This is a genomic window from Nocardia gipuzkoensis (assembly GCF_021183645.1).
GTDB lineage: Bacteria > Actinomycetota > Actinomycetes > Mycobacteriales > Mycobacteriaceae > Nocardia > Nocardia abscessus.
Window position 1 is genome coordinate 4460710 of sequence record NZ_CP089225.1, and the last position, 55735, is coordinate 4516444.

At 68.0% G+C, this 55735-nt stretch carries 58 protein-coding genes (2 of these 58 running past the window's edge); 24 read left to right on the forward strand and 34 right to left on the reverse strand.

Annotated elements, in window-relative coordinates; translation table 11 throughout:
* Positions 1-754, reverse strand: the 5' portion of a protein-coding gene (locus tag LTT66_RS20125; RefSeq protein WP_233060126.1) for a helix-turn-helix domain-containing protein. It extends 83 nt beyond the left edge of the window; only the first 754 of its 837 coding nucleotides appear in the window; it begins with the start codon at positions 752-754; the stop codon falls past the left edge of the window.
* Between the two features lie 102 nt (positions 755-856).
* On the opposite strand from LTT66_RS20125, the gene LTT66_RS20130 reads away from it, so the two are divergent.
* Positions 857-1396 (forward strand): YceI family protein, encoded by a 540-nt coding sequence (locus LTT66_RS20130; protein ID WP_233060127.1) that lies wholly within the window; start codon positions 857-859, stop codon positions 1394-1396.
* Between the two features lie 66 nt (positions 1397-1462).
* On the forward strand, positions 1463-1690 hold the full coding sequence (locus LTT66_RS20135; RefSeq protein ID WP_043696705.1) for a DUF3107 domain-containing protein: 228 nt from the start codon (positions 1463-1465) through the stop codon (positions 1688-1690).
* Positions 1691-1769: 79 nt separating this feature from the next.
* Here the strand turns inward: LTT66_RS20135 and LTT66_RS20140 are convergent, their stop codons facing one another.
* On the reverse strand, positions 1770-2435 hold the full coding sequence (locus LTT66_RS20140) for a TetR/AcrR family transcriptional regulator (protein WP_043696701.1): 666 nt from the start codon (positions 2433-2435) through the stop codon (positions 1770-1772).
* Between the two features lie 282 nt (positions 2436-2717).
* Between LTT66_RS20140 and LTT66_RS20145 the strand changes: the two genes are divergently transcribed.
* From LTT66_RS20145 to LTT66_RS20160, 4 genes are all read left to right on the forward strand, one after another.
* Positions 2718-3890: a DUF3152 domain-containing protein gene (locus tag LTT66_RS20145; RefSeq protein WP_408638653.1), complete on the forward strand. Its 1173-nt coding sequence runs from the start codon at positions 2718-2720 to the stop codon at positions 3888-3890.
* A gap of 142 nt (positions 3891-4032) precedes the next feature.
* Positions 4033-5217 carry an adenylyltransferase/sulfurtransferase MoeZ gene (moeZ, locus tag LTT66_RS20150; RefSeq protein WP_195064882.1) on the forward strand — a complete coding sequence of 395 codons (1185 nt, stop codon included), beginning with the start codon at positions 4033-4035 and terminating at the stop codon, positions 5215-5217.
* 85 nt (positions 5218-5302) lie between these two features.
* Complete coding sequence (locus tag LTT66_RS20155) at positions 5303-6154, forward strand: TIGR02569 family protein (RefSeq protein ID WP_181719187.1); 852 nt, start codon at positions 5303-5305, stop codon at positions 6152-6154.
* 240 nt (positions 6155-6394) lie between these two features.
* Positions 6395-7591, forward strand: a complete 1197-nt coding sequence (locus LTT66_RS20160) for a C40 family peptidase (RefSeq protein WP_233060129.1) — start codon at positions 6395-6397, stop codon at positions 7589-7591.
* 40 nt (positions 7592-7631) lie between these two features.
* Here LTT66_RS20160 and LTT66_RS20165 read toward each other — a convergent pair whose 3' ends face one another.
* The 3 genes from LTT66_RS20165 to LTT66_RS20175 form a co-directional block, all read right to left on the reverse strand.
* Positions 7632-8174 carry a hypothetical protein gene (locus LTT66_RS20165; RefSeq protein WP_233060130.1) on the reverse strand — a complete coding sequence of 181 codons (543 nt, stop codon included), beginning with the start codon at positions 8172-8174 and terminating at the stop codon, positions 7632-7634.
* Positions 8175-8327: 153 nt separating this feature from the next.
* Complete coding sequence (locus LTT66_RS20170; RefSeq protein ID WP_233060131.1) at positions 8328-8657, reverse strand: hypothetical protein; 330 nt, start codon at positions 8655-8657, stop codon at positions 8328-8330.
* A 5-nt stretch (positions 8658-8662) separates the two neighbouring features.
* Complete coding sequence (locus tag LTT66_RS20175) at positions 8663-8914, reverse strand: hypothetical protein (RefSeq protein WP_195064877.1); 252 nt, start codon at positions 8912-8914, stop codon at positions 8663-8665.
* Positions 8915-9262: 348 nt separating this feature from the next.
* Here LTT66_RS20175 and LTT66_RS20180 point away from each other — a divergent pair, with 348 nt between their 5' ends.
* Together LTT66_RS20180 and LTT66_RS20185 are read left to right on the forward strand one after the other, a co-directional pair.
* On the forward strand, positions 9263-10138 hold the full coding sequence (locus LTT66_RS20180; RefSeq protein ID WP_233060132.1) for a helix-turn-helix domain-containing protein: 876 nt from the start codon (positions 9263-9265) through the stop codon (positions 10136-10138).
* Positions 10135-10344, forward strand: coding sequence for a DUF397 domain-containing protein (locus tag LTT66_RS20185; RefSeq protein WP_233060133.1), 210 nt, complete (start codon positions 10135-10137; stop codon positions 10342-10344). Before LTT66_RS20180 ends, LTT66_RS20185 begins: the two co-directional genes overlap by 4 nt.
* Before the next feature lie 125 nt (positions 10345-10469).
* Here the strand turns inward: LTT66_RS20185 and LTT66_RS20190 are convergent, their stop codons facing one another.
* Positions 10470-10889 (reverse strand): hypothetical protein, encoded by a 420-nt coding sequence (locus LTT66_RS20190; RefSeq protein ID WP_195064874.1) that lies wholly within the window; start codon positions 10887-10889, stop codon positions 10470-10472.
* Between the two features lie 239 nt (positions 10890-11128).
* On the opposite strand from LTT66_RS20190, the gene LTT66_RS20195 reads away from it, so the two are divergent.
* From LTT66_RS20195 to LTT66_RS20220, 6 genes are all read left to right on the forward strand, one after another.
* Positions 11129-11644 carry a DUF3558 domain-containing protein gene (locus LTT66_RS20195; protein ID WP_233060134.1) on the forward strand — a complete coding sequence of 172 codons (516 nt, stop codon included), beginning with the start codon at positions 11129-11131 and terminating at the stop codon, positions 11642-11644.
* Positions 11645-11659: 15 nt separating this feature from the next.
* Positions 11660-12043 carry a hypothetical protein gene (locus LTT66_RS20200; RefSeq protein ID WP_233060135.1) on the forward strand — a complete coding sequence of 128 codons (384 nt, stop codon included), beginning with the start codon at positions 11660-11662 and terminating at the stop codon, positions 12041-12043.
* A gap of 464 nt (positions 12044-12507) precedes the next feature.
* Positions 12508-13023, forward strand: coding sequence for a DUF3558 domain-containing protein (locus LTT66_RS20205; protein WP_233069341.1), 516 nt, complete (start codon positions 12508-12510; stop codon positions 13021-13023).
* A gap of 13 nt (positions 13024-13036) precedes the next feature.
* Complete coding sequence (locus LTT66_RS20210; protein WP_233060136.1) at positions 13037-13420, forward strand: hypothetical protein; 384 nt, start codon at positions 13037-13039, stop codon at positions 13418-13420.
* A 203-nt stretch (positions 13421-13623) separates the two neighbouring features.
* Positions 13624-14757, forward strand: a complete 1134-nt coding sequence (locus LTT66_RS20215) for a hypothetical protein (RefSeq protein ID WP_233060137.1) — start codon at positions 13624-13626, stop codon at positions 14755-14757.
* 11 nt (positions 14758-14768) lie between these two features.
* A complete protein-coding gene (locus tag LTT66_RS20220) occupies positions 14769-15542 on the forward strand; it encodes an ESX secretion-associated protein EspG (protein WP_233060138.1) in 774 nt (257 codons plus the stop codon).
* Between the two features lie 334 nt (positions 15543-15876).
* On the opposite strand, the gene LTT66_RS20225 is transcribed toward LTT66_RS20220, so the two are convergent.
* Both LTT66_RS20225 and LTT66_RS20230 read right to left on the reverse strand, forming a co-directional pair.
* Positions 15877-17358 carry an MFS transporter gene (locus tag LTT66_RS20225; protein ID WP_233060139.1) on the reverse strand — a complete coding sequence of 494 codons (1482 nt, stop codon included), beginning with the start codon at positions 17356-17358 and terminating at the stop codon, positions 15877-15879.
* Positions 17359-17552: 194 nt separating this feature from the next.
* Positions 17553-18224: a FadR/GntR family transcriptional regulator gene (locus tag LTT66_RS20230; protein ID WP_181719172.1), complete on the reverse strand. Its 672-nt coding sequence runs from the start codon at positions 18222-18224 to the stop codon at positions 17553-17555.
* Between the two features lie 65 nt (positions 18225-18289).
* Here LTT66_RS20230 and LTT66_RS20235 point away from each other — a divergent pair, with 65 nt between their 5' ends.
* The 6 genes from LTT66_RS20235 to LTT66_RS20260 all read left to right on the forward strand — a co-directional run bounded on the left by LTT66_RS20235 (position 18290) and on the right by LTT66_RS20260 (position 26388).
* Positions 18290-19546, forward strand: a complete 1257-nt coding sequence (locus tag LTT66_RS20235) for an MFS transporter (RefSeq protein WP_233060140.1) — start codon at positions 18290-18292, stop codon at positions 19544-19546.
* Positions 19547-19860: 314 nt separating this feature from the next.
* A complete protein-coding gene (locus tag LTT66_RS20240; protein ID WP_233069342.1) occupies positions 19861-21366 on the forward strand; it encodes a nitrate/nitrite transporter in 1506 nt (501 codons plus the stop codon).
* Positions 21367-21393: 27 nt separating this feature from the next.
* Positions 21394-23919, forward strand: coding sequence for a nitrite reductase large subunit NirB (nirB, locus tag LTT66_RS20245; RefSeq protein ID WP_233060141.1), 2526 nt, complete (start codon positions 21394-21396; stop codon positions 23917-23919).
* A gap of 64 nt (positions 23920-23983) precedes the next feature.
* Entirely contained in the window at positions 23984-24385 is a 402-nt protein-coding gene (gene nirD, locus LTT66_RS20250) for a nitrite reductase small subunit NirD (protein ID WP_233060142.1), read from the forward strand.
* A gap of 6 nt (positions 24386-24391) precedes the next feature.
* Positions 24392-25633: a uroporphyrinogen-III synthase gene (locus LTT66_RS20255; RefSeq protein WP_233060143.1), complete on the forward strand. Its 1242-nt coding sequence runs from the start codon at positions 24392-24394 to the stop codon at positions 25631-25633.
* Positions 25630-26388: a sirohydrochlorin chelatase gene (locus LTT66_RS20260; RefSeq protein WP_233060144.1), complete on the forward strand. Its 759-nt coding sequence runs from the start codon at positions 25630-25632 to the stop codon at positions 26386-26388. Before LTT66_RS20255 ends, LTT66_RS20260 begins: the two co-directional genes overlap by 4 nt.
* Before the next feature lie 151 nt (positions 26389-26539).
* On the opposite strand, the gene LTT66_RS20265 is transcribed toward LTT66_RS20260, so the two are convergent.
* Positions 26540-27316 carry an SDR family oxidoreductase gene (locus LTT66_RS20265; protein ID WP_233060145.1) on the reverse strand — a complete coding sequence of 259 codons (777 nt, stop codon included), beginning with the start codon at positions 27314-27316 and terminating at the stop codon, positions 26540-26542.
* Between the two features lie 173 nt (positions 27317-27489).
* Positions 27490-28470 (reverse strand): GlxA family transcriptional regulator, encoded by a 981-nt coding sequence (locus LTT66_RS20270; protein ID WP_233060146.1) that lies wholly within the window; start codon positions 28468-28470, stop codon positions 27490-27492.
* 141 nt (positions 28471-28611) lie between these two features.
* Here LTT66_RS20270 and LTT66_RS20275 point away from each other — a divergent pair, with 141 nt between their 5' ends.
* The gene (locus tag LTT66_RS20275; protein ID WP_233060147.1) at positions 28612-29523 is read left to right on the forward strand and encodes an NAD-dependent epimerase/dehydratase family protein; all 912 of its coding nucleotides are present in this window, start codon (positions 28612-28614) and stop codon (positions 29521-29523) included.
* Positions 29524-29556: 33 nt separating this feature from the next.
* Here the strand turns inward: LTT66_RS20275 and LTT66_RS20280 are convergent, their stop codons facing one another.
* Positions 29557-31764: a hypothetical protein gene (locus LTT66_RS20280; protein ID WP_233060148.1), complete on the reverse strand. Its 2208-nt coding sequence runs from the start codon at positions 31762-31764 to the stop codon at positions 29557-29559.
* A 446-nt stretch (positions 31765-32210) separates the two neighbouring features.
* Here LTT66_RS20280 and LTT66_RS20285 point away from each other — a divergent pair, with 446 nt between their 5' ends.
* On the forward strand, positions 32211-32543 hold the full coding sequence (locus LTT66_RS20285) for a TfoX/Sxy family protein (protein ID WP_233060149.1): 333 nt from the start codon (positions 32211-32213) through the stop codon (positions 32541-32543).
* Positions 32544-32549: 6 nt separating this feature from the next.
* Here LTT66_RS20285 and LTT66_RS20290 read toward each other — a convergent pair whose 3' ends face one another.
* Together LTT66_RS20290 and LTT66_RS20295 are read right to left on the reverse strand one after the other, a co-directional pair.
* Positions 32550-34253, reverse strand: a complete 1704-nt coding sequence (locus LTT66_RS20290) for a metallophosphoesterase (RefSeq protein WP_233060150.1) — start codon at positions 34251-34253, stop codon at positions 32550-32552.
* A gap of 208 nt (positions 34254-34461) precedes the next feature.
* A complete protein-coding gene (locus LTT66_RS20295; RefSeq protein WP_233060151.1) occupies positions 34462-35157 on the reverse strand; it encodes a TetR family transcriptional regulator in 696 nt (231 codons plus the stop codon).
* Between the two features lie 164 nt (positions 35158-35321).
* Between LTT66_RS20295 and LTT66_RS20300 the strand changes: the two genes are divergently transcribed.
* Positions 35322-35768 (forward strand): cupin domain-containing protein, encoded by a 447-nt coding sequence (locus tag LTT66_RS20300; protein ID WP_233060152.1) that lies wholly within the window; start codon positions 35322-35324, stop codon positions 35766-35768.
* A gap of 78 nt (positions 35769-35846) precedes the next feature.
* Here LTT66_RS20300 and LTT66_RS20305 read toward each other — a convergent pair whose 3' ends face one another.
* The 12 genes from LTT66_RS20305 to LTT66_RS20360 form a co-directional block, all read right to left on the reverse strand.
* On the reverse strand, positions 35847-37127 hold the full coding sequence (locus LTT66_RS20305) for an ATP-binding protein (protein ID WP_233060153.1): 1281 nt from the start codon (positions 37125-37127) through the stop codon (positions 35847-35849).
* Positions 37128-37322: 195 nt separating this feature from the next.
* Positions 37323-38057, reverse strand: a complete 735-nt coding sequence (locus LTT66_RS20310) for a TVP38/TMEM64 family protein (RefSeq protein WP_233060154.1) — start codon at positions 38055-38057, stop codon at positions 37323-37325.
* 249 nt (positions 38058-38306) lie between these two features.
* Positions 38307-38606 (reverse strand): gas vesicle protein K, encoded by a 300-nt coding sequence (locus tag LTT66_RS20315; protein ID WP_043696616.1) that lies wholly within the window; start codon positions 38604-38606, stop codon positions 38307-38309.
* Entirely contained in the window at positions 38599-38829 is a 231-nt protein-coding gene (locus tag LTT66_RS20320) for a gas vesicle protein (RefSeq protein ID WP_233060155.1), read from the reverse strand. The genes LTT66_RS20315 and LTT66_RS20320 overlap by 8 nt, the downstream gene beginning before the upstream one ends.
* Positions 38826-39614, reverse strand: coding sequence for a GvpL/GvpF family gas vesicle protein (locus LTT66_RS20325; RefSeq protein WP_233060156.1), 789 nt, complete (start codon positions 39612-39614; stop codon positions 38826-38828). The genes LTT66_RS20320 and LTT66_RS20325 overlap by 4 nt, the downstream gene beginning before the upstream one ends.
* A complete protein-coding gene (locus tag LTT66_RS20330; protein ID WP_233060157.1) occupies positions 39611-39997 on the reverse strand; it encodes a gas vesicle protein in 387 nt (128 codons plus the stop codon). The genes LTT66_RS20325 and LTT66_RS20330 overlap by 4 nt, the downstream gene beginning before the upstream one ends.
* Positions 39994-40326, reverse strand: a complete 333-nt coding sequence (gene gvpO, locus LTT66_RS20335) for a gas vesicle protein GvpO (RefSeq protein ID WP_043696605.1) — start codon at positions 40324-40326, stop codon at positions 39994-39996. The genes LTT66_RS20330 and gvpO overlap by 4 nt, the downstream gene beginning before the upstream one ends.
* Before the next feature lie 28 nt (positions 40327-40354).
* On the reverse strand, positions 40355-40585 hold the full coding sequence (locus tag LTT66_RS20340) for a gas vesicle protein GvpG (RefSeq protein ID WP_043696602.1): 231 nt from the start codon (positions 40583-40585) through the stop codon (positions 40355-40357).
* Positions 40586-40588: 3 nt separating this feature from the next.
* The gene (locus tag LTT66_RS20345; protein WP_233060158.1) at positions 40589-41350 is read right to left on the reverse strand and encodes a GvpL/GvpF family gas vesicle protein; all 762 of its coding nucleotides are present in this window, start codon (positions 41348-41350) and stop codon (positions 40589-40591) included.
* Positions 41347-41760, reverse strand: a complete 414-nt coding sequence (gene gvpJ, locus LTT66_RS20350) for a gas vesicle protein GvpJ (protein WP_174377721.1) — start codon at positions 41758-41760, stop codon at positions 41347-41349. The genes LTT66_RS20345 and gvpJ overlap by 4 nt, the downstream gene beginning before the upstream one ends.
* Complete coding sequence (locus LTT66_RS20355) at positions 41757-42923, reverse strand: SRPBCC family protein (protein ID WP_233060159.1); 1167 nt, start codon at positions 42921-42923, stop codon at positions 41757-41759. Before LTT66_RS20355 ends, gvpJ begins: the two co-directional genes overlap by 4 nt.
* 6 nt (positions 42924-42929) lie before the next feature.
* Complete coding sequence (locus tag LTT66_RS20360; RefSeq protein ID WP_233060160.1) at positions 42930-43571, reverse strand: hypothetical protein; 642 nt, start codon at positions 43569-43571, stop codon at positions 42930-42932.
* A 316-nt stretch (positions 43572-43887) separates the two neighbouring features.
* Between LTT66_RS20360 and LTT66_RS20365 the strand changes: the two genes are divergently transcribed.
* A complete protein-coding gene (locus LTT66_RS20365; RefSeq protein WP_233060161.1) occupies positions 43888-44343 on the forward strand; it encodes a VOC family protein in 456 nt (151 codons plus the stop codon).
* Between the two features lie 67 nt (positions 44344-44410).
* On the opposite strand, the gene narI is transcribed toward LTT66_RS20365, so the two are convergent.
* From narI to LTT66_RS20410, 9 genes are all read right to left on the reverse strand, one after another.
* On the reverse strand, positions 44411-45169 hold the full coding sequence (gene narI / locus LTT66_RS20370) for a respiratory nitrate reductase subunit gamma (RefSeq protein WP_233060162.1): 759 nt from the start codon (positions 45167-45169) through the stop codon (positions 44411-44413).
* Positions 45166-45846, reverse strand: a complete 681-nt coding sequence (gene narJ, locus LTT66_RS20375; RefSeq protein WP_233060163.1) for a nitrate reductase molybdenum cofactor assembly chaperone — start codon at positions 45844-45846, stop codon at positions 45166-45168. Before narJ ends, narI begins: the two co-directional genes overlap by 4 nt.
* Positions 45843-47594 carry a nitrate reductase subunit beta gene (gene narH, locus LTT66_RS20380; RefSeq protein ID WP_233069343.1) on the reverse strand — a complete coding sequence of 584 codons (1752 nt, stop codon included), beginning with the start codon at positions 47592-47594 and terminating at the stop codon, positions 45843-45845. The genes narJ and narH overlap by 4 nt, the downstream gene beginning before the upstream one ends.
* 71 nt (positions 47595-47665) lie before the next feature.
* Positions 47666-51376, reverse strand: a complete 3711-nt coding sequence (locus tag LTT66_RS20385; RefSeq protein WP_233060164.1) for a nitrate reductase subunit alpha — start codon at positions 51374-51376, stop codon at positions 47666-47668.
* A gap of 812 nt (positions 51377-52188) precedes the next feature.
* A complete protein-coding gene (gene mtnC, locus LTT66_RS20390; RefSeq protein ID WP_233060165.1) occupies positions 52189-52878 on the reverse strand; it encodes an acireductone synthase in 690 nt (229 codons plus the stop codon).
* Entirely contained in the window at positions 52875-53450 is a 576-nt protein-coding gene (locus LTT66_RS20395) for a 1,2-dihydroxy-3-keto-5-methylthiopentene dioxygenase (protein WP_233060166.1), read from the reverse strand. Before LTT66_RS20395 ends, mtnC begins: the two co-directional genes overlap by 4 nt.
* Entirely contained in the window at positions 53447-55093 is a 1647-nt protein-coding gene (gene mtnA, locus LTT66_RS20400; protein ID WP_233060167.1) for an S-methyl-5-thioribose-1-phosphate isomerase, read from the reverse strand. The genes LTT66_RS20395 and mtnA overlap by 4 nt, the downstream gene beginning before the upstream one ends.
* A gap of 78 nt (positions 55094-55171) precedes the next feature.
* Entirely contained in the window at positions 55172-55513 is a 342-nt protein-coding gene (locus tag LTT66_RS20405) for a DUF1330 domain-containing protein (protein ID WP_181719828.1), read from the reverse strand.
* A gap of 171 nt (positions 55514-55684) precedes the next feature.
* Positions 55685-55735 carry the 3' end of a hypothetical protein gene (locus tag LTT66_RS20410; protein WP_181719827.1) on the reverse strand. 120 nt of this gene lie beyond the right edge of the window, so 51 of the gene's 171 nt are visible here — the last part of the coding sequence; its start codon lies beyond the right edge, outside the window — the gene reads right to left on this strand; its stop codon occupies positions 55685-55687.

Below are 55735 nucleotides of genomic sequence, written 5' to 3' on the forward strand. Positions count from 1 at the left end.
TCTGATCGCGGTCGGCCTCCAGGGTCTCGAACGGTACTTCGACCATGCCGTGCACGGGATGGTCCAGGCGCAGCATCCCGGAGCCCGCGGCGTCCATCCGATGCGGTTTCCAGCGCTGCGCGAAATCCGGGAGTTCGCGCAGCGCCTCGATCGTCTCCAGCAGCGTGTCGTCGCCCGGCCAGTGCAGTTTGGCGCAGCCGAGCGCGGCGGTGAAGGCGTCGGCGGCCTGCTCCCAGTTGAGCAGGACGCGCCGCGCGGCGGGATGCCTGAACGTGTACCAGGCGAGATTCGGCTGATCGGGCCCGTCCAGCAGCCCCAGCGGAGCGACGAAATCGGCCCACGCAGGGTTCCAGCCCAGCACGTTGAGCCTGCGACCGACCACGAACGCCGGCGTCGGGTGCAGGGCGTGCAGGATCGTCTCGATTGTCGGGGCGAGGCGCTCCTCGGCGGATTCCTTACCCGGGCAGCGGGATTCGTTGCCGGAGGCGAGTGCGAGCATGCTGAAGTAGTGGCGGTCGCCGCCACGCAGCAGCAGCGCGTCGGCCAAGGCGTCGATCACCGCGACCGACGGGTTGGTGTCGCGCCCCTGCTCCAGCCGGGCCAGGTAGTCGGCGCTCACTCCCGCGCGGACGGCGACTTCTTCCCGGCGCAGACCGGGCGTCCTGCGGCGTCCGCCCTCGGGCATGCCGACATCCGACGGCCGCAGCTCGGCGCGCCGCGCGATGAGGAATTCCGCGAATCCGTTACGAGCCATACATCCCATCGTGCCCGGTCCGGGGACGGTTATCCGCGCCCTGTCAGGTCCAGGATAACGGCGGTCTGGCTAACGGACCGTGGTCCGGTCATTGTCGGAGGCATGACTACTGCTTCGGAATCCACCACGCTGAAATCCGGATCGTGGGCGCTGGACGCCGCGCACTCCTCGGTCGCCTTCACCGTTCGCCATCTCGGCATCTCCAAGGTGCGCGGCGGGTTCACCCGGTTCGAGACCGAATTCGTGGTCGACGAGTCGGGCGCGGCCACCATCGGCGCGACGATCCACCTCGACTCCTTCGACACCGGCAACCCCGACCGCGACGCGCACATCCGCACCGCCGACTTCCTCGACGTCGCCAACCGCCCCACGCTCACCTTCCGCGCCACCCGCCCGGTGGCCGTCGCGGAGACCTTCGAGGTGGAGGGCGAAGCCACGCTCGGCACGATCACCAAGCCGGTCACCTTGGAGGTCGAGTGGGGCGGCGTGCAGGACTTCGGCCCGACCGGCGACCGGCACGCGGGCTTCTCCGCCACCGGCGCCATCAAGCGCACCGACTTCGGCGTGGGAGGCGCCCTCCCCGGCATGCTCAGCGACACCGTGAAGATCGAACTGGAGATCCAGCTCATCGAGCCCAAGTGAGCCCCACCGGCGGCTCCCACTAGCCTGGACTCGACAGCACAGGACTCTCAGGTTCGGAGGTTGGCCGTGGAGGTCAAGATCGGTATTTCGGATAGCCCGCGCGAGCTGGTGATCAACAGCGCGCAGACCCAGGAAGAGGTCGAGGCGCTGGTGTCCGGTGCGTTCGGCGGCGACGGTGGGGTCTTGTCGCTGTCCGACGAGAAGGGCCGCAAGTTCCTGATCCAGGCGGCGAAGGTCGCCTACGTCGAGATCGGCTCGACCACCGGCGGTCGCGTCGGTTTCGCCGCCGTCTGATCCCGGCCCCCGCCACATACACGACGAGCCCCTGCCCCCGATCGCTCGGGGACAGGGGCTCGTTCGTCGTCGTACCCGTTCAGTCGATCGGGTGCAGCGGCACGTGCTTCAGGCCGCCCCATGCGAGCGAGACGGTGGTGTCGACCGCCTCCTCCTTCGGGATCGGCCGATCGGCCTCCAGCCAGTACCGCGCGGTGAACTGGCTCGCGCCGACCAGGCCGACGGCCAGGATGCGGGCTCGGTAGGGGTCCAGGCCCGAGTCGTGCGCCACCAGGTCGAAGACCGCGTCCACGCACGCCTCGGTGGCCTGCTCGACCCGGCGCTGCACCTGCGGCTCGCTGGTCAGGTCGGACTCGAAGACCAAGCGGAAACCCTGCATCTCGTGGTCGACGAAATCGAAGTACGCCTGCACCGCCGCGCGCACACGCTGCTTGTTGCTGGTGGTGGAGCGCAGCGCCTGGCGGACGCTGGACACGAGAATGTCGACGTAGTTCTGCAGCACCGCGAGGTAGAGCTCCAGCTTGCTACTGAAGTGCTGATACAGCACCGGCTTGCTCACACCGGCGCATTGCGAGATCTCGTCCATGCCCGCGGCGTGGTAGCCCCGCTGCACGAAGACTTCGCTTGCCGCCGCGAGTAGCTGTTGACGTCGCTCGTCGCGCGGAAGCCGGGTACCGCGTTTGGCGGGTGCCATGGCCTCGGACGACGATCTACGGGACGTCATCCGGTCCACGAGGTCAGTCATTTCGGCTCTCCCAGTCGATTCCCCGGCAAAAGGGGTGTGCACCGGGTTATCCCATGAACGATACCCGGTTGTTGCCCGCCCGCGGATCGGGGCCGGGCAACTGGTGCCACCCGCAGAGCATTGTCGCACCGACGGCGCCGTCCGGTGTGCCCGTGAGTGGGGATCCGCCGCTGTGAGACTCTGATGCACGTGACCGACCGCCCGGACAGACCACCCGACGGGCGGCGTGGTGCGCGCCGCCCGGCTGGCTCCGGCGCGCCCGGTTCCGTAGGGTCGGACCACATGGCGAGAACCTGGCCAGAGGCGCGATCCGATGGTGCGGCTCGGACCGGCGCAGCCAAGCGGTCCGGGGCAGGCGGCGGGTCACCCGGTCGCGGGACGAGTAAGCGCAAGCGGGTCGAAGCGTCCGAAGATACTGCGCCACCGCCCGTTTCGGATCAGAAGCCGGAGCGGGACGGTGTGGAGGTCTACGACCCGCTCGGTCTCTATTCGCACAAGGCCGACCGGTCGCACCAACCGCTACGCGCTCGCTGGGATCCCACCGCGCCAGATGAGGGCAGAGCCAGGGGGCGCCCCGAGCGGGACGCCAAGAAGCAGAGCGCGCTCGGCAGATTCGTCTCGACCTACGGTTGGCGGGCATACGCCCTGCCCGTACTGGTCGTCATCACCGTCTTGGTCGTCGTCGACGCGATCCGCGCGACCGGCCCCAGCAGCGTCGTCGGCCCGGACCCGGGGCTCGGGCGCCTCAGTTCCGCCACCGCCACCGCGGGCGTCATCGGCGCTCCGCCCGGTGACGGGCGTTTTCCCACCGATCTCCCCGCCGGTGCACTGCCCGAAGGCGGCGCTTTCGCCGAGACCGGCGGTGGCGCCTGGCACGTGGTGCCCGGCAACACGGCCCAGGTCGGCACCGGGACCGGCACCGTCTTCCGCTACACCGTGGAGATCGAGAACGGCGTGGACACCTCCGGCCTCGGCGGTGACGAGGCCGTCGCCAAGATGATCGACTCCACCCTCGCCAATCCGAAGAGCTGGGTGCACGACCCCAGGTTCGCGTTCCGCAGGGTCGACCAGGGCGAGGCGGACTTCCGCGTCTCGCTCACCTCACGCGGCTCCAGCCGCAAGGAATGCGGCTTCGACATCCCGATCGATACGTCCTGCTACAACGCCGCCAGCCGCCGCGTGGTGCTCTCCGAGGTCCGCTGGGTGCGCGGCGCGCTCGCCTTCGAAGGCGACATCGGGTCCTACCGGCAGTATCTGATCAACCACGAGGTCGGCCACGCCATCGGCTACCACCAGCATCAGGCGTGCGAGACCGAGGGCGGGTTGGCGCCGGTGATGATGCAGCAGACCTTCGGCACCGAGAACAACGACATCGCCGCCCTCGATCCGCACGGCGTGGTCCCGATGGACGGCAAGCACTGCCGGTTCAACCCCTGGCCCTACCCGCGCGGGTAGGGCGGTTGCCCCGGTGCGTCCGTGATACGGAACGATGGCGGGGAAGAACGGCCCGGTCGTCGGTGTTGCAGAAGTGAGCAGCCCGAGAAGGGCGCGCCACACCGCCGCAGCGATCGGCCAAGCGATTCGAGGAGTCCTGGACGTGTCATCACCCAAGTCCCTGCCGCCACTTGTCGAGCCGGCCGCGGAGCTGACCAGGGATGAGGTAGCCCGCTACAGCCGACACCTGATCATCCCCGATCTCGGCGTGGACGGACAGAAACGTCTGAAGAACGCCAAGGTGCTGGTGATCGGGGCCGGTGGCCTCGGCTCGCCCGCCCTGCTGTACCTGGCCGCCGCGGGCGTCGGCACGCTCGGCATCGTCGAGTTCGACGAGGTGGACGCCTCCAACCTGCAGCGTCAGATCATCCACGGGGAATCCGACATCGGCCGCCCGAAGGCCGACAGCGCGCGCGACTCGATCCTGGAGATCAACTCCGGCATCGACGTCCGGCTGCACAAGATCCGGTTGGAACCGGAGAACGCGGTCGAGCTGTTTCGCGAGTACGACCTGATCGTCGACGGCACCGACAACTTCGCCACCCGCTACCTGGTCAACGACGCCGCGGTGCTCGCGGGCAAGCCCTACGTCTGGGGCTCGATCTACCGCTTCGAGGGCCAGGTCTCGGTGTTCTGGGAGGATGCCCCGGACGGGCGCGGCATCAACTACCGCGACCTGTACCCCGAGGCCCCGCCGCCCGGCATGGTCCCGTCCTGCGCCGAGGGCGGCGTGCTCGGGGTGCTGTGCGCGTCCATCGGTTCGGTGATGGTGACCGAGGCGATCAAGCTGATCACCGGCATCGGCGAGCCGCTGCTGGGCCGGCTGATGGTCTACGACGCACTGGACATGAACTACCGCACCATCAAGCTGCGCCGCGATCCGGAGCGTCAGCCGATCACCGAGCTGATCGACTACGAGGCGTTCTGCGGCGTGGTGTCCGACGAGGGCCAGGCGGCCGCAGCCGGGTCCACCATCACCGCGCGCGAACTCGAGGAGCTGCTGGCCTCGGGCAAGCAGATCGAGCTGATCGACGTGCGTGAGCCGGTCGAGTGGGACATCGTGCACATCGAGGGCGCCAGGCTGATCCCGAAGGATCGCATCCTGTCCGGCGAGGCGCTGGCCGAGCTGCCGCAGAACCGCCCGATCGTGCTGCACTGCAAGACCGGCGTGCGTTCGGCCGAGGCCCTGGCCGCGCTCAAACGCGCGGGCTTCTCCGACGCCACCCACCTGCAAGGCGGCGTGATCGCCTGGGCCAACCAGGTGGACAAGTCGCTGCCGGTGTACTGAGAGACGCGGGCGCGGACAAACCAACACCGCCGCGAACACGGCGCGCCGGAGGCGCGCCAAATCAGACACCACGTACCGTACGGCCGTGACTTCTGTGGAACCTCCCGAGCACGTGCGTGCCACGTTCGGTCTGCGCGAAGTGACCCCGGTTTCGCTCGGCGACTGGGAAGGTGGCTGGCGCTTCGGTGACGTGGTGCTCAGTCCGGTCGCCGACCACGCGCGCGCCGCGTGGTCGGCGAAGACCCGGGAGACGTTGAAGGTGGACGGCCTGCGCCTGGCCCGTCCGGTGCGGGCGACCGATGGCCGCTACGTGGTGTCCGGCTGGCGTGCGGACACCTACTTGGAGGGCGCTCCCGAACCGCGGCACGACGAGGTGGTCTCCGTCTCGCTGCGCCTGCACCAGGCGACGGCCAACCTCGAGCGGCCACGCTTCCTCGCGCAGCCGCCGGTGATGCCCTGGGTGGACGTCGACGTGTTCGTCGCCGCCGACCGCGCAGCTTGGGAGCCGGTGCCGCTGCGCACCCTGCGCGCGGGCGGCGCGGCGCTGTCGACCTCCCCGGACGGGCGGCGCAGCCTGGAACTGATCGGCCAGCTGGCCACCCTCCGCAAGCCGGTGCAGACGCCGCCGCAGTTGGTGCACGGCGACCTGTTCGGCACCGTGCTGTTCGCGGGCGCCCACACTCCCGGACTCACCGATATCACCCCATACTGGCGGCCGGTGCCGTGGGCGGCGGGCGTGATCGTGGTGGATGCCCTGTCCTGGGGCGGGGCCGACGACGGGTTGCTCGATCGCTGGGCGGACCTGCCGGAATGGCCGCAGATGTTGTTGCGCGCGGTCATGTTCCGCCTCGCCGTGCACGCGCTGCATCCGCGCTCGACGCCCCAGGCGTTTCCAGGTCTGGCACGCACGGCGGACATGGTGCGGCTAACCCTCTGAGTCTGCGCCGTACAGATTTTCGCGGAGCCCGGCGCGGCAGGCGCTGCCACCGGCGGCCTTGCGCGCTCGGCGGGCAACGCGTCGGAGTGAGTCCGCTCCCTCTACCGCGCAGGAGTGACCTCAGTTGCCAATGTCGGGAATGCCCGATACTCGCGGTAGTGCATGTGTGCCGCATGCGCTAGCAGACTCTCGCCGAGAGAGGTTACGGATGTTGTTTGTTGTCCCGCGGATGTCGGCCGCGTGGACCGCGCCGGGTGGAGGGCAGGCATGACAACCCTCGCGGATATAGATCTCGAAGACCTTCCGCATCCGAAGTATGCCAGCGGCGGTCTCAACGCGGTCGTGGACGCCGCGAACGCGTACATGCAGAACGCGGTGTTGCTGTTCGCGTCCGGTTGGGACGGCGGACAGCCGGACATGGTCGCTTGGCTGGCAGATCAAAAGCTGTTGAGCGCGGACGGCCGTGAGCTCACCAAGGACGGCGCCCAGACACTCGAGCCGGGATCGTCGGTGCTGACCGACAAATACGACGACAAGCGCGGTGCGATCCTGGACAAGGCGTCGAAACTGCGAGCGCAGAACAGCGGCGTGAACGAACGCGCCATCGCGAGCTTCGACACCTCGAACAAGGCGTTCCAGGATGTCGAGGGAATTGTGGCCGGGCTCAAAACCGAGCTCAGCCGCGAACCCGGTGAGCATCAGCTGACTCGGCTGCCCGATGGCAACCTGCACCTGACCCCCGCCGAAGAAAACCGGTTGTTGCAGCTGATCTTGGAGGGCGTGGACCGTGTGCACAGCACGATCGAGGACGCCGACAGCGGCATGCGAAGAAACGCGGGCAATATCTACGAGATGATGCCGGATCTTCCGCGCAATCCCTATGGCAACGCGCCCGATGCCGGATCTCGGGCTCCGTGGGCGCCGACCGCGAGCAATGCCACCTGGACCCAAGGTAGCGGAACTCGGAACGACATCCTCGCGAAGGCGGAGGAACAACTGGCGCTCGGTGTCACCGAAAGGGGCGGCAACAATGTCCCGATGTTCCGCGGCCCGGATGGCAAGTGGTACAAGGCCCCGTACAACATCAATGACGCGTGGTGCGCTGCCTTCTCCACTTGGACGTGGGAGCAGGCCGGCTACAACGTCGACTGGACCAACCCGAACTACGTGCCCTCCATCTGGAACGACGCCAAGCACATGGGGCTGGCGGGGAATATCGCGAGTGCCAAGGAAGGGGACATGATCATCTTCGACTGGGAGGGTGACGGCACTCCCGACCATGTGGGGATCGTGAAGTCCGTGGATCCCAACACCGGCCGGATCACCACCATCGAAGGCAATTCCAGTGATCGGTTGCAATCCAACAGCTATGACAGAAACGCGGGATCGCTTGTCGGTGTGGTCAGGCCGCCGTCCAACGACACCGCGAGGGTCTGACGGTTCCCCCGCGGCATCGGACCATCCGGGGCCGGAGGCTTCAGTGCGACCGTAGCCGAGCTATGGCGGCGTGGTTGGCGTGCGGATCGAGCGTTATCGCCGCCGCCCACACGTGCGCTGCTACGGCACGCTGGTCGAAGAGCGTGATCCAGGTGTCGAGGGATCGGCGGGTGTCCTTCGCCCAAGTGGGCGTCGCTCCGAGTTCGGGCAGGTGGAGGTACGTCAGGGACGTGTAGACGCGCCCTCGGGCATCGAAGATCGTTGCCGCGCACATAGGGTCGGCTGTCGCGCGTTCGCTCATGCGGCCCGCTGCGGCGGCCCGTATCGCGTCCCGGGGGACGCCCTCGGCTCCGGTGAACATCTCGCCCACCGTCAGGTAGGCGAGCCCGAACCCCCACATGCGGCCCGCGAATCTCCGGATCAGCCATTCAGCCGAATCCAGGACGGGCGAGCGTTCGGCGTGCGGATCGAGAACGATCGGGGTGTGGGCCGCGTCCTGCGCGGCGGAGTTCTCGGCGCGGGCGAATCCCCAGAAGTGAACGGTGTCGGCGTCGGCGGCATCTGCGCGGCGTTCGGCCATCATCGCCGTGAGTATCGCGTCGATCGTCGCGCGCGGTGGATATCGAATGGTGGAGTCGGTCGGCTTCCGCGACTCGTGCCGCGGTCGATTGCGTCGCTTGGACATTTCCCTCTTCGGTTTGTCGCCTGAACACGCCGTGGATGCGGTCAGGTGAATTCACTCGTGCGGCGATCGAGGCGGAGCGGCGAGATCCGTGGTGCGTGCCCCGCCCCTGGGCAACAACACCTCCCAAAACTGGGCGCGCACCGCGTCCCATAGCCGGAAGTGGCGTGGGAACCATTCGCGGACCTGCGCCAGATCCGGAAGGGCGCGCTCGTCGAACGCGATGAACCCGTTCTGTCCCAACGGAATCGGCACGATATCGCCGTTGTTGCGCAGCCGATAGGCGGGCGTGGGATCGGCGGCGTCGCGTAAGAAGACGATTTCGATGCGACTTCCCACCACCCGCCAGCCGGCCTGCACGGCTCCGATCGTGGTTCGATGCAAGCGCGTCACCCCCGCAGCGGTTCCGTTGACCCCGTCAGCGCCGAAAGTCCCTCCAGCACTTTCTGAAGGGTGGGCACGTCGAGGTCGGGGTGGGTGCTACCGAACTCGTCATGTGACGGGAACCGCATGCCACGCGCGGCGGCGCGTTCACGGTGGGTCACCGCCTGCGGCGTGAGCCGTCCCGTGGACACCAGCGTGCGGTATGCCGCCGCCTTCCACGCGCACCGCTCGATTCGGCAGGTCAGGTGGACTTGCATCTGCTCGTGAGCCAGTCGCACGTCGGCGTGAAGGCAGACGTCGGGCAGGACGAGCAGAGCATCCGTCGTTCCACGACACCCGTGACTGCTCGACCGGGTGTCGTTACTCGCCGGGCCGCGCGTATTTCCTTCCCCTGCCGCACAGTTCGTTACGAATTCGAGTTCTGTTCCGTGTTCTTCGGCCATGTGCATATGCTGCGGAGCGTGCCCACGACGGGAGGCTCGAAACGGCCGGAGCCGAGCAGCCGGCGCGTCTGCGCTGAACGTCTCCCGAGTTGGGCGCATGTCGATTCTCGCCGTGGGAAAAAGCAGGTCACACCGTGGGAAAGCAGGGGAGGACACAGCGGAATGGTGGGTACCAAGTCGGACATCAGCCGGACGACGCTGCCGCGTCGCCAGCTGGGCCGCGCACTGCGCGACGCGCGCCAGGCCAACGGCTACACCCTCGAGCAGGTAGCCGAAGTCCTGGAGATCAGTCGATCCTCGTTGGGGCGGCTCGAGCTGGGGCAGAACGAGAAGGTCAAAGTCCGGGATGTCGAGTTCATTTGCCAGTACTACGGGCTACCGGAAAATCGAATCGAATACCTTAAATCGCTTGTCAGTCAGTCGAGTACCAAGGTTTGGTGGCAGGACTATCGCAGTCTGATCCGACCGGGGTTCAATACGTATCTCCAGTTGGAGGCGGTAGCCACAGAACTTCACTTCTTCCAGTCGCTCGTCGTACCTGGACTACTGCAGACCGCCGAATACGCCCGGAACGTGGAAGCCTATCCGCCGACCAGCACCGTGGACGAGGTGGAGAGGCGGGTAGCTCTGCGAATGAGACGATCCGCGATATTGACGCGCCGCCACAAGCCAGTACGCGCGGAGTTCCTTCTTCATGAGGCGGTGTTGCGGACCGTGGTCGGCTCCGATCGGACTATGGCTCTGCAACATCGCCATATTGCCGACTTGAGTACGCGGGACAATATCTCGATCCGAATCGTGCCGTTCAGCGCGGGCTTTCCAGCCGGGGCCGCGATACCGCCCTACATAATCCTCGACTTTCTGCGCGATGAGCCGTCCGTCGCTTACACCGAAGGAGCGGTAGGCACAATGATCTTTGAGGAGGACGGCGATGTATCTCGCTTCCGGACCATTTTTGAGGCCCTTCGTGGCGCTGCCCTCCAAGAGCAACCGTCGAGAGACCTGTTGAGAACCATCGCAAGGAGATGTGAACAGTGACCAGCGAGCTAACCAGCGCGCAGTGGTTCAAGGCGAGCCACAGTGGTGGTGGCGAAGCATGTGTGGAAGTCGCTTGGCTCGACGCTGGCCGGGTCGGTGTCCGCGACTCGAAGAACCAGACCGGCCCGGCATTGATCTTCACGGCCACCGGATGGGACGCCTTCACCGCGTGCGTCGCGGATGGCGCGTTCAACCTGCCACGCTGATCGATGAAGCTGCGTGAGTCGACAGACTACGGCCCGAACCTCGGCTTCACAGTGCAGGCCGGACCGTAGTCGTCGCGATAGTTACTGGAGTCGCGCCGGATGACGCTGTGCTGGGCGCGTCCGGATCACCGACGGCTGAGCCAGACTGATGCCAGCGGGTACGGGGCGATGATCGGGGTTCCGGCGATGTTCACCGTTCCGGTCCAGAGCCCCTGGCGGGGGTCGATGTCACGCAGGTCGAGCCCGAAGGGGACGTAGTCGAACGTCACGTAGGTCTCGTCCGGGCCGACCGGCGTCTGATGCCCGCCCCGGCTCGAGGTCCCACAGACCAGCACCACCGACCGCCCATCCGGAAAAACTTGCAGGTCGCAGTTCTCGATAGGCGACCCAACGATATTGGAGGGGCCACGTCCGATGTGATAGGTCCCAGCCGGGATAACGCCGTTGCGCGGAAACTCGGGATCATCAGCAGACGCAACGGCGGGAGCAACAGAGACAGCTGCGGCGGCGAGCACCACACCGGCCACGATCTTGCCGAACTTCATGACTACCAGCTCCTTCGATCATCCGACGAACTCAGTCGTATGTCCTAGCTCTCGTTCAGTTCGTTACCGCACTGCCACCCTAGCCGCGCCCCCAAACCTCCCAGAGCACAACGCATAAGCCCGACCAACCACCGAACAGCGGCCCGGCCCGTCGCCGAAGTACCACCGCCAGGTCGTCTGCTAGTGTTGGCGAACCTGAATCGTCGCGGTTCGAGAGGGTGGGGATGAGTCGTCGAATCATGTTGGCGCTTCTCGTCGGTGCGTTGGCGACCGGAGTCGTCGGGTGCGGGGACACCACGAACGGATCGCCCACAACGGGTTCCAGCACCACTGCGGCACAGGCTCTGTTCAACCCGTGCACGGGGATTCCGGATGACACGCTGCGGGCGGCAGGGGTGGATCCAAGGACAGAGCAAACCGGAATTGGTGGAGTGCGCCAGTCGGGCTGGGAGATCTGTCGGTGGGACGGGCCCAAGTATTTCATCACGGTGTTTTCGACCGGCCGAACAGTATCCGAGTTCGAGCGCAAGCCTGAGAACATCGAGTTCCGCGACGTAACGGTTGCGGGCCGTCAAGGTCGGCAATTCAAGGTCGAGGGCGCATCGAAGGATCTCGGCTGTGATGTCCTGTTTCCGGCATCCCAGGGAGTCCTGCAATTGAGGACCCTGAACAGAGCTGGCATGGATAATCTCGACGATCCGTGCGCAGTCTTGTATCGCGTTGGTGAATCGATTGTGCCAGTACTACCGCTCTGATCGGGGAAGAATCATATGAGTGAGGACAATGCTGCGCTGTGGAGTCGACTCGCAGGTCAGGCTCGCGCGGGGGAATTGTATCTCGATAACGAGAACGTCGCCTATTCTTGTGCGAAGGCCTGTGACGAGCGTATGGCGGACCTGCAAGATGTACTCGCGTTGACCCGTGACACCGTGAACGTCTCCGGTTTCGGAGATTTCGAGATGGCCGACGATCTGAGAAAAAAGTTTCTGAGGCAGGCGACTAGCGAAGGTCATTCGATCGACGCGGTGGTACTGGAACACATCGAGACCGTGAAGAACATGCGCGAGGTCATGGCCATCTCGTTCAAGCGCATCACCGGGCAGGATATCGAGAACGCGACCCAGATCGCGAATACCACCGATCAGGTTGGCTGAAAATTCGCTGACGCATCAATGGGGTGGCGAATCCAAGTGGTAGCCGAGCTGAACGATGCCGAGGCCGGACGTCGGCGGGTGGAGATGTGGGAACAAGGGGCCCGTCTATTCGGCCTCATCGTTGCGGCTACTCTGCCCATCGTGCTCGAATGGGCGCTTATATCCAGGTCGTGGGGACCGCAATCTGCACCGCGCGCGTCACCAGATCGAGCAGTCCGAATCTCGACGGCAGCCGCCTGTGGGTCGGCTGCGGGCGTCAGGCTAGATGCGGCCCCAGACCCTCTGCATCCCAACGCGGAGGCACGCCAGCACCGTTCGGCTGGCCTGGCTGTCGGCCGCGTCCTGCCGGGCGCGCTCAGGCCACCTGTGGACCAGCGCGGGCAGGGCTCACCAGTTGGTCGTCTGCTAGTGTTGGCGAACCTGAATCGTCGGGGTTCGAGAGGGTGGGGATGAGTCGTCGAATCATGTTGGGGCTGCTCGTTGGTGCGTTGGCGACCGGAGTCGCCGGGTGTGGGGACACCACGAACGGATCGCCTACGACGGGTTCCGGCACCACTGCGGCACAGGCTCTGTTCAACCCGTGCACGGGGATTCCCAATGATGCGCTCCGTTCGGCAGGGGTGGATCCGGCAACCGAGGAGCCCGGTATCGCGGGTGTGCACCAATCCGGCTGGGAAATCTGTAGCTGGCGAGGATCGAAGTACACCATCACAGTGTTCTCGACCAAGCGCACGGTGTCAGAGTTCGAGCGCAAGCCGGGAAACGTCGAGTTTCAGGACGTCACTGTCGCGGGCCGCCAGGGTCGGCAGTTCAGGGTCGAGGGTGCATCGAAGTATCTCGACTGCGATGTACTGTTCCCCGCCTCCCAAGGTGTCGTACAACTGAGAATACTGAACCGTGCGGGCATGGACGGCCTCGAGGAACCGTGCACGGGGTTATATCGGGCTGGCGAGTCGATCGTGCCTGCCCTACCGCGTTGACAAGGGAGGGGAAATGAGCGAGGGCAACGCGTCTGTGTGGGATCAGCTTGCTTCCCAAGCCGGTGCTGGTGAGCTGTATCTGGACGACGAGAACGCCGCATACCTGTGTGCAAAGGCGTGCGACGAGCGAATCACAGCTCTACAGGCGATGCGCGACTTCACTCGGAACCTCGAGAACGTCGCTGGCTTCGGAGACTTCAGGATGACTGACGGCTTGGTGCAGAAATTTTTGCAACAGGCTACCGGGGACAATAATTCGATCGACAAAGTCATCCTTGAACACATCGAGACAGTGAAGAACATGCGGGAGGTCATGGCGATCTCGTTCAAGCGCATCACCGGGCAGGACATCGAGAACGCGACGCAGATCGCGGATACCACGGAGCGGGTGCGCTGATGGTTAATCCGTTCAGTAATCCGGCAGTGAGCGATGTGGGAGCCACGGTGCTCCGCAACGTCAGCAATTGGATTTTCCAGGTCCAGCCGGATGCCGATCCGTACGCCGCGCAGGACAAGTACAACCAGCAACGGGACGACGTCCGCACGCGTGCCGCCGGTCTCGGGTTCCAAGGCGAATTCCGGCCGAGGGCGGTTCTCGACGTGGACGAGTTCGAGCAGTACGACGTCGCCACGCTACGTAGCAAGGTTGACCAAATCGATGTGGCCACGGTCAACGGCCTGGTCACGGCATGGAACACTATCGCCGAGCGGCACCAGAACTCGCTCGAGACCTTCACCCAAGCAATGGCCCGTGCCACCGATGAAGGCGTGTGGCGCGGTGAAGCGCGTAACGCGGCGGCCAGTGCAGTTCGCGACTACGCCGCTCAGGGTGAGCAGGTCTCGAAAGCGGCTCAACTGACAAGCAATAAGTTGGCCGAATTGCAGACCGGGTTGGAGCCGACAAAAGAACTGGTTCCGCATGCCCCGGAGCATCGCAGCGGAATCGATAATGCGCTGGGTCTTTTCGCCGGACGTGCTTGGCGTAATGACGATGTCGCCGAGTACAACGCGAAGGTGGAGGCAGTACGGGTACTGAGCACCGTCTATGCCCCGGTCGTCATGGAGTCCGACACCAACGTTCCCGTGATTCCCCGTCCGGCTTCCGCCACGAATCCGAGTGCCACCGACGACGGCATCAGCTCACGGGGCACCAGCAACGGCAGCGGCAACCCTTCGGGAACGTCGTCGCCCAGCTCGAATCCTGCTGATACGAACAGCACTGACGATCCGACCAGCCCGTCGAGCACTCAGCCCTCGGATACCGCCTCCGAAACACCGGAGTCGACCAGTACCGACCCGTCGTCCACTACGCAGGACTCGACCACGCCGGCTTCGACTACACCGGCTTCGACCACGCCCTCCTCGACAACGCCTACGCCGAGCACAGTGCCGAACACTCCGGGCACTTCCGGAACTCCGCATCTCGGTACGCCGGGCACTCCCGGAAGTCCCGCCAATCCCGGAGCGCCGGGCGTCTCGGTGCCTCCGCGAGCCGCATCGAACAATCCCAATGCGGCCGCGGCCGCCGCGCGGACGGGCACCTCGACCGGTCGCGCCGGTATGAGCGGTATGCCGGGCGGCATGGCCCCCGGTGCGCGCGGCGGCAAATCCGATGACGAAACCAGCAAGGGTATTCCGGACTACCTGATCACTCAGGAACACGGCGATGAGCTCACCGGGCTCGACGACCTGCCCAGATCGGTGCCGCCGGTCATCGGTGACCACTCGCGATAAGGATCTCGCGCATGCCCGAAGTGCAGAGCTGGCGGTTCACCGCGCTCGAATTCCGGACCCTGTGGGAGTCCACCGGCCGGGACGTGCTGCCCTATCCCTTGCAGCACCAGTACACCACCGAGTTCCGATCGGAGAGTTTGCGGTTGCGGCAGGCGGCGGCTCAGGAGTTGCGCCCGCGCATCGATGACGATCTGCTGCGTGCGGTCGAAGTGCTGCTGGCGCCGGAGGCGCGGGTCGAAGTGGCCGGTTTCGCCGGACCGAACCGGAACCGCAGGTTGCGGGCGCATGCTGGAGTGCACAACCAGCACGGCGCGGTGGCCGTGCAGGAACCGGGATCGGACCCGGAGCGCGGCGGTGACGTGGTGCTGACATTGCTGTCCGCCGGTGAGGTGGCCCGGGCTGTGGTCGACGTGTTCCCCGTCTGCGCCCCGGGGCAGGGGAAGCAATTGCAGGCGTCGGCGGAGGACTTGCGGCGGCCGCGACCGCCAGTCCGCGACGCTTGGCGGCCGACTCCGCGTGAAGAGTTCGAACGGTTCTTCACCCGTGCGATGACCTTGATCGGTCACGTCGGCGTCTACGCGATGGGCAGCGTCGACAACCGTCATACGCACGGGCGCAAGGATTTCCAGCTCAACGACGTCGAGGACGACGGACGTTACGTCACCTTCGGTGCCGATCTGCTGACGATCAAACCGACTACCGCCGAGCGCATCGCCACCACCCTGCAACAAATGATCGCCAGGACGGTCAAGGAAGTGCGCGACGGGGTTCACCTACCGTACTGATCAGAGTGACGGCGCGAGGGGCTGGGCGTTCCGCTTCTTCGCAGTGCCGCAACCGCGTTCGCTCGGGCGCTCCGCAAGTCCGGCGCGACATGCAAGCCCACTTCTGTGGCGCGCGATGCTTGCCGTGTCCCGTGGCGGGCGCTCACGATCCCCGACCCCACGCAACCGAACGCCCGCCCATCGTCCCGGTGCAGGCCGGGACCCGTTGCCGGACCCGGGTTTCGACCGGGTGACGGGCGGACGTTCGGTAGCGGTGGGCGGCACCGCCGGAGGGGATCAGCGGTGACGGCGCCCGTGTCCCGCGGGGTCCGGACCGCGGGACAGGCTGCGGCGGTCAGACGTTCGCGTACGCCAGCGAGGGAACGCGCTGGATGGCGAACGAGGACCGCAGATAGAACCACCAGGTGACGGTGGCCATCACCAGGAAGGTCGCGGCGTAGGCCCAGAACGCGGGAGCCATGCTGTGCAGGTGCGTGTTGGACAGACGCAGCGCCTGCTGCAACAGCCAGCCGCCGGAGGCGCCGACGGCGCCGATGACACCGATCGCCGCGCCCGCTTGGCGTTTGGCCGAGGCGGCGGCTTCGGCCGGATCGAGGCCGTGCTCGGCGGCGTACTTCTTGGACTCCGCGCTGAAGATGGTCGGGATCATCCGGTAGGTCGAGCCGTTGCCGATGCCGGTCAGCACGAACAGCAGCAGGAACGCGGCCAGGTACAGCGGGAAGCTCTTCAGTTCCAGCCCGGCCATGATCAGCCCGACCGCGACCGCCATGCCGCCGAAGACGTACAGGGTGATCTTCGCGCCGCCGACCTTGTCCGACACCCACCCGCCGAACGGCCTGCTGAACGACCCGACCAGGGCGCCGAGGAACGCGAGGTTACCGAGCGTGGTGATCCAGCCGATCTTGGCCAGGTCCGGGAAGTTGGCCTTGATCAGCGTCGGGAAGGCGAAGGAGAAACCGATGAACGAGCCGAAGGTGCCGATGTAGAGGACTGCCATCACCCAGGTGTGCCGGTTGGTCAGCGCGCGCCGGTAGGACTTTCCGTCCGACTTGGCGGTGCTGATGCTGTCCATGTAGCGCAGCGCGCCGAACGCGGCGATCAGGATGAACGGCACCCAGACCAGCACCGACAGCGTGATGCCGAAGCGGTAGCCGCCCGCGTCCTTCGCCATGATGTGCGTGCCGAGGGTGATCAGCAACGGCAGCACCAGCTGGGTCTGCGCGACGCCCAGGTTGCCGCCCGCCGCGTTGATGCCCAGCGCCGCGCCCTTCTTGCCCTCGGGGAAGAAGAAGTTGATGTTGGCCATCGAGGAGGAGAAGTTGCCGCCGCCGACGCCCGCGAGCGCGGCCAGCACCAGGAACACCCACATCGGCGTGCCCGGCTGGTTGACGAAATAGGCCAGGCCCAGCGTCGGAATCAGCAGCATCGCCGCGCTGAACACGGTGAACGCCCGGCCGCCGAACCGGGGGATGGCGAAGGTGTACGGAATGCGCAGGGCGGCGCCGACCAGGGTGGGGGTCGAGGTGAGCAGCAGCGCGTTGCTCACCGCGGTGGGGTTGCCCTTGCCGAGGCCGGCGAGGAAGTCGAAGCCCGCGGCGCCCATGCTGGTCACCACGGTGCCCCAGATGACCCAGACGCTGAAGCCGAGATTCTCGGCGAACACGGAGAAGATCAAGTTTTTGCGCGCGGTTTTCGCGCCCCCGGATGCCCAGAACTTCGGGTTGTCCGGATCCCAGTGGTCGAGCCAGCGTCCACGTTTCTGGTGTTCGAAAGTCGCTGTCGGCGACTGCTGGCCGGTGGCTGCTACGGCGGTCATCGGCTTCCTCTCGATTCGGCTCGACCGGCCCTCATCGCGGCGTAGTGCCGCCGGCGGCTGTCGAGTGCCTAGCTACGGTCGAGACAAAGGTATGAGCCGCTTGTTGCGTCCCCGTGCCCTTCGGTGACGTTCCCGGCAATTCCGACTCACACCGCGCAGCGTCGCATGGTGACCGCTTGGTTACCTGGCGTCGTTCATCGCGCGTCCGGATATTCCGCGATGAGGGAGTTGAGGAAGCAGCGGGTGGCCGAGGCGGCCCGTTCGGGATCGCCGTCGATCACCGCGTGCACCAAGGCCGCGTGCTCCTCGGTGTAGGAGTCGTCGGACTTCGACGTCCGCGCGCGGATGACCTGTTCGATGATGGGCAGCAGCGAGTCGTAGAACTCGAGGTACACCGCGTTGTGGCTCGCGACGACGATCGCGCGATGCAACTGGACGTCCGCCTCGATCGCGGCGACCGGGTCCGCATCCCATTTCTCGTCGCGTTCGGCCAGCAGGCGCAGCAGATTCGCGATGTCGGTGTCGTCGCGGCGCCGGGCAGCCAGTGCGGCGGCGGTGCCGTCCAGCGCCAGACGCAGCTCCAGAACGTCGCGTTCCTCGGCGTCGGCGAAGTATTTGCCCAGGGTTCCGCCGAGGTCGGACGCCGCGATGACATAGGTTCCGGAACCTTGGCGTCGTTCCAGCATGCCGGCGTGCACGAGCGCCTGGACGGCCTCGCGCACCGTATTGCGGCCGGTACCGGTGAGTTCGGTGAGCTCCGGCTCGGTCGGGATACGGGAGCCGATAGACCAACGGCCGGAACGGATTTCGGCACGCAGCTGCTCGGTTACCTGGGCGATGAGGCTGGTGCGCCGGACGGGTTGCACCCCGACAGAGTACCGCCCATCACAAATCGTTGCCGGTCATCATCCGGTCATCCTATGATTTCTCGGTGACTGTCACCCTCCCGGAAATCGCGGCTCGCCCGGAATCCGTCCTGGTCGAGCGCCGTCGACGTGCGCTGACCGAGGGCCGCCTGCTGGTTCTCACCGCCATCGTGATGTCGGCGCTCACCCTGCGCGTCGCGGTCACCGCGTTCAGCCCGCTGGCCGAGCAGATCGGTGCCGAAATCGGCTACGGCGCAGCGGTTGTCGGCGTCTTCGGGATGATCCCCACGGCCATGTTCGCGCTGTCCGGGCTGCTCACGCCGGTGTTGGCGGTCCGGCTCGGGCTGGAGCGCACCGCGCTGATCGCCATGCTGATGGCGGGCAGCGGCATGCTCATCCGGGTGCTGATGTCGGGCACTGCCGAACTGCTGGTCTTCTCCGCGCTCGCACTCGCGGGCATGGGCATCGGCAACGTGGTGATCCCGCCGCTGGTGAAGCGGTACTTCCCGGATCGCCTGGCCGTGATCAGCTCGCTGTACATCGTGATGGTGCAACTCGGCACTGTCGTGCCCGCCGTCGCCGCGGTCCCGGTGGCGGAGGCGCACGGCTGGCGCGTCTCGCTCGGGGTATGGGCGCTGCTGGGCTTCGCCGCGGCGGTGCCGTGGCTGGCGGTGCTGCGCGGGAGGCGCGGGCGTGACGGCGCGGACCGGACGGCGGTGCCGGAGCAGGCGCCCGGCACCGGCCGCGTGTGGCGCTCGCCGATCGCCTGGGGCATGGCGGGCATGTTCGGCATGACCTCGCTCACCACCTACGCGATGTTCACTTGGTTGCCGAAGATTTTGCGCGAGGCGGGCGCGAGCGCGGGCTATGGCGGCGCCATGCTCGGGCTGTTCGCCGTGGTCGGCCTCGTCGCCGCGCTCACCGCACCGACCGTGGTCGCCCGGTTCCGCAACCCGTTCCCGGTGGTGGTGGCCTGCGCGGTGCTGTTCTTCGTCGCGTTCGCCGGTCTGCTCATCGCGCCGATGGCCGCGCCGATCCTGTGGGTTGTCGTGCTCGGTCTCGGCCCGAGCACCTTCCCGATGGCGCTGACGCTGATCAACTTGCGCACCCGCACGCCTGCCGGGTCGGCCGCGCTGTCCGGTTTCACCCAGGGCGTCGGGTACGCGGTGGCCTGTGTGGGTCCGCTGCTGTTCGGTGTGCTGCACACGGCGACGGGTGGCTGGCTCGTTCCGTTCGCGATGCTGGGAGTGGCAGTGCTGGTGCTGCTGGCGGGCGCTTGGCAGGCGTGCAAGCCGCGCGTGCTCGAAGACACCTGGAACTGACTCGCGCGGCGGCCGGCCGGAAATCTCACAGTTCCGGTTGCGCCGCTGTGCGAACCGAGTCAGGATGTGCGCATCCGATTTGTGAAAACGTAGCGCGCATCACATCTCACCGGCCGCCGAATTCCGAATCGGCCTTTTCGTGACGCACGGAAACCATTGCGTCACATGCCTGAAACAATCCCCCGGAACTCACCCCCGTGGATCGGTAATCGTGAGCAACCGTTGATTTGACGGTCATTTCGCGCAGCATTTCGGCAATACCCATTTCCTACCGTGGGGCCAACCGACTTTGGGAGGCCCCGTTGAGCACGCTGATGCGTAACCGCTTGGGAGCGCTGGGACAGACGAAGATCCGCAGGCCGCACATCGAGCACTGGGATGCCGAGGATGTCGCCGCTTGGGAAGCGGGCGGCAAGGACATCGCTCGCCGCAACCTGATCTGGTCGGTCTTCGCCGAGCACATCGGCTTCTCCGTCTGGTCGATCTGGTCGGTGATGGTGCTGTTCATGCCGACCGACAAGTTCGGCATCGACCCGGCGGGCAAGTTCTTCCTGGTCGCGATGCCGACGCTGATCGGCGCGTTCCTGCGCATCCCGTACACCGTCGCGACCGCGCGGTTCGGCGGGCGCAACTGGACGGTCTTCAGCGCGGTCATGCTGCTGATCCCGACGCTGCTCACGCTGTACTTCATCAACCAGCCCGGCACCTCGTACACCACGTTCCTCGTGGTCGCGGCGTTCGCCGGATTCGGCGGTGGCAACTTCGCCTCCTCGATGACCAACATCAACGCCTTCTACCCGCAGCGGCTCAAGGGCTGGGCGCTGGGCCTGAACGCGGGCGGCGGCAACATCGGCGTTCCGGTGATCCAGCTGCTCGGCCTGCTGGTCATCGCGACCCTCGGCAACGGTTACGCCTCGCTGATCTGCGCGATCTACCTGGTGCTGATCGCGGTCGCCGGAGTGGGCGCGGCGCTGTACATGGACAACCTGCCCAATCAGAAGGCCGATCTGTCCTACATGATCACGGCGCTGAAGGTGCCGCAGTCCTGGGCGATCGCGTTCCTCTACATCGGCACGTTCGGCTCGTTCATCGGCTACAGCTTCGCCTTCGGCCAGATCCTGCAGATCAGCTTCCGGGCGGGCGGCGACACCGCCGCGCAGGCCACGCTGCACGCCGCGCAGATCGCGTTCCTCGGCCCGCTGCTGGGCTCGCTGGCCCGCCCCTACGGCGGCAAGTGGGCCGACCGCATCGGCGGTAGCCGGGTCACCCTCTACGTCTTCGGCGCGATGATGGCCGCGGCCGTGCTGGTCGCCGTGGCCAGCACGATGGCCGACAGCAACAACGGCGTGGCGAGCGGTGCGGTGATGACCGCCCTCGTCGCGGGCTTCATCGCCTTGTTCGTGCTCTCCGGCATCGGCAACGGATCGGTCACCAAGATCATCCCGTCGGTGTTCGAGGCGAAGTCCAAGAGCATGGACGCCACCGCGGCCCAGCGGTCGGCCTGGTCGCAGAACACCTCCGGCGCGCTGATCGGTTTCGTGGGCGCCATCGGCGCGCTCGGCGGCGTGGCCATCAACCTGGTGCTGCGCTCCTCCTACGCCTCGACCAACTCGGCGACTACCGCGTTCTGGGTGTTCATGGCCTTCTACGTGGTCTGCGCCCTGGTGGTCTGGACGGTCTTCCTGCGCCGTCCCAGCGCGCGGCTCACCGAATCCGATGTCGTGGTCGAAGCCGAGACGCTCGTGCTCGAAGCCGAATCAGGCCGCTCCGTGAACGGGAGCGCTCCGTCCAAGTCCGCCGGCTCGTCGGCCCGCGCCTGACCCCGATCCAGTCCAGGAGGACCACAGATGAACCCCACAGTCGCTCGCAAGACCGCGGTGGTCGTCGGCCATGGCATGGTCGGGCACCGGTTCGTCGAGGCGCTGCGCTCGCGCGACACCGAAGGCCGCTGGCAGGTGATCGTGCTCAGCGAGGAGCAGCTGCCCGCCTACGACCGCGTCGGCCTCTCGTCCTACGTCGGCAGCTGGGACCCGAGCGCGCTCGCGCTGCCCGGCAACGAGTACGCCGGTGACGATCTGGTCGAGCTGCGGCTGGGCCAGCGCGCCGAGTCGATCGACAAGGCCGCGCGCAAGGTGACCACGTCGGCGGGCGACATCATCGCCTACGACGCGCTCGTGCTGGCCACCGGCTCCTACCCGTTCGTGCCGCCGGTGCCCGGCCACGACATGCCCGAGTGCTTCGTCTACCGCACCCTCGAGGATCTCGACGGAATCCGCGCGGCGGCCGAAGCCGCCGGACCCGGCGCGGTGGGCGTGGTGGTGGGCGGTGGCCTGCTCGGCCTGGAGGCCGCGAACGCGCTGCGCCTGCTCGGACTCACTCCGCACGTGGTGGAGTACAACACCCGGCTGATGCCCGCCCAGGTCGACGAGGGCGGCGGCGCCATCCTGGAGCGCCTGGTCACCGACCTCGGCCTGGAGGTGCACACCGGTGTGGGCACCTCCTCGATCGAGGCGGCGGACAACGGACTGAAGGTCACCCTGTCCGACGAGACGGTGATCGAAGCCGGGCTGGTGGTGTTCTCCGCCGGTGTCCGCCCGCGCGACCAGATCGCCCGCGACGCCGGCCTCGAGGTCGGCCCGCGCGGCGGCATCATCACCGATCTCGGCCTGCAGACCTCCGACCCGAACATCTGGGCCATCGGCGAATGCGCCGCCGTCGAGGGCGTGTGCTACGGCCTGGTGGCGCCGGGTTACAGCACCGCCGAGATCGTCGCGGACCGCCTGCTGGGCGGCGCGGGCGAGTTCCCGGGCGCGGACATGTCGACCAAGCTCAAGCTGCTGGGCGTCGACGTGGCCAGCTTCGGTGACGCGCACGGCGTCACCGAGGGCGCGCTCTCGGTCGTGCTGCACGACGCGGCCAAGGGCACCTACGCCAAGCTCGTGGTCTCCGACGACGCGAAGACCCTGCTCGGCGGCATCCTGGTCGGCGACGCCACCGCCTACTCGGCGCTGCGCCCGCTGGTCGGCCGTCCGCTGCCCGCCGAACCGGCCGCGCTGATCTCGCCCGCGGGCGCCGAGCTGGGCGCCGACTCGCTGCCCGACGACGCCCAGATCTGCTCGTGCAACAACGTGTCGAAGGGCGCGATCTGCGGCGCGATCGCCGACGGCGCCTGCGACGTCCCGGCGATCAAGAGCTGCACCAGCGCGGGCACCTCCTGCGGCGGCTGCGTTCCCATGCTGAAGAAGCTGCTCGAGCAGTCCGGCGTGGAGATGTCCAAGGCCCTGTGCGAGCACTTCGAGCAGTCGCGCGCCGAGCTGTTCCAGATCGTGCAGGTCACCGGCATCCGCACCTTCTCCGGCCTGCTCGCCAAGTACGGCAAGGGCGCGGGTTGCGACATCTGCAAGCCGACCGTGGCCTCCATCCTGGCCTCCACCTCGAGCGAGCACATCCTCGACGGCGAGCAGGCCGCGCTGCAGGACACCAACGACCACTTCCTGGCCAACCTGCAGAAGAACGGCACCTACTCGGTGGTGCCGCGGATGCCCGGCGGCGAGGTCACCGCCGAGCAGTTGATCACCATCGGTGAGGTGGCCAAGGAATTCGGCCTGTACGTCAAGGTCACCGGCGGCCAGCGCATCGACCTGTTCGGCGCGCGCGTCGAGCAGTTGCCGCTGATCTGGAAGCGGCTGGTCGACGCGGGCATGGAATCCGGCCACGCCTACGGCAAGTCGCTGCGCACCGTGAAGAGCTGCGTCGGCTCGACCTGGTGCCGCTACGGTCAGCAGGACTCGGTCGGCATGGCCGTGCTGCTGGAGAAGCGCTACCGCGGCCTGCGTTCGCCGCACAAGCTGAAGCTGGCGGTCTCCGGCTGCGCCCGCGAATGCGCCGAGGCGCGCGGCAAGGACGTCGGCGTGATCGCCACCGAGAACGGCTGGAACCTCTACGTCGGCGGCAACGGCGGTCTCACCCCGAAGCACGCGGTGCTGCTGGCCGGTGAACTCGATGACGAGACGCTGATCAAGTACATCGACCGGTACCTGATGTTCTACATCCGCACCGCTGACCGTTTGCAGCGCACCGCGCCGTGGCAGGAGGCGCTGGAAGGCGGCATGGATTACCTCAAGCAGGTGATCTGCGAGGACAGCCTCGGAATCGCCGAGGATCTGGAGGCGGCGATGGCTCAGCATGTCGCCGGCTACCGCGACGAATGGGCCGCGGTGCTGGATGACGAAGAGAAGCTGTCTCGCTTCGTGTCGTTCGTCAACGCCCCGGAGGAAGCCGATCCGACGATTTCCTTCGACGAATCCGGGGAGCGGAAGGTTCCCGTGCTGCTCGGACTGCCGGAAGTTCCGGTCGCCACGCAGGGGAAATGACCGCTTAACCGCATGGAAACAGAACGTCGGTACCAATGAGTAAGGCGTTTGGAGGATGACACCGATGACCGTGATCGATACCCCCGGCATTGCCACAGCTACCACCACCGGGTGGACCCAGGCATGCCGTCTCGACTACCTGATTCCCGGCCGCGGCGTTGCGGTGTTGCTGAAAGGTGGCCGGCAGGCCGCCCTGTTCCTGCTGGAGAACGGCATGCTGTATGCCGTCGGCAATATCGATCCGATCGGCCGGGCGGCAGTCATGTCGCGCGGGATCGTCGGCGATCGCGGCGGGGTGCCCGTCGTGGCCTCGCCGTTGCTGAAGCAGGCCTTCTCTCTGGTCGACGGGCGTTGCCTGGACGACGAATCGGCGATGCTGCCGGTGTACGCGGTGCGCGTGGACGACGGCATCGTTTCGATTTCCAACGAGCCGGTGTCTGCCGCGCTCGTGTCCTCGGATGGATGAACGCCAATGACAACAGTTGACGCGGGCGCAAGCCTGGCCGGATTCACGGTGGGCATCACGGCGGCCCGGCGGGCGGTGGAGTTCGCCACGCTGCTGGAACGGCGGGGCGCGACCATCGTCTCGGCACCGGCCATCCGGATCATCCCGCTGGCCGACGACAACGAACTCGAGCGAGTGACCCGTCAGCTGGTCGCCGATCCGCCGCAGATCACCGTCGCCACCACGGGCATCGGTTTCCGCGGGTGGATGGAGGCGGCCGAAGGCTGGGGCCTCGCCGAGGATCTGCGCGAGACGCTGGGCACCACCCGGATGCTCGCGCGCGGCCCGAAGGCCAAGGGCGCCATCCGCGCCGCGGAACTGCGCGAGGAATGGTCACCCGCCTCCGAGTCCTCCGCCGAAGTGCTCGATCACCTGCTCGCCGAGGGTGTCGAAGGCGTCCGGATCGCCGTGCAGTTGCACGGCGCCACCACGGAGTGGGAGCCGGTGCCCGACTTCTGCGAGGTCCTGCGTTGCGCGGGCGCGGATGTCGTGCCGGTGCCGGTGTACCGCTGGGTGCCGCCGGACGACCAGGGGCCGATGGATCACCTCATCGAGGCGATCGTCACCTCCGGCATGGATTGCGTCACGTTCACCAGCGCCCCGGCCGTGGCGTCGATGTTGATGCGCGCCAAGGAGACCGGGCTGCTGGAAGGGCTGCTGTACGCGCTGCGCGGCCGGGTGCTGCCCGCCTGCGTCGGCCCGATCACGGCGGCGCCGCTGGAGGAACTCGGGGTGCCCACCTCGATGCCGGGCCGGGCCCGGCTCGGCGCGCTGGCCCGCCACGTCGCCGAGGAACTGCCGCGGCGTGCCAACCGCATCCACGCCGCGGGCCACATCATCAGCGTGCGCGGCGCGTGCGTGGTGGTCGACGGTCAGGTGCGTCAGCTGGCGCCCGCGCCGATGGCCCTGATGCGTTCGCTGGCCCGTCAGCCCGGCCGGGTCGTCTCCCGTGAGGACCTGCTCGCCGCGCTGCCCGGCGGCGGGGACGACACGCACGCGGTGGAAACCGCCATCGCCCGGCTGCGCGCCGGGCTCGGCACGCCGAAAGCGATCCAGACCGTGGTCAAACGCGGGTACCGGCTCGCGCTGGACCCGGCGGAATGTACCGACAACAACCCACGGCCCACCGCGACAGGAGGACCTCAGGTGCCCGGCGTCGGAATTCCGACCCGGGCACCTCGGCACATCCAGACTGCGGGGAGCTGGTGACCGCCCCCGCCCTGGTGCTGGTGGCCCACGGCACCCGCAGCACCAAGGGCGTGCAGATGATCGCCGCGCTCGCCGAGGCCGTCACGAAGGAACTCGGTGCCGGGATTTCGGGGCCCGGCACCGAGGCCGGGGGAATCCCCTGGGTGCGGACCGCTTTCGTCGACGTGCTCGGTCCTTCGCCCTCCGAAGTACTGCGCGATCTGGTGACGCCGACCGGAGAATCCGTACCCGCCGTGGTGGTTCCGGCCTTCCTGGCCTCGGGTTACCACGTGTACCAGGACGTGCCGCGGGAGGTGGCCGAGAGCGCGCATCCGGCGGTGGCGGTGACGCCCGCGATGGGGCCGGACCCCGCGCTGGCGCGCATCATGGCCCTGCGTCTGCGCGCGGCGGGCTGGGCCCCGGGCGACGCGGTGGTCTTCGCCGCCGCGGGCTCCTCGGATGCCCGTGCCCGCCAGGATGTCCGCCGCGCGGCCGCACTGCTGGCCGAACACCTCGGCGCTGCGGTCCGCATCGGCTACGTCGCGACCGGTGCGCCGCGCGTGCCGGACGTGGTCGCCGAACAGCGCGCGGCAGGCGCGGGCCGGGTTTTCATCGCCTCGTACCTGCTGGCGCACGGCCTGTTTCAGCAGCGGCTGCACGAGGCGGGCGCCGACGGCGTCGCCGAGCCGATCGGGGTGCATCCGGCGGTGGTCCGGTTGATCGCCCAGCGCTACCGGGTCGCCGCGGAAGAAATGGTCCGGGCGCGGGCTCGCTGAGCAGTACGCGGTCGATCACACGCGCGCCGCACCGGAGACGTTCGGCGCTGTGCCTCACTATTCGGCGAATCCGGGACCGGCAACGCTGATATTCGGCGCCGCCGGTCCGGTCGGCTTCCTGGGCGGTGGTCAACGGTTGCAGGTTTGGCGATCAGCGATGCCTTTTCCCAGTGGCGTAGGCGTTCGTCGGGCCTGAAGCGACGAACTGCGCCCAGGTCTGCTCGCCATCGGGGTGGTCAGGGCAGGTGTTCAACCCCGCTCGGAAAGCGTGTGCCACGCGTCCGGGCACCGGCAGCCGGACGATGCGGCGCGGACGCTGCCGGGCGGCCCGCCACACCTCGGCCAACTGCGTCATTGTCAGCACCTCCGGGCCGCCGAAATCGGGAGCGCGACCGAGCGGCTTCCCCTCGACCAACTCGGCGATCCTCCGCGCCACATCCGCGGCAGCGACGGGTTGGAAACGAAAATCGGACGGCAGCGGCGCCACCGGCCACCCCTCGACGGTCTGCAACCCCGCCGCGATCAACTCGTGGAATTGCGTCGCCCGCAGAACCGTGTGCGGCGCACCGCTGTCGATGATGGCTCGCTCGCAGGCCAGCTTATTGCGGTAGTACCGGAACGGGATGCGGTCGATGCCGACGATCGACACGTAGAGCAGGTGCCGAACGCCGCGGGCGGCCCGAAGCAGGTTCTCGGTCTGCGCGAGGTCCGGTCCGCCTCGGCGCCGGAAATCCGAGGCCGCGTGCACGATCGCATCGGCTCCCGCCACCGCCTCCGCCACGCCCGCACCGCTGCGCAGATCTCCGACGTGCGTGCCCGCGCCCGCGCGACGGGAAAGAACGCACACCTCGTGGCCCGCTTCGCGCAACCGGCCGACCACTAGCTTGCCCAGGACACCGGTTCCGCCGGTGACGAGAATTGCCGCCATGAACAACTATTACCGTTGAAGCCCGGTGGACGTACGCATGCGCGTCGTCGTGGTGGCGAGTCGCACAATGCGTTCGGGTGCGCCCCGAAGGAGCCCGCGCACGGTCGATCCGAGGAATCGCCTGTCCGGTCCGCCTACTGATCGCTCGCTGTGCCGCGGAACTCTCGGACGGCTCAACGACCCGGAACGACGGTCGAGGCGCTATGGGCGGGCGAGCGTGTGAAGGACGCGCGATAGCCGCTCGGTGACACCCCGACGTGGCGGATCATGTGCTGGCGCAACGACTCCGCCGAGCCGATGCCGCTGTACCTGGCCACCTGCTCCATCGGCAGCGTGGTGGATTCCAGCAGCTCCCTGGCACGGTGCAGGCGCTGGTGCAGCAGCCATTTCTGCGGGCTGAGGCCGGTTTCCTCGTGGAAGCGGCGAGTCAGCGTGCGAACGCTGGTGCGCGCGTGCGCGGCCAGGTCGTCCAGGGACAGCGGCGAGTCGAGCCGGCGCAGCGCCCAAGCGCGTGTGTCCGCGAGTGTCACGCCGTGCTCCGCGGGCAGGGGTACGTCCACGAACTGAGCTTGCCCGCCGGGGCGTACCGGGGTGACGACGGCGACGCGGGCGGCGGCGTTCGCCACCGTCGCGCCGTAGTCGGCGCGGATCAGGTGCAGGCACAGATCGATTCCGGCCGCCGCGCCCGCGGCGGTGGTGATCGGGCCGTCCTCGATGAACAGCGCGTCGCTGCGGACCGACACGTCGGGGTGGTTCGCGGCCAATTCGTCGGCCAAGGCCCAGTGCGTAGTGGCGGTGCGGCCGGACAGCAGGCCCGCCTGTGCCAGGACGAAGGCGCCGCTACAGATCGAGGTGACGCGTTTGCCCGCGTCCACCGCGTGACGCAGGGCGGTCAGCGTGGCGGCGTCGGCGTCGGCGCGCCTGCCGGTGCTCGGCACGACGACGATGTCCGCTTCCTCGATCGCCTCCAGCCCCCGGGAGACCACCACGTCGAATCCGCCCAGCCCGGCGGGCAGCACGCCCGGCGCGGCGGTGCACACCACGATGCGGTAGCCGGGCTCGCCGTCCACCATCGCCGCGCCCAGCACTGTTTCCGGCATGGCCAGGTCGAAAGCCTTCACCGGAGGAACCGCGACGACGGCGACAATCAGCATGGCTCGATCCTTGGGATAGTTGGCAATCCGGCCAGTAGCCTACCCGCTCGCGCGGCGGCAGGCTGAGTAGCACGCGATCGGCAACGGCACGCATAGTGCGCGCAGGTCGCGTGAATAACTCTGTCGCAGAAGGGAAGTCGCATGCCTTCGCATGTCATCGTCGGCCGGGGCGCCACCGCTACGGCCACCGCGGCGCTACTGGCCGAGTCGGGCGACCGGGTGCGCATGGTCAGCCGCAGCGGTGCGGGCCCCGAGCACCCGAATATCGAGCGCGTCGCGCTGGACGCGGTCGATTCCGCCGCGCTGGCGCGGCTCGCCGAACGCGCCGACACCGTGTTCAACATGGCCATGCCCGCGTATCACACCTGGCCGGAGACCATTCCACCGCTGTTCGGGTCCATCCGTGCCGCGGCGGAGCAGGTCGGCGCGACGTACGTGATGCTGGGCAACCTGTACGGCTACGGCCCCGCCGACGGTCCGCTCACCGAGCAGTCGCCGCTGGCGGCGACGGGACCGAAAGGACTCGTACGCGCCCGGATGTGGCAGGAGGCCGAACAGGCCCACCGCGCGGGCCGGGTGCGTGCCGTCGAGGTGCGGGCAGGGCAATTCCTCGGCCCCGGCGCGGTCTCGCTCTTCTCGATACTCGCCCAGCCGAGTATCCGGAACGGGCGGCTGGCGCTGCTGCCGCAGGCGCTCGACCTGCCGCATGCCTACACCGCGATCGGTGACGCGGCTACGGCGGCGGTCGCGCTCGCGCGCGACGAACGCGCCTGGGGCCGGGCCTGGCACGCGCCCACCATCACCGCGACCGTGCGTGAGCTGGCCGCGCGGTTCGCCGTCGCGGCCGGGGCGCCCGAGCCGCGATTGGCGGTCATGAGCGATCGCGAGCTGACGCTGCTGGCGGTCACCGATCCGTTCTGGTCGGAGCTGTTCGAGACCTACCACATGTCGCACGCGCCCTTCACGGTCGACGACTCCGCCATCCGCGACACGTTCGGCTTGAAAGCGTCCGATCCGGACGAGGTGTTCGCGGAGGTGTTGCGCGCCGCCTGACCGCGGGTGACCGGCGTGGGCGGCCGACCTCCGTTACGGGTTCCAGGGGTCGAGTCCACCATCGGGATCGAGGTGATCGAGGTTGGCGACGCGCCTGGCCGATCGCATCAGGGCTTCGCGGTTGATATCGGTCGGATTCTCGTAGTACGCCCGCGCCGCGTCCTGGTGCATGGTCGCGACCCGGTGGCCGATCGCCCACCGGGTGTCACGGCCCGCGCCGTCCCACTCGTCCGGGGTGATCGCCGCGCGCAGTGCCCGGTCCGAATGCCAGTTCTGCTCGACCCGCTGCACGAACGCATGGTCGATCGTGGCGCCGGGGGCCGGCGCGTTGCTGTGCCGGACGAAGCTGTCCGCCGAGATGACCGCCTGAGCGGCGAAGGCGTCGTGCGCCTCGTGGCCGACGTGGTTGTCGACCGCCCACGCCGCCGCGATCGCCTTCTGCAACGGGGCGAAGCTGTACGGATTCTGCGACGCCGTCGACTCCTGGACGGAGTACGCCGTCAGCGCATGGGTGACCCTCTCGTGGGTGGCGCCGGAGGAGAGCAGCACGGCGTGAATACGAGAATCGGGAACCTTGTTGTCGCGCAGCACTTTCAGGGCACGAGAGACGCCCAGTTGGGTGTGCATGCCCCCGGCCGCCGTGGCCGCGGCCACCGCGGCGCCCCGCCAGTTCGTGCGGGCCAGCTGGTGCTCGATATATCCCTCTTCGCGGCTGGTCAGGATTCTCCTGGTGGAGCGTTCGATCCTGCGTCGGGTGCTCGCCAGCGGATTCAACGGATTCACCCTTCCCCCGGCGAGCCATGCCGTCACCGGCGAGGCGTTGATGGCATTGAGCGTGGTGAGTGTGCTCACCAGCCCCATTCCGGGTGCGGCCTTCGCACCGCTACTGCCGCCACCCATGCCGAGGGCGGTGCCGCCGCTGCTCGACGACTTGCTCCCAGCGCCCTGGATCGCCAGACCGAACCGGTTGGCGATCCAGTCGTTGCCGCGGCTCAGGCCACTGCTGAGGCGTTTGAGCTGGAATATCGCGACGATCTCGACGGTGCCCGCGATGACGATCACCGCCATGACCTGGCCGCGAGCCTGCGCGAACAGGTTGCCCATGAACAGTATGTAGACCCCGAGAAAGATGGTGTACGCCGTCATTCGCGCCGCCGCGACGAAGCTGTCCACGATATTGCGGACCAGGAACGTCTGCGTCGGGCCGTACACGAATCCGCCTGCGGCGAAACCGAATATCGACATGATTCCGTGATAGATCGTGTCCAGGGCGGCCTTGATGACCTTGAGTCCGAGGTACATCGCGAAGGCCAACAGGATGCCGCCGCAGATCAGCAGCATGAGCCCGGTGGCGACCTGCCCAATGGAGGGGTTCTCGGCCTTGGCGTGCGCGGCGGTGTCCCCGCATGCCTTCAAGCCGCTGATCACCCGCGCGTCGTCGCCGGCCGCCACTCCCGCCGACCACGCGGAGCGGCAGGAGGGCCGCTGGTCGACCGTATGCCCGAAATTCCACACCTGCAGCGGCTGCCGGGCGAAATTGTCGGCCAGGTCGCTCTGCATCGTCGTCACCAACTGGTTCGGATTCGGGTTGGCGTCCCCGTTCAAGCCCGCCGCCACCGAGATGCCCAGATCGCGGCCCTGGGCAAGCAACCCGTGTGAGGACAGCACATCCGCCAGCGGCTCGGCCAGGAACAGCGGTCCCAGCAACGCCACCCCCACCATCGTCACCACTTGCATGGTGGCTTTCGCGTGGTACCCGCGCGCGATGAAGTACGCGACGAAGAACGCGCCGATGCTCGCCGCGGTGATCAGCATGATCGGGGTCGCGATCTGCGCCGTCAGAGCGTCGGCCACGCCGCGCAACGCCGCGCTGAACATGTCCAGCCAGCGGAAGCTCAGCGCGTAACCGATCAACCAGATCGCCGTCGTCACAATGGCTATGTAGCCGATGAATTCGAAGCCGAGCACGGCCCACAGGATGGTGGCGCGGGGCTTGAACAAGCTTTCGTCGCCCGTCGCGAACCGATAGTCGGACAGCGGAATTCCCGACGAGTCGCGGATATTCATCCAGCTGAGCCCGTCGATCTCGGAACTGCCCTGCGTGGCTCCCGCCGCGTCCTGTGCGACAGCCAGAGCGCCCACGCAGCCGGGAAATACGACGAGCGCGAAGAGGGTCAGCGCGAGCCAGATCACCCGCCGCCGCCAAGCGCTCGCCCCGAAGCGCGACCACCAGTGCGGCACATCGCCGAGGATCGCGAAGGTGCCGGGGACTCGGATCGAATTCCGCCTGGACGAACGATGACGGACAGCGCGTGATCGCACCGCTGGGGGGCAGATGTGCACGGAGGAGTCCTTATTCCCGTCTCGGGGCGCAGGCGACTGCTAGCGCTGAAACTGATTGCGCACGAGAGGCATCGACGCTGCGGGCCCCCGTCTCATGCCTGTATTACAGTCAGGTACGGAAACATCCGCTTGAACGTCCAATGACATCCAGGAGGCTCGAGAGTGTACGTACGTACCTCGCGCCCTACCTATGAGTGGATTCAATCCGGCTGTGTTGCAGTGTTTTTCACCAGTGCGCGCAGCTCTCGACCGCCTTGTGCTCGGGGACGAGCGGGAGAACGACACGTTGCCGGTCGGGGCGGCGGAATCACCGATCTGTCGTACCCGAGGTGGACAATGCCGCCATGGCATATGACGAGGAGCTGGCCGAGCGGATCCGGGAACTGATCGCGCCCGGCCCGGAGCTCACCGAGCAGAAGATGTTCGGCGGCCTGGCCTTCCTGATCGGCGGCAATATGGCGGTGGCCGCGAGCGGCCAGGGCGGTCTGCTGGTGCGGGTCGGTCCCGACGAGGGGGAGCGGTTGGTCGGTGACGCCGTGCAGCCCATGGTCATGGGCGGGCGCGAGATGGTCGGCTGGCTGCGGGTCACCGCGGTCGACGACGACGAGGTCCTGCGGGAATGGGTCGAGCGCGGCGTCGCCTACGCCCGGACCCTCCCGCCCAAAAGGAAGAAGTAGCCCGGCTCAGGCCCGGACTTGCCGCCGGAAGAGCACGCGGTCGAATTCGCGGCCGTACTCGTCGACCGCGACCACGTCCATCTCGCTGGCGAAGACGCCCGGCCGGACGTCGACGCGCAGGAACGAGTAGTTCCGGAAGCGGACCCGTGACCATGGCGCGGCTTCGTCGTGTTTACCTCCGCCCGGCGTCCACACATAACTGTTCGGCACCGCGGTGTCGGGCAACTCGTTGCCGCGGAAGCTTTCCCGCGATCCGGGCTGGAACTCGTAGCGCGGGCGTCCGCCGCCGCCCACGGTGTAGTAGACGGTTCCGTCGGTCTCCGGGTAGACGATCGAGTTGTCGCCCGCGACCTTGGTCGCCTGCCCGCCGCGAATCGGATCGGTGCGCTCGTAGACGTGATTGTGGCCTTGCAACACCAGATCCACCTGGTAGCGGTCGAACAGCCCCACCCATGCGTCCCGCACACCACCGTCGCTGGCGTGCGCTTCGGTGGTCGAATACGCGCAGTGGTGGAAGAAGCAGGCGATGAAGTCGATGTCGGGGTCGGCGCGGTAGGCGGCCAAGGTGCGCTCCACCCAGCTCGTCTGCGCTCCACCCGAATAGCCGGTATTGGCGCGGATCTCGTAGGAGACGTCGTTCGCGTCCAGGGAGAGCACCGCGACGTTGCCATAGGTGAACGAGTACGCCGCCGGACAGCCGGCCGGACCGTTTCCGGGGAAGTCCAGCCGCGCCAGATGCCCGCCGTAGCCGTGGTCGCCGTAGGTCGCCTCCATATCGTGGTTGCCGGTGGCGAACATCCACGGCGTCTGCGCGGCGCTGGGCTCGATGGCGTTGAAGTAGACGTCCCAGACGTAAGGGTTGTACTTGTCGAACCCGCCCGTAGGCCGTGCTCCGTGCGCGACGAACTGTCCCGGCTTGCCCGCCCCGGACGGGTCGGCGTAGGCGATGTCGCCGGCCAGGATGTGGAAATCGGGGCGGGACGCGGCGATCTGGCGCAGGACGTTGCTCGCGTGCGGCGCGGCCGGATCATTGTCGGCCTTGTAGTACTTGTCGTCGTAGTCGCCGGGAGCGACGCCTTCCGGCAGCGCCGGGGTCGCGTCGGTACCCTGGTCGCCCATCATGGTGAAGCGGAACGGAAGGACCGCGGGTCGGCCGGTGGGCATCGCGGGCGCGGCGGCACGGATGTCGCCGACGAACCCGTCGGAGGTCCGCCAGCGGTAGAAGTGCGGCACCCGGCCGGGCAGGCCGTCCACCGGGGCGTGCACGTAGAACTGTTCGGCCGCGAGCACGCCGCCGTCGGCCGTGGGCAATTGGGTGAGCAGGTTGCGCACCTCGGCCTCGACCGTCGCACCCAACGCCGGCGTCGGCCCGTGGTCGAGGTACACCGTGGCGCCCGCCGGACGCCGCGACAGCTGCGCCGCGAAACGCAATTGGCTGGCCGCGTCCGGACCGAAGGAGACGCGCCGTCCACCCACCGCGAGCTGCGCCTCTTCGGCGTAGGCGCGCCCGCCGAACGGTGCCGTGCCGATCGCCGCCACGGCGGCGGCCGCCGCGGCGCCGCGCAGGATGTTGCGTCGCGAGACCGGATGGCGGCGCAGGTGGGCGCGATGCCACTCGTGCTGCTCGGTGATGGTCATGTCGGCAGCGAGATGGCTGGGGATTCCGGTGTCGGGAACGTCGCCTGCTGGATTCAGCGGTGTGGACGGCATACCGCCGATGCTGTACCGGACGGGTGCGCCGGAGCAACTCGACACCGCACCGCAGGCGGGAATACCCCGGAGTCGCCGCCGCGATATGGGGTATTTGCCCGGAATGCGTGTCGTCCGAACGAATCTCGCCCGTGACCGGAGTTTCTCCGGCGTTCATCGAGGCGGCGGGTCGGATGACCACCGGGGCGGTTCGGTGACCGGGGCTGATCTACCGCGGTGGGTGATCCGTTGTGGTCGACGGTGCGGGGTCTGTGGCGGGACCGGGGGAGAACGGGGAGACGAGCGCGGCGCTCCAAGGAAAGCTCGTGCCACCCGGCCGCGCTTGCCCGGCGCGAGCTGCCAGCGGTTCGTTGTTCCCGGTCAGCCTGTGGACGGTTCGCTCGAGGGCGGGCAGGATTTCCGCGATGTCGAGATCAGCGGTCGCGAAGCGGCCGATCAGCGCGTAGATCATGTTGGTCAGCACGAGCGCGATGTCCGCGGTGTAGTCGGGATCGACGTCGGTGAACAAGGCTCCGGCGGCGGGCAGCACGGCGTCGAAGCCTTGGGCGTCGAGTCGTCGGCCGCCAGGGCCGGATCGCGCGCGATAGTAGGCCTCGAGCATCCGAGGGTTGCGTTCCCACGGTTCGAACACGTACCGCAGCAACCGCATCAAGCCATTGCCCAGCGTCTCGCCTTCGATCGGCGGGGCGGGGGTGGCATAGGTATTGGTCGCCATCCAGCGCTCGACCGCCGCGACCATCAGGTCGTCGCGGGTGGGATACCGCTTGTAGACCGTGGCGAGGGACACGTGCGCCTTCCGGGCAACCGCCCGCAGTTGGACCGCGTCGTAGCCGCCCGACTCGAGCATCGACACCACGGCGTCGATGATCTTCGCCGCCGCATCCTCTTCGTCTGTCCGGGCCACGTACGTACGGTAGTTCAGCGCTCTGATGACCGAAACTCGCCACGACGGCGGCGCCGGGCAGGACGCGATCAGCGACAGCGCGACGAGGCGGCCGCGGGACGCGGTGATCGCCCGGGTCGGCGAACGAGGTTCCGGTACCACACTCCCATGGCTAAGCTGCGAGGATGACGCTCTTTCTCCGCGTCGCCGTCGTGCCGGTCGTCGTCGCCGGCGCGCTGGCGAGTGCGGCGCACGCCGACGCGACGCCCGGTAGCGACATCACCGCCGTCACCCTCGGCCAGGCCCAGATTCCCGCCGGACTACTTCCGTTCGTCGCGGGCACAGATCTGGTCGTTCGCGAGATCACGATCGGCCCCGGCGGGTCCACCGGCTGGCATTACCATGTCGGCCCTGTCTTCGGCTTCGTCCGATCGGGCACGCTCACCCACCCCGGCCCCGACTGTGACGCTCCGGTCTACCGCACCGGCGAGTTCATCTACGAGCCCGCAGGCGAATGGAACGTCCACGTGGGCCTGAACCTCGGCACCGAACCGCTCGTCCTCGACGTGGTCTACGCCCCACCCACCGGCCAGCCGCTGTTCGTCGACGCACCCGCCCCACCCTGCGCGTAGCTCGGCCCTCGGGTCACGCGGTAACGCACCGCTCGCGTCTTCCGGCGCAAGCGCTGTCCATTTGGGGTGCAGGCTTTCTCACAGTCGGGTGTAGTCCTGCTGGTCCTGCTCGAACGCGGTCAGGATTTCGGGTGTCAGGGTCGGGCGGGTGTTGGCGACCGCGGTCAGGTAGTCCTCGGTGGTCGCGGGTTCGCTTGTGTCGTCGCGCATTGCGCGTTCGAATGCCGACTGCGCGCCCGCGCGGGCCGCGTATTCGATGTCGGCGGGGGTGAATTGCGCTGTGGCGCAGGTCAAACGGTCGAGATCGATCGTTTCGGTGGCGGGGCCGAGATAGCGTTGCCAGATCGCGTTGCGCGCGGGTTCGTCCGGCGGGCCGACCGGAATCACATAGTCGAATCGACCGGGTCGCAGGAATGCCGGGTCCAACGAGCGGACCGAGTTCGTCGCGCAGATCAGCAGGCGAGTGTAGTTTTCCCGGAATGCCGGTATCAGCTTGAGCAGCTCGTTGGTGACTCCGTGCGCAGGGCTGGTCGCCGTACCCGAACGCGTGCCCGCGATCTCCTCCACCTCATCGATGAACAGCAGCAGCTCGTCGAGTTCGGCCAGGTCGGCGAATACTTCGCGCAGGGAGGCCGCGAGCCCTCCGTTCGTCGCCGCGGCCAACCGGGAGGGGAACAATTCGACGAACGGCCAGCAGAGCCGGGAAGCGACCGCTTTCGCGAAGCTGGTCTTGCCGGTCCCCGGTGGCCCGAACAGGATGACGCTCTTGGGCGGCAACACCCGATAACGCTCGGCCACTTCGGGATTCGACAGGGGCAACACGATCCGGCGTTCGATGATCTGCTTCTCTCGGTCCATCCCGGCCATCGACTGCCACAGTCCCCGTGGGTGGAGCCGCCCGCCCAGTTCGGTCAGCAGAGTGGACTGTGCGGGAGCCAACGGTTCCAGCAGCTCGTAGTAGACGAGACCCGCCCGGCGCGAGTACCCGGAATTCTCGAACGCCACGGACCCGGTGGCCCCCTCGGGGACCAGCGTGCAGATCCGCCGCACGCCGTTCGAGCGCAGCCGCCGCTCCAGTTCGGCGAGCAGTGCGCTGCCGATCCCGCGCGCCCGCCACCGCGACGCCAGCGCCACCAGCAGGACCCAGGCGCGCTCGCCATGGATCTGGGCCACCGCCATCCCGACCATCTCGTCCCCGACCTCGGCCACCACCGCCGACTGCCCCGCTCGCGCGGCTGCCGTCACCTCCGCCAGCGCGAAGACCGGCTCGTCCGCGGTAGGCACACGGCTCTGCTCCCAGATCTGGATCGCCTGATCCAGATCATCGTCACGGAACTCGCGTAGTCGCCATACCGGCATACACACCTCGAAGGCCGTCGGCCGGCCGCTGCGAAGTCGGCCGTTCTTCCAGTAAATACCTCTCGGAAAGCCCACGCCAGGCCGGTGCCGACGAGTACCCCCACCGCGGGTGGCTTCACTCGAAACGTTCCCGAGGCTCCTCGACGGGGTCGCCTACTACCGAGGGGACGGTCAAGGCCGAGCTGACGATCGGTTTCAGCTGCCCGGCTCCGGGGCGCGATCCGGCACCGCTTCCCGCTCGAGATGTGCGCCGCGGCCGCGCCAGCTCCGATATCCGCGATGCGCGGCGAAGGCTCCGATAACGGCGGTGGCGCACCACACCGCGATAGCGGTGTAGGCCAAGGGGCCGGACAGATCGCCGATCGAGGCGCCGAGCGCGGTGTAGACGAAGGCGCGCGGCGCCGAGCCGATGAACGCGCCGACGGCCATCTGCCACAAAGGAACACCGAACGCCCCGAACACATACGACGCGAGCGCGTCCGAGACGCCGGGCAGGAAGCGCTGCCCGACGACGGCCCACAAGCCGCGCCGCTCGATCTGCGCATCGATACGCTCGGCGCGCTGCGCGCCGAGCAACCCGCGCGCGCTCTCGCGGCCCGCCCGCCGCCCGAGAAAACTGCTGATCATCGCCGTACCCACTGCGGAGCCCAGCGTCACGAACGTCCCGACCAGCGGCCCGAACAGCAGACCGCTCCCAGCGGCCAGCAGTGGACCGGGAACGAAAATGGCTCCGAGGCCCGCCGACACCACCACATAGACCACAGGCGCGGCCGGCCCCGTAGCCGCGACCATGCCGCGCACAGCCTCGACATCGATCACCCGCGCGACGGCGACGAGATAGAACATCCCGAACAGGAACGCGGCGAACAGCGCGAGCCGCGCGATGTGCCACCGTCGGCCGGCCGGGAAGGAATCGTCGTTGTCCGTCATGATGAGCGCAATCCTGCCGCACGCTGACCACCCCCTCGACCCGAGGCATACGCCAGGCTGCCGCCGGGCCGGATGCCGTGGATGGTCAGACGAGGTCCGCAGCGCGCGCGGCAGCGCAGCACAGCCAGATCCCGGCCGTCTCCCACGCCGAGCGCCCACCGCCGCGGCACGCGGGTACAAGATCAACGGCACATGGCTGCGGTGTTCGCCGAGAACAGCTCTCCACCATGTGCCGTTGATCTCGAAACGTCAAGACGGGTCGCGGGGGAGGAGGGTGCCGAGGGGACCGAGGTCGATGTTGAGGTCTTCGGGGGTGAGGCCGAAGTGGTCGCGTAGTTCTTCCATGCGTTGCTCGAGGAGCATCAGGGTGGTGCCGATGCGTTCGATCTGGGTGTCGGTGAGGTCGCCCGCGTCGACGCGGCGGAGTGCTTGGCGCTCCATCAGTTGCCGGAGGAGCTCGACCAGGGTGAGGACGAGGGAGACCAACCCGCGCTCGACGGATTCGGGGTCGGTGTCGATGCGCGGGGGGATGCCGCCGAATTCAGTCATCGCCGGGCGTCTCCAGTGCGCGGTGTGTCGCGGGCCCGAGTGGCGCGGACAGGGTGCTGATGGAGGAGATGAGCGCTCGCAACGAGATCTGCACCAGGTCGACGTCCGCGATGGCGAGTTTGATGTCGCCGGTGATCACCACACCGCCGGCCAGCACCCGGTCCAGCAGGTCGACCAGCGCGACGCGGCGCTCGTCGTCGACGTGCTGGTCGACCCGGCTCATGCCGGCTCTCGTTCCACGCCCGCGAACGAATACGGCGGCCACGGGCCGGTGAGTTCGAGCCGGATACCGGGGAATTCGGCGCCGAGCGCGGTGACCGTCGCGGTGAAGTCGTCGGTACGGTCGTCGTCCACGAGGTAGGTGCCGTTGAGCACCATCCAGTCCCGGCGCCCACTCAGGGCCGGGTCGGTCAGCGTCTGACGTCGTCCGGCGGCGGCCTGGTGCACCAGGCGGGTGTGGATCTCCTCGGCGCGCTGCGCCGCGTCGCGTTCCACGGTTTCCTGTGCGGACAGTTGCGCGCGCCGCCGGGCGAGGTAGGCCGCGCCCGCGCCTTTCGCGTCGTCGCTCGCGGCGCGCGCCTCGGCCACGGCGGCGGTGAGTGCGGCGCGGTCGCCGTACGCTTTCACGCCCCACTCGGTGCGGCCGCTCACCAGCGCCAGGGCCGCGTCGAAGTCCGCCCGCCGTTCCTCGAGCAGCTCGCGAACGCGGTCGTCGTCGCGGAACACGGTGGCGAGCCGGAGCGGGACGGCCGGCCCTCGGCGCACCAAGGCCGCCACGACGGCGTCGTGCGCCCTGGCCGTCCCCTCCAGCCAGTCCAGGTCCTCCAGATTCCGCCGTAGCGGCTGCTCGCCGAACACCTCCAGCGGCACCGAGCCGACGACAGCGGACAGATCGTCCGAGACCACCGAGCGCACCGGCTCCCCCGCGACCCCGGTCAGTTCGCCCAAGTCCGCCGCGCCTCGGCTGGACGTGACCGCATACAGCCAAACCCCGAGACCGTCGGTCACGATTGCTCTTCCCTCGACTCGCGGCGGCTTTCGATGGGTTGACGGCGTTCGCTCGCCGCTTCCAGCCGAGCGATCCGGTCGCGCAGTTCCCGATTCTCGAGCTCGAGATCGCGATCCTGCCGTTCCAGGGTGCGGGCCTTGCTGTTCAGCCAGGGGTCGGTCTCCCACCAGTCGATGCCCACCGCTTTGGCCGTCTCCAAGGACGCGATCACCAACCGCAGCTTGATCGTGAGCAGTTCGATGTCGAGCAGGTTCACCTGAATGTCGCCCGCGATCACCAGGCCCTTGTCGAGCACCCGCTCGAGGATGTCGGCGAGGTTCGTCGAATGATGCTCGCCGCCGAAGGGCTGCGGTGCGGACGATCCGCCGCCGACCACCGTCATTGCCGAGCCCTCCCGATGTCGGTGCTGCCGCGGGCATAGCGTCTGGTTCGGCGGTAGGCCAGCAGCTCACCGTCCATATCGATCTCGACCTCGAACAGTGCGAGGATGTCCGCGGACGACGGAATCCGGCGGTCCTCGAGTACTTCGATCTCCACCGTCCAGCCGTCCTCGGTCGGTTCCATCGACGTCACGCCCTCCACCTGCTTGGAAGTCAGCTCCACGAGGTGTTCGACCGCCGTCGCGGCGGCTCTGACCGGTGAAAGGGACGACGATTCGCCCGATGCCGAGTGCACATCCTCCGAGTCGTCGGAAGTGGTCTTGCGTGCCACGCGAGTCACTCCTTCCGATCGATCACGATCACGCCTGTCGGCCGGTCATGCGATCCAGGACCGCCTGCTGTGCTTGTTTCCGCTCCTCTTCGGACAGCTGACCGGCTGCCGCGGCCGCATCGATCTCTTCGAGTTCCCGCCGCATGGTGGCGGGATCGTGCAGCTGCTGCTCCACTTGGTCCTGGATCAGTTCGCCCAGCCAGATGACGCCGCGGACCGGGGCGACCGGCAACGTCAAGATCGTCGAGAGCAGACCCATGACTCACTCCTCGGCTGCGCGTTTCGTCACGAAGTCGTAGGCCGCCATGGGGCCGAGCAGGTTCAGCTCCACGCGACCGTCCCACTCCTCGCCGAGCCGGCGCAGCGTTTCCTCCAGCTGTTCCTGCCGTTCCAGCTCGACCAGCACCGCGACGTGGACGGCCTCCTCCTCGTGGGACGGGTCGCGCTGGTTGACGAGTGCCTCGAACTGCTCGAGCTCGGCGACCACTCTGCGCGTGTCCTCGGCGCGCTTGGCCTCGATGGCCTGATTGATCAGCTCGCCCAGCGCGATCCTGGCATTGCGGGTGGCGTCCTCGGGTTTGTCGCGGATCTCGTCGCGCAGCTGGGCGGCCTGGGCGTTCTCGGCGAGCAGTTCCCGCAGGATGGTGTCCTCGACGTAGCGCCCTCTGATCACGAACTGCGCGCGGCCCTCGAGTTGCTCCAGCGCGGAGCGGAACTCCTCTTCGTTCGCCCCGAGCAGTTCGTTCTCCACCGCCTCCGCGTCGGTCATGACCGCACCGAACCGCAGCGGCAGCACCGGAGCGACCGCGGCCGAGCCGTCCAGGAGTTCGGCGTGCGCGGTGAGGTCATCGGGTGTGCCCAGTGGCCGGTCCGATTCGAGCGTGCTGATCAGCGCGGCGATCTCGCCGTGCCGTACCACCCCGACCTCGCCGGGAGGGTCGCCGACCCCGGTGGCGTGCGGCTCGGGCTCCACGTCGGCGGGCACGATGCCGTAGACGTACACGGAGGCTTGACCGGTAGTCATCGATCCTCCTTGCGCCTGGGCCTGCTCGCGGTCTGGCGCTTGTCCTCCACGTCGCCGAGAAAGTTCATCACCTTCTCGCCCGCCGCCTCGAGCGCGCCGCTCGTCTTGTGCTTCGCCGCGCCCTGGGTGACATCGCCGACGATGTCGGTGATTCCCTTCGGTTCGCTGGTGGAGATCTCCAGCCGGTTGACGGCTTCGGCGAATCGCAGATACGTATCGACGCTGGCCACCACGACGCGCGCGTCGATGGTCACCAGTTCGATGCCGACCAGCGACACACGCGCGAACGCGTCGATGACCAGGCCTTTGTCCAGAATCGTGTCGATCACGTCGGCCAGGCTGGAGGAGTTCGGGCGGGCCATCGTGCCCGCTCCGCCACCGCCTGCGCCTCCTGCGGGTTCGATGGTCATGCGTTCGCTCCTCGCCTCTCGCGCGACCGGCGGGTCACCGTGGTGCGGCGGCGGGCGGCCGGGCGGCGGGACGGCTCGTCCTCGTCCTGCTCGTCCTCGTCTCGTTCGTCCGCGTCCAGCTCGTCGGTCTCGTCTTCGTCTTCCTCGTCCGGCTCCTCGTCCTCCGGCTCCTCCGCCGCGGAACTCTCGTCGTCCGCGTAGTCTTCTTCGGCGTTCTCCTCTTCTTCACGTCGTGCGGTCTCGTCGTCCTTGACGACCTCGCTGTCGCGGATCTCGCCGTGCCAGCCGACGACGTCGTCGGGGTGCAGCACGGTCTCGGTCATGACGTGCCGCTGGAAGTGCTTGAGTTCCAGGCGGCACCGGCGACCGGCCGCGCGCCACATGTTGGCGGTCTTCTCGAAGAACCCCTTGGGGTGGTACTCCAGCACCACGAGGATGCGGGTGAGCCTCGGCGCGATCTCGTGGAAGGTGACCGCGCCGTCGATGTAGCCCTTGTGGCCCTTGGAACGCCAGACGATCCGCTCGAACGGCACCTGCTCGAGAATCGTGGATTCCCAGGTGCGCCGGGACCAGAACACTTTGCCGGTCCAGCTGAGCTTCTCATCGGCCATCTGCTCGACCTGCTCGAGCTTCTTGGTGAACTTCGGGAAGTCCGCGAACTGGGTCCACTGGTCGTAGGCCAGGTCGACCGGAACGCCGACGTCGATGTGCTCGACGATATTGGTCAGCTTGATCTTCTTGCCGCCACCCTTGCCCTTGCCGCCGCCGGTCAGGGATTCCTTCACCGATTCGAACCCTCCGCGCAGCGTGTGGCCGAGCTTGCTCTTGCCCACGCTCATGGCCGCCTGGAACGGCGAGGCGCCTCCGGCGAGCTTTTCCACGCCGGTCAGCGCCGACAGCAGATTCCCTCCGCCGCCTTCGGCGTACTCGTTCAACCGGCCCGCGGTCTTCGACACCCGGTTGCCGAGCCCGGCCACCGCGCGTTCGGCCACGGTTCCGGCGAGGTTCTGCACCGATTGCTGCAGCAGGCCGGTCGCCGTGGGCGGTGGGGCCTTCTTCTTGGCGGTCGATCCCGCCCGGCCCGCGGCCTTGGTGGCCCGGCCCGCCGTGTCGGTGGCCAGCTTGCCGACTCCGGCTGTCGCGTCACGCAACGTCTTCGCCATCTCCGGTCACCTCCTCGTGCGACGCACGGGGGCGGCGTCGGTATCGGTGCGACTACGGCGTCCCCGGCTCCCGGACGGCTTGCGATCCGCCGAGCCGGCCGAACGGTCCGCGCTGCGGGAACTCGCCGCGCGCCTGCCCGCGGTGCTCGGGCGGCGAGCGCGCCGCGCGGCGGGCCGCTCGGTGTCGTCCTCGTCCTCGTCCGCGCCCTGGTCGGCCTCGCCCTCGTCTTCCTCGTACTCGTCTTCGAGATCGTCGTCGGCGGACGCTCGCTGGTCCTCGGACGCTTCGTCCTCGTACTCGTCCGCCTCGGAATCGGTCTCTCGGGAGCCACGTCGATCCTCGTCCGCCAGCAGCGTCGAACCCTGCTGCAACCTGGTGTTCAGCGCGTCGAGGCGGTTGCTCGCCGCGGTGACCGCGGCGGCCCTCGCGGCACCGAGCAACTCGCCGCGCACGGTATCGGTGATCCGTTCCAGCTCCGGCGATGACTTGAGCAGCGATGTCCCGCGCTCGAGCAGAGCGCCGGGGGTTCCCGTCGACCGCTTGGCCATCGCGGCGCCCGCCAGCGACAACGCGAAGCGCATCTTGCGGGTGCGGCCGAGCAGATACCCGATGCCCACCCCTAGCGCGATTCTTCCTCCACCTTTCATTGCTCACTCCTTGCTCGGCTCGACCGCTGCACCGGCGAAGCCGGGGGTCGAGACGTGATGTCCCCAAGAGTGGGATAGACCACATCACGTAGGCCAAACATCAGCGTATGCCTGGTTACCGGATGGGTCGATGGGTTCTGCCAGCGAAAAGCCGCGAAGTCTCGGGATGCCGAAGCGCTTTCAGCGATCACCTGGCCAAGAGCGGTCGACGCCGCCGGAAAAAAATTCGGGGAACTTTCGCGAACTATGTCGAAGCCGAACCGGCGGCTCCGACCGGTAGGTGACAGCAGGACACACCACCACACAGGAGCACCGCATGTCCGTCAACACGTTCTTCTGGTTCGACAACGCCGCCGAGGAAGCCGCCGCCTTCTACGCCGCGGCGATTCCGAACTCGCGGGTGGTCGACATCTCCCGCAACTCCGACGGTTCGGCGTTCATCGTCTCGCTGGAGCTGGACGGCCACGCGGTCACGCTGATGAACGGCGGGCCGGAGCACCCGCTCACCGATGCCGCGTCACTGCAGGTGATCGTGGACACCCAGGACGAGGTCGACCGGCTGTGGGACGCGCTCACCGCGGACAGCGGGCAGCCCGGGCCGTGCGGCTGGCTGACCGACCGCTACGGCCTGTCCTGGCAGGTCGTGCCTTCCGCGCTGCCGAAGCTGATGGGCGGCGACGATCCCGCCAAGACCATTGCCGTCGGCACCGCCCTGCGGTCGATGTCCAAACTCGACGTCCGGGTGCTGCAGGACGCCTACGACAACGCCTGATCCGCACGCGTCGAAGACCCCGCCCGGACGCCGTTGTCCGGGCGGGGTCCCGCGCTCGACGGCGGCGTCAGCGCCAGCGTTCGGGGGTCACGGGAGCGTCCCACGCACGGGCGTAACGGCGCTTGTCGGGAGCGTCGTATTCCTTGCTGCGGTAGACCACGTAGGGCCGCACCAAGTAGCCGACCGGCGCACTGAACATATGCACCAGCCGGGTGTAAGGCCACAGCCCGATCAGCGCGAGCACGACCAATCCGTGCAGCTGGAAGGTCCACGGGGTGTCCACCATGAGCTCGGGCTGCGGGGCCAGGGTGAACAGGCTGCGGAACCAGGGCGAGACCGTCTCGCGGTAGTTGTAGGTGCCCCACAGCAGATTGCTGCCCCAGGTGTTGAGCAGCCCGGTGATCAGCGCGGCGGCCAGCAGCGCGTACATCAGCTTGTCGTTGCCGGTCGTCGCCTTGCGGACGGCCGCAAGGGTGAACCGGCGGTAGAGCAGGATGCCCACTCCGGCCAGCACGGCGAGACCGGCCACCGACCCCGCCCCGACCGCGATCACGTGGTAGAGGTGCTCGGAGATCCCGATCGCGGCGGTCCACGATTCCGGGATCAGCACGCCGAGCACGTGACCGCCGAACACACCGAGCATGCCGAAGTGGAACAGCGGGCTGCCCAGGCGCAGCAGGCGGCTCTCGTAGATCTGCGAGGAACGGGTGGTCCAGCCGAACTGGTCGTTGCGGTAGCGCCACAGGTGCCCGAGCACGAACGAGGTGAACGCGACGTACGGCAGGATCAGCCACAGCGCGGTCGGTAGGTTCGGCGTTGCGTTCATCGTCGGCCTTCCGATCCGTCGAACAGCGAGGGGTCCATCGCGAAGGGCTCCAACCCGACTTCCTCCTCGGGCGGGCCCTGGGCGGCGAGTTCGGCGATGCGCCTGCGGTCGGCGGTGGTCGGCGGGGGCAGCGTCGCACCGACCGCCGCGAGCACTCCCGCATAGGGAGAGCCGTTGTCGGCCAGCGAGAGTCGCAGCAGCTCCAGCACCGGAACGTGCTCGCCGAGCAGCCGTTCGCCGCCGATCGGATCGACGGTGGCGGCGAACTCCAGCAGCACCGGCAGGTGATCGGGCAGCTCCTCGTCGCCGAGTTCGACGCCCGCGTGCCGGTAGGCGTGCTTGAACCGCAGCAGAGCCATCCCGCGCTTGCGGGTGTCGCCGTAGGCGTAGAAGGTCAGGTGCAGGCTGGCGCGGCGGCGCATGTCGAAGGTCGCGACATAGTCGGCGGCGAGCTCCAGGGGCGGGGTCGTCCGCAGGTAGTCGAGGCAGTCGCTCAGGTGCGCGCGCACCTCGTCCGGCAATCCGGCCGCGGCGGTGGACAATTGGTCGACCATGCCCAGCGTCTGCTCGCTCGGGTAGTCCAGCAGCAGCGCGGCGATCCGCCACACCAATTGCCGGTCGCGCTGGGCGAGTTCGACCGCCGGTTCGGGGCGGCGGCGCAGTTTGAGCAGACTCATCGGCCTGCTCCGGTCGAGGCCGGATCGCCCGCGACGGTCGCGTCACCCGTGCCGCCCGCGTGCCCGTTGCCCGCACCGTTCGGGTGCCCGCCGTTGGCGGTGCCGTTCGCGTGCCCGTTGGACGCGCCGTTCGGGTGCCCGTCGGCGGTGCCGTCCGCCTGCCCGTTCGTGGGCAGCAAGCCCTCGGTGCTCTTGCCGTCCCAGTTCAGCAGGTTGATCCGGGACGACTTCTCTTGCGGCGCGGCTTCGTTGCTGTCGGTGAGGTGGAACTTCTCCACCATCTGGTCGAACGCCGTCATACCCGGCCCGCCGTCGGTGTCCAGGCTGCATCCGGTGGCGAGCGAATCCAGTTCGTGCGCACGGGCTCCCGCACCGGTCGGGATGACGTAGCGGTGCTCGTACTTGGCGATGGCCAGTAGCCGGTACATCGCCTCGATCTCTTCCGGCTCCAGCCGCACCGACGGCGCGATCGAGGGATCGGGCTCCTCACCGAGGTTCACCGACCGCATGAACGAGCGCATCCCCGCGAGGCGCTGCAACGACGCGCGCACCGGTCCCACGTCGCCCGCGGTGAACAACTCGGCCAGGTACTCCACCGGAATGCGCAACGCGTCGATGGCGCCGAACAGGTTCGACACGTTCTCGCCGTCGTGGCCGGTCTCGGTGAGCACGTCCACCACCGGCGACAGCGGCGGCACGTACCAGACCATCGGCATGGTGCGGTACTCCGGATGCAGCGGCAGTGCGATCTGGTAGTCGACGATCAGCTTGTAGACCGGCGAATCCTGGGCCGCCTGAATCCATTCCGGCGAGATCCCGGCTCGCTCCGCCTCGGCGACCACCCGCGGGTCATGGGGGTTGAGGAACACACCGAGCTGGGACGGGTAGAGATCCTTGTCCTCGGTGACCGACGCGGCCTCCGGCACGGCGTCGGCGTCGTAGAGCATGACGCCGATGTAGCGCAGCCGCCCCACACAGGTCTCCGAGCACACCGTGGGGATGCCGACCTCCACGCGCGGGTAGCAGAAGGTGCACTTCTCCGCCTTGCCCGTCTTGTGGTTGAAGTAGATCTTCTTGTACGGGCAGCCCGACACGCACTGCCGCCAGCCGCGGCACTTGTCCTGGTCCACCAGCACGATGCCGTCTTCCGCGCGCTTGTAGATCGCGCCGGAAGGACACGACGCCGCGCACGACGGATTCAGGCAGTGCTCGCAGATCCGCGGCAGGTAGAACATGAAGGTCTCTTCGAACTCCAGTTTCACCTGGTCGGACAGCTTCGCCAGCAGCGGATCCCGGCCGACCTGCTCGGGGCCGGAGCCGAGGTCGTCGTCCCAGTTGGCGCCCCACGTGACGTTCGTGTCCTCGCCGGTGATCAGCGATTTGGGCCGCGCCACCGGTGTCGTGTCCATCGGCGGCGAGGACAGCAGGTTGTCGTAGTCGTAGCTCCACGGCTCGTAGTAGTCCTCGACCGTGGGCAGATCGGGGTTGGCGAAGATGTTCAGCAGCCGCTTCAGCCGGGACCCGGACTTCAGGGTGAGCTTGCCGCGCTTGTTCAGCGTCCAGCCGCCCTTCCACTTCTCCTGGTCCTGGTACTGCCGCGGATAGCCCTGTCCGGGGCGGGTCTCCACGTTGTTGAACCAGACGTACTCGGTGCCGCCGCGGTTGGTCCAAGCCTGCTTGCAGGTGACCGAGCAGGTATGGCAGCCGATGCACTTGTCCAGGTTCATCACCATGGCCAGCTGTGCCATGACGCGCATGTCAGTACCGCTTTCTCGCGTCGATAGGTGCGTGGGGTGTCCTCGTGCCGGCCTCGCTCATGTCAGTACTCCACTTTCTGCGAGCGTTTGCGGATCGTGGTGACCTCGTCGCGCTGGTTTCCGGTGGGACCGTGGTAGTTCAGCGCGAAGGACTGCTGCGCGTAGCCGCCGATGAGATGCGATGGCTTGATCATGATGCGGGTGAGCGCGTTGTGGATGCCGCCGCGCTTGCCTCGTCCCTTGGTGTCCTCGCCGAGGCCTTCGATGCGCGGCACGTCCACCGCCCGGTCCTGGGCGTGGTACATGAACACGGTGCCTTCCGGCATCCGGTGACTGACGATGGCGCGCGCGACCACGATGCCGTTGCGGTTGATCGCCTCGATCCAGTCGTTGTCGGCCACACCGATCTTCGCCGCGTCGCGATCGGACATCCAGATCGTCTGCCCGCCGCGCGAGAGCGTCAGCATGTGCAGGTTGTCCTGGTAGGCGGAGTGGATCGACCACTTCGAGTGCGGTGTCAGGTAGCGCACCGTGACGCCCTTGTCGCCGACGTCGCCGATCGAGGGCTCGTGGAACAGCGCGGTCATGTCCAGCGGCGGACGGAAGATCGGGAGCTGTTCGCCGAGCTCGATCATCCAGTCGTGGTCCAGGTAGAAGTGCTGCCGCCCGGTCAGCGTGTGCCAGGGCTTGAGCCGCTCGGTGTTGATGGTGAACGGCGAGTACCGGCGTCCGCCGGTCTCGCTGCCCGACCACTCCGGCGAGGTGATCACCGGCACCGGCCGAGCCTGGGTATCGGCGAAGGTGATCCGCTTGCCCTCGTGCTCGGCGGCCAGGTCGGCCAGTTTGGTTCCGGTGCGGCGTTCCAGCGCGTGGAAGCCCTCCACCGCCAGCCGGCCGTTGGTGGTGCCCGACAGCGCGAGGATCGCCTCGGCCGCGTGCGTGTCCTTGGCCAGCGACGGGCGGCCCTGCGCCACGCCGGACACCACCGTGCCGTTCACCCCGGCGAGGTACTCGACCTCCTGGTCGGGATAGGTGGTGACGCCCTTGGTGGTGACGCCGAGCGTGTCGATCAGCGGCCCGAGCGCGGCCATCTTCTCCGCGAGCTTCGGGTAGTCGCGTTCGACCACGACCAGTTTCGGCATGGTCTTGCCCGGAATCGGTTCGCACTCACCGGCTTTCCAGTCCAGCACGCGTCCGCCCGCCTGCGCCGTCGCGTCCGGCGAGTCGTGCTGCAACGGCACGGCGACGATGTCCTTGCGCTTGCCCAGGTGTTTCTCGGCCATCCAGGAGAAGCCGCGCGCGATCCGGTGGAAGGCGTCGAAATCGGTCTTTGCCTCCCAGGGCGGCGAGATGGCCGGGGAGAAGGCGTGCACGAACGGGTGCATGTCGGTGGAGGACAGATCGTGCTTCTCGTACCAGGTGGCGGCGGGCAGCACGATGTCGGAGAACAGCGTGGTGCTGGTCATCCGGAAGTCCAGCGACAGCAGCAGATCCAGCTTGCCGGTGGCGGCGGTCTCGCGCCAGGTGAGCTCCTGCGGCCGCACGCCGGTGGCGTCGGTGGTCTGCAGGTTGGAGTCGGCGCCGAGCAGGTGGCGGTGGAAGTACTCGTTGCCCTTGCCCGAGGAGCCGAGCAGGTTGGCCCGCCACACGGTCAGGCAGCGCGGGAAGTTCTCCGGCGCGTCCGGGTCCTCGCAGGCGAACCGCAGGTCGCCGGACTTCAGTCCGTCCACCACGTGCTCGGGCGCGGTCTTGCCCGCGGCCTCGGCCTCGTCCACCAGGTCCAGCGGATTGCGGTCGAAGGTCGGGTAGCTCGGCATCCAGCCCAGCCGGGTGGCCAGGGCGATGTTGTCGGCGGCGGTGCGGCCGGCGAACTTCCCCGTGCCCAGCGGCGAGGCGAACGACTCCGCGGTGAACGGGTCGTAGCGCCACTGATTGTTGGTGAGGTACCAGAACACCGTGCCCTGCATCTGCCGCGGCGGGCGCTGCCAGTCCAGGCCGAAGGCCAGGGTGGACCATCCGGTGACAGGACGGCACTTCTCCTGCCCGACGTAATGCGCCCAGCCGCCGCCGTTCACGCCCTGACAGCCGGTGAGCAGGGTCAGGGTGAAGAACGCGCGGTAGATCTGATCGGAGTGGAACCAGTGGTTGGTGCCCGCGCCCATGAGGATCATCGAGCGGCCGCCGGAGCGGTCGGCGTTGTCGGCGAATTCCCGTGCGATGCGCTGCGCCTGGATGGCGGGCACGCCGGTGATGGCCTCTTGCCAAGCCGGGGTGTAGGGCTCGGCCGCGTCTTCGTAGCCGCTCGGCCACGTGCCGGGCAGTCCGTCGCGGCCGACGCCGTACTGCGCGAGCAGCAGATCGAAGACCGTGGTGACCCGCTTGCCCGCGACGGTCGTGGTGGGCACACCGCGGGTGAGCACACCCGGGACGTCGCTGTCGAAGCGGGGAATCTGTACGGCCGCAGCATCGTCGGTGCGGCCATACAGACTCAGGAGGGGATCGACGTCCCCGAGATCGAGGTTCCAGCGCCCGGCGCCTTCTTCGCCGAAGCGATGACCGAGCGACCCGTTCGGCACCACCGGCTGAGCCTGCGCGTCCAGCAGCACCGTCTGGAACTGCACGCCTTCGCCGGTGTGCCCGAGGTCGGCGGCGGTGAGGAACTTGCCGGGCACATACGCGCCGCCGTGCTCGTCCAGGGTGATCAGGTACGGCAGATCGGTGAAGCGCTTGATGTAGTCGAGGAAACGCGGCGTCGACTTCTCGACGAAGAACTCCTTCAGCACCACATGGCCCATCGCCATGGCCAGCGCCGCGTCGGTGCCGGGACGCGCGGGGACCCACTCGTCGGCGAACTTGGTGTTGTCGGCGTAGTCGGGGGAGACCACCACCACCTTCTGGCCGCGGTAACGCGCCTCGGTCATGTAGTGCGCGTCCGGCGTCCGGGTGACCGGCACGTTCGAGCCCCACATGATGAGGTATCCGGCGTCGAACCAGTCCGCGGACTCCGGCACGTCGGTCTGGTCGCCGAACACCTGCGGCGAGGCCACCGGCAGGTCGGCGTACCAGTCGTAGAACGACAGCATGGAGCCGCCGAGCAGCGAGATGAACCGGGCGCCGACGGCGTGGCTGACCATGGACATCGCCGGAATCGGCGAGAATCCGGCCACCCGGTCCGGGCCGTACTGCTTGATCGTGTAGACGTGTGCGGCGGCGGCGATTTCGGCCGCCTCCCACCACTCGGCGCGCACGAATCCGCCCTTACCGCGGGCGGCCTTGTAGCTGCGCGCCTTCTCGGCGTCCTCGACGATCTCGCCCCAGGCCAGCACCGGGTCCTTGAGCCGGGACTTGGCCTCCCGGTACAGCTCCAGCAGGGTGCCGCGCACGTAGGGGTAGCGCACCCGGGCGGGAGAGTAGGTGTACCAGGAGAACGACGCGCCGCGCGGGCAGCCGCGCGGCTCGTATTCCGGCTTGTCGGCGCCCACCGAGGGGTAGTCGGTCTGCTGCGACTCCCAGGTGATCACGCCGTCTTTCACGTAGATCTTCCACGAGCACGATCCTGTGCAGTTCACGCCGTGTGTGGAGCGCACCACCTTGTCGTGGGACCAGCGATCGCGGTAGAACTCGTCGGCGCTGCGCCCGCCGACTTTGTGCAGCGTGCGCTGATCGGCCGACACCTCGCCCCGGTGGAAATATTTCCCCAGCCGCAGGAGCGCGTCCCCGGCGTCGGTGGCCGGGCCGGAGGGTGCGTGACCCTGGGTACGGGAATTAACCACGACGTCCCCTTCGAGCTGTGCGATCGGGTGGATGTTCCGACTGTAAAGAGGCGTGCACGACTGGCCAAACATCTCTCTCACAGCCCATTTGCAGGCATGGTGAGTTGTGAGATCGGCGCAACGTCACGGTCACGGTAGCCCGTCGCATCCGGGCGCCGTCCTGCGGGCCGACCAGGGGAAATATGCTCTGAACTGTACGGAATCCGATCCGGGGAGCCCGCCCGAGGCGCGGTCGGTGATGCTTTGGAAACGGTGGGTTCTCCAGTGCTTTACATTTGTTAACACATCCGACCGCTCGTCGTAGGCGTTGGGTTTACCGCCTCCGCGGTGTTTCGGCTCGGACTTCCGCGCCACGTATTGTAAGCACAATCACAATTTGCTGAAAATTATCTGTTGCTGATGAATTCAGTGCCCGGCGGAGCGCGAGGGTTCGGCCGCCACGAATTCACCGGCATGGTCGCGGCGGCCGGTCTGTCTACCATCGACCAGATGGCACTGTCCTATGTCGTGACCGGTGGCGGACGCGGTATCGGCCGCGCGGTCGTGCGACGGCTGCGGGTTCGCGGGCACGCGAGGCGCGGCCATCCTCAGCTCGGTGCCGCCGCGAACTGCCGTGCGGGCGCCGTGTCCGGGTGCGGCGGCCGCCTCGCAGCCCAGCGGGACCGGTTACCCCTGTGCCGCGGAAATGGCGGCACTACCGCCGCGCCGGTTTCCGACCCGATGACCAGCTGTGCTGTTGCCGTCGCCTCGGGTGCTGATGAGACCGGTGCTGAAAGTGATTGCGGCACTTGCCCGCAAGGGCGTGTAGCGCGTCAGGCGATCGCGGTGGGATCGATCTCGGCGAACGTGTCGACCCAGCGGTGCGGTGGCCGTGGCGGATTCGGCTCCCCGGGGCGGGCCAGGCCGACGACCCGCCACCCCGCGGCGACGGCGGCATCGAGTTCGTCCGGGTGGTCGGACAGGAACAGGATGCGTTCGGCGGGCGCGCCGATGGCGCCCGCGATCTTGTCGTAGGAGGCGGATTCGCGCTTGCCGCCCGCCGTCGATAGATCGAAGTATCCGCTGATCAGTTCGGACAGGCTGCCGCCGCGCGCGAAGGCGAACCAATCCTGTTGATTGCGCACCGATCCCGAGGAGTAGACGTACAGCGCGAGCCCTGCGGCGTGCCAGGCGGCGAGAGCCGGTGGCACATCCGGGAAGAACTCGCCGTGCAGTGCGCCGCTGCGGAAGCCTTCCGCGCAGATCAAGCCCTGGGCGGTCTTGAGCGGCTCGGCCTTCACATCGGAGTCGAGCCACCCGCGCAGGATCGCGGCGGCCTCGGCCGCGCCCGCGTCCGGTTGCCCGGCCAGCTCCCTGGTCGCGGCGAGGACGGTGGACGCCGCCGGGCCGTCCTCGGCCAGCCAGCCCGGAAGCCGCTGCCGGGTATAGCCGTACAGGTCTTCGCGGACCGCGGCGGTAGGGCTGGTGGTGCCTTCGATGTCGACGACGACGGCGCCGATCACGGCGCGGTCAGCAACTCGTCGAGGGTGGGGAAGCCCGCGCTGATCTTGTCGCCGGTGAAGTCGCCGACCCAGCCGTCCTCTTCCTCGAAGAAGCGGATGGCGATGAAATCCGGGCGCTCGCCCATGTCGAACCAGTGCGGCGTGCCCGCGGGCACCGAGAGCAGGTCGCCGCCTTCGCACACCACCGCGAGGACCTCTTCGCCCAGGTGCAGATAGAAGCAGCCGCGTCCGGCGGCGAAGAAGCGCACCTCGTCCTCGGCGTGCCGGTGCTCGTCGAGGAACTTCCCGCGCGCGCCCTTGGCGAGCTCCGGCCACTGCGGGTCGGCGTCGTCCGGGTGGATGCGGGCGATATCGATGTGCCGATAGCGTCCGGACTCGTTCAGCTCGGCGACGTGCTTCGCGTAGTGCGCCAGCAGCTCCTCGGAGGACACCGACGCGGCGTTCTCGACCACCGGCCAGCGGCCGAAGGTGATGCCGTGCCTGGCCAGTTCGGTGCCGATCCGTTCGTCGTCGGTGGTACGCACGCGCACGTCGGCCGCGTCGGCGGCGGCCATCACCTGCAGCAGGGTCATGTCAGTCCAATCTCGAGTACATCGTCGCGCGGGCCGAACGCCGCCGGACTGCCGGTGCGCGCCACCAGCTCACACAATGCTTCCAGGCATTCGGCCCGATCGCGCGCCTGAGCGAGATTCTCGCCCCATGCGGTGATGCCGTGCCCGGCGATGACCAGCACCGGCAACGCGTCCGGATGGCCGAGGAGGTAGCGCTCGATGTCCGCACCGATGCGCGGCACCTCGGGCCAGTTCGGGAAGACGGGGATATCGGCGCTGGCCGGATCAGCGCCGCCGAGCCCTTTGATCAGCTCGTAGTCGGTGATCCGCAGCGTGCCGAGCGCGCCGGGAACCGCCGAGCGGGTGGCGAGTGCTGTGGCGAACGGCGGATGGATATGCACGACCGCCTGGGCCGGGCGGGTCCGGTAGACGGCGGTGTGAATCGTCGTCTCGGCGGAGGGCTTGCGTCCGTGGTCGGCCACGGGCGCGGAGTCCGCCACGCGCACGGTGACCATGTCGCGCTCGGTGAGCTCGCCTTTGGACAACCCGCTTCCGGTGACGACGGCGGTCGCGCCGGTGCGCACCGAGATGTTGCCCGCCGTGCCCGGCATCCAGCCGCGCCGGTACAGCTCGCGTGCGACGTCCGCGATCGCCGCCCAGTGTGACCGATCGGTTCGGTGCACCACACCGTGCTCGGTGACCACCGCCGTCACGAGTTCGGCGGGCGTCACGTCGAAGGCCGGGTTGAAGACCTCGGTGTGCTCGGGCGCCGTTGCCACACCACCGAATCCGGTCACTTCGGCCGCAGCCCGTTCCTCCACCACGATCTCCCGGCCGGTGGCCATCGCCGGATCGCGGGTCGACTCCGGGGCGACCACGACGAACGGGATGTCGTGGTGGCGGGCGGCGAGCGCGAGACCGTAGGTGCCGATCTTGTTGGCGACGTCGCCGTTGGCGGTGACCCGGTCGGCGCCGACCAGCACGCAGTCGACCTGCCCGGTCGCCATCGCCCAGGCGGCGGCGGAATCGATGGTCAGCCGGTGCGGGATACCCGCTTCGGCGAGTTCCCACGTGGTCAACCGCGCGCCTTGCAGCAGCGGGCGGGTCTCGTCGACCAGGACCTGCTCGATCGCGCCGCGCTCGGACAGCACCCGCAGCGTGCCGATGGCCGTGCCGAACGCGCTGGTCGCGAGTCGGCCGGTATTGCAGTGGGTGAGCACCCGCAGCGGCCGGTCCGGACACAGGCGCTGCACCAGGTCGGCGGCGTTGGTGGCGGCGGCCCGGTTGACCCGGCCGTCCTCGGCCAGCATGTCGAGCGTCTCGGCCAGCACCGCGTCGGCGCCCCGGCCCACCTGTGCCCGGACCCGCCGCACCGCCCAGGCCAGATTGACCGCCGTCGGCCGCGCCGCGGCGATCCGGTCCGCCTCGGCCTGCACCGCCGCCTCGTCGACCACGCCGTCCACGGTGTGCGCGGCGGTGGCGATGACGACGCCGAACGCGCCCGCGATGCCGATGGCGGGCGCGCCGCGGATGGCCAGCGCCTTGATCGCGTCGATGACCTGGTCCACCGTGCTCAGTCGCAGCTCACGGACCTCATGCGGCAGTCCGCGCTGGTCGATGGTGACGAGCGTGCCGTCGTCCCAGACCAGAGAACTGTCGTCCATCGGGCACATCCTTGTCGCGTCGAGCCGTGTCGTGCCTGGTCAACGGTATCGGACGGCGGATGGCGGGCGGAAATCGCGTCAGGCCGCCTCGGCGCGCAGCTCGGCGGCGCGTTTGCGCGGGTCGTAGTCCGGGCCGACGCCTTCGATCAGCAGCAGGTCGCCGTCTATGTGATCGGCGCGCAGCGGCAGGATCTCCTGGTAGGCGGGTGAGTGGTACCACTCCCGCGCTTCGGTCATGCCGGGGAACTCGATCAGCACCATGCTCCCGGGCCAGCTGCCTTCCACGATCTCGGCGGGGGGCCCGTGGATGACGAAGCGGCCACCGAACGGGTCCAAGGTGGCTTGGATGCGCTCCAGGTACTCCAGGATGTCGGGATGCGGCCTGCGACCGCGGAGGTGGGCGAAGCCATAGGCGGACATGATGGTCGGCGTTCCTTCGTTCGATGACACCGGAAGTGGTGTCGAATCGACGGTAGGTCCGCCGCGCGCGGGGTGACAATTACCTCCGGGGTAAGCACACCGGGCCTGGCACGACCGCAGCCGCCGGTCCCGGGAGGAGTTGGGGCCGGCGGCGCGGGTGGCGCAGATCAGCTAGTGGCGGCGGTCCTGCTCGCCGCGCCGTTCGGGCATCTCGGACCTGGT

Excerpts from the sequence above, each read along its gene's own strand:
- LTT66_RS20130 (WP_233060127.1), top strand. The coding sequence starts at position 857 with ATGACTACTGCTTCGGAATCCACCACGCTGAAATCCGGATCGTGGGCG.
- LTT66_RS20140 (WP_043696701.1), bottom strand. The coding sequence starts at position 2,435 with ATGACTGACCTCGTGGACCGGATGACGTCCCGTAGATCGTCGTCCGAG.
- LTT66_RS20145 (WP_408638653.1), top strand. The coding sequence starts at position 2,718 with ATGGCGAGAACCTGGCCAGAGGCGCGATCCGATGGTGCGGCTCGGACC.
- LTT66_RS20165 (WP_233060130.1), bottom strand. The coding sequence starts at position 8,174 with ATGATGGCCGAACGCCGCGCAGATGCCGCCGACGCCGACACCGTTCAC.
- LTT66_RS20175 (WP_195064877.1), bottom strand. The coding sequence starts at position 8,914 with ATGCAAGTCCACCTGACCTGCCGAATCGAGCGGTGCGCGTGGAAGGCG.
- LTT66_RS20180 (WP_233060132.1), top strand. The coding sequence starts at position 9,263 with ATGGTGGGTACCAAGTCGGACATCAGCCGGACGACGCTGCCGCGTCGC.
- LTT66_RS20190 (WP_195064874.1), bottom strand. The coding sequence starts at position 10,889 with ATGAAGTTCGGCAAGATCGTGGCCGGTGTGGTGCTCGCCGCCGCAGCT.
- LTT66_RS20195 (WP_233060134.1), top strand. The coding sequence starts at position 11,129 with ATGTTGGCGCTTCTCGTCGGTGCGTTGGCGACCGGAGTCGTCGGGTGC.
- LTT66_RS20200 (WP_233060135.1), top strand. The coding sequence starts at position 11,660 with ATGAGTGAGGACAATGCTGCGCTGTGGAGTCGACTCGCAGGTCAGGCT.
- LTT66_RS20205 (WP_233069341.1), top strand. The coding sequence starts at position 12,508 with ATGTTGGGGCTGCTCGTTGGTGCGTTGGCGACCGGAGTCGCCGGGTGT.
- LTT66_RS20210 (WP_233060136.1), top strand. The coding sequence starts at position 13,037 with ATGAGCGAGGGCAACGCGTCTGTGTGGGATCAGCTTGCTTCCCAAGCC.
- LTT66_RS20220 (WP_233060138.1), top strand. The coding sequence starts at position 14,769 with ATGCCCGAAGTGCAGAGCTGGCGGTTCACCGCGCTCGAATTCCGGACC.
- LTT66_RS20225 (WP_233060139.1), bottom strand. The coding sequence starts at position 17,358 with ATGACCGCCGTAGCAGCCACCGGCCAGCAGTCGCCGACAGCGACTTTC.
- LTT66_RS20240 (WP_233069342.1), top strand. The coding sequence starts at position 19,861 with ATGCGTAACCGCTTGGGAGCGCTGGGACAGACGAAGATCCGCAGGCCG.
- nirB (WP_233060141.1), top strand. The coding sequence starts at position 21,394 with ATGAACCCCACAGTCGCTCGCAAGACCGCGGTGGTCGTCGGCCATGGC.
- nirD (WP_233060142.1), top strand. The coding sequence starts at position 23,984 with ATGACCGTGATCGATACCCCCGGCATTGCCACAGCTACCACCACCGGG.
- LTT66_RS20255 (WP_233060143.1), top strand. The coding sequence starts at position 24,392 with ATGACAACAGTTGACGCGGGCGCAAGCCTGGCCGGATTCACGGTGGGC.
- LTT66_RS20265 (WP_233060145.1), bottom strand. The coding sequence starts at position 27,316 with ATGGCGGCAATTCTCGTCACCGGCGGAACCGGTGTCCTGGGCAAGCTA.
- LTT66_RS20270 (WP_233060146.1), bottom strand. The coding sequence starts at position 28,470 with ATGCTGATTGTCGCCGTCGTCGCGGTTCCTCCGGTGAAGGCTTTCGAC.
- LTT66_RS20275 (WP_233060147.1), top strand. The coding sequence starts at position 28,612 with ATGCCTTCGCATGTCATCGTCGGCCGGGGCGCCACCGCTACGGCCACC.
- LTT66_RS20285 (WP_233060149.1), top strand. The coding sequence starts at position 32,211 with ATGGCATATGACGAGGAGCTGGCCGAGCGGATCCGGGAACTGATCGCG.
- LTT66_RS20290 (WP_233060150.1), bottom strand. The coding sequence starts at position 34,253 with ATGCCGTCCACACCGCTGAATCCAGCAGGCGACGTTCCCGACACCGGA.
- LTT66_RS20300 (WP_233060152.1), top strand. The coding sequence starts at position 35,322 with ATGACGCTCTTTCTCCGCGTCGCCGTCGTGCCGGTCGTCGTCGCCGGC.
- LTT66_RS20305 (WP_233060153.1), bottom strand. The coding sequence starts at position 37,127 with ATGCCGGTATGGCGACTACGCGAGTTCCGTGACGATGATCTGGATCAG.
- LTT66_RS20310 (WP_233060154.1), bottom strand. The coding sequence starts at position 38,057 with ATGACGGACAACGACGATTCCTTCCCGGCCGGCCGACGGTGGCACATC.
- LTT66_RS20315 (WP_043696616.1), bottom strand. The coding sequence starts at position 38,606 with ATGACTGAATTCGGCGGCATCCCCCCGCGCATCGACACCGACCCCGAA.
- LTT66_RS20320 (WP_233060155.1), bottom strand. The coding sequence starts at position 38,829 with ATGAGCCGGGTCGACCAGCACGTCGACGACGAGCGCCGCGTCGCGCTG.
- LTT66_RS20330 (WP_233060157.1), bottom strand. The coding sequence starts at position 39,997 with ATGACGGTGGTCGGCGGCGGATCGTCCGCACCGCAGCCCTTCGGCGGC.
- LTT66_RS20340 (WP_043696602.1), bottom strand. The coding sequence starts at position 40,585 with ATGGGTCTGCTCTCGACGATCTTGACGTTGCCGGTCGCCCCGGTCCGC.
- LTT66_RS20345 (WP_233060158.1), bottom strand. The coding sequence starts at position 41,350 with ATGACTACCGGTCAAGCCTCCGTGTACGTCTACGGCATCGTGCCCGCC.
- gvpJ (WP_174377721.1), bottom strand. The coding sequence starts at position 41,760 with ATGACCATCGAACCCGCAGGAGGCGCAGGCGGTGGCGGAGCGGGCACG.
- LTT66_RS20355 (WP_233060159.1), bottom strand. The coding sequence starts at position 42,923 with ATGGCGAAGACGTTGCGTGACGCGACAGCCGGAGTCGGCAAGCTGGCC.
- LTT66_RS20360 (WP_233060160.1), bottom strand. The coding sequence starts at position 43,571 with ATGAAAGGTGGAGGAAGAATCGCGCTAGGGGTGGGCATCGGGTATCTG.
- LTT66_RS20365 (WP_233060161.1), top strand. The coding sequence starts at position 43,888 with ATGTCCGTCAACACGTTCTTCTGGTTCGACAACGCCGCCGAGGAAGCC.
- narI (WP_233060162.1), bottom strand. The coding sequence starts at position 45,169 with ATGAACGCAACGCCGAACCTACCGACCGCGCTGTGGCTGATCCTGCCG.
- narJ (WP_233060163.1), bottom strand. The coding sequence starts at position 45,846 with ATGAGTCTGCTCAAACTGCGCCGCCGCCCCGAACCGGCGGTCGAACTC.
- narH (WP_233069343.1), bottom strand. The coding sequence starts at position 47,594 with ATGGCACAGCTGGCCATGGTGATGAACCTGGACAAGTGCATCGGCTGC.
- LTT66_RS20395 (WP_233060166.1), bottom strand. The coding sequence starts at position 53,450 with ATGACCCTGCTGCAGGTGATGGCCGCCGCCGACGCGGCCGACGTGCGC.
- mtnA (WP_233060167.1), bottom strand. The coding sequence starts at position 55,093 with ATGGACGACAGTTCTCTGGTCTGGGACGACGGCACGCTCGTCACCATC.
- LTT66_RS20405 (WP_181719828.1), bottom strand. The coding sequence starts at position 55,513 with ATGTCCGCCTATGGCTTCGCCCACCTCCGCGGTCGCAGGCCGCATCCC.